Consider the following 55368-nt stretch of genomic DNA (forward strand, 5'->3'; position numbering starts at 1 on the left):
TTCACATTAAGGGCGATTAATGTGCGGATGGTCGCGAGTTAGTTCGTCCGGTGGTTTCATCGCGGCAATATAAAAACGGCCGCACTGGGCGGCCGCTTTGGCTAATGCGAATCCGGCTGGCTCAGCCGAGCAGGGCGAACAATTGCTCCTCGTTCAGCGAGCGGCTTTCGGCGTCTCCGCGCGCGCGATATTCCAGCGTGCCCGCGGCGAGCCCGCGCTCGCTGACCACCACGCGGTGCGGAATGCCGATCAGCTCTATGTCGGCGAACATGCTGCCGGCACGCACGCCGCGGTCGTCCAGCACCGCCTCGATGCCGCGCTGGCCCAGCGTCTGGTACAGCGCCTCGGCCGCTGCGCTGACGGCCGGCGAGTTCTTCGGGTTGATCACGCACACCGCCACCTGCCACGGCGCCATCGCTTCGGGCCAGAGGATGCCGGCGTCGTCGTGGCGCTGCTCGATGGCGGCGGCGACGATGCGGCTGACGCCGATGCCGTAGCAGCCCATGGTCATCACCTGCGGCTTGCCGGTTTCGTCCACCACGGTGGCGCCGAGCGCCTCGGCGTACTTGGTGCCCAGCTGGAACACGTGGCCGACCTCGATGCCGCGGGCGAGGTGCAGCACGCCCTGGCCGTCGGGCGACAGGTCGCCCTCGACCACGTTGCGCAGGTCGGCGACGCGGGTGATGCGCGCATCGCGCTCCCAGTTTGCGCCGGTGAAGTGCGTACGGTCGGCATTGCCGCCGCAGACGAAGTCGGTCAGCACGGCAGCGTCGCGGTCGACGATCAGCGGGATCGACGCCGGCAGGCCGACCGGGCCGATGAAACCGGGGCGCGTGCCGGTGGCGGCGAGGATTTCCTCCTCGCTGGCGAGCACCGACTCGCCCGGCAGTTCGGCCAGCTTGCCGGCCTTGACCTCGTTGACCTCGTGGTCGCCGCGCAGGCACAGCGCGACCAGGCCGTCGCGGCCGCGTAGCAGCAGGGTCTTTACGCATTGCTGCGGGCTGATCTTGAGGAAACCGGCGACGTCGCCGATGGTTTTCTGGGTGGGCGTGTCGACCCGCTGCAGGGCGGCGGCGGGGGCGGGACGTGCGGTGGTCGGCGCCAGTGCCTCGGCCTTTTCGAGATTCGCGGCGTAATCGGAGCCGTCGGAAAACGCGATGGCATCCTCGCCGGAATCGGCCAGCACCTGGAATTCGTGGCTGGCATTGCCGCCGATCGCGCCGGTATCGGCCTGCACCGCGCGGAAGGTCAACCCCAGGCGGGTGAAAATGCGCACGTAAGCCTGGTACATCGCGGCGTAGGTTTCGGCCAGCGAGTCCTGGCTCAGGTGGAACGAATAAGCGTCCTTCATCAGGAATTCGCGCGCACGCATCACGCCGAAACGCGGGCGGATCTCATCGCGGAACTTGGTCTGGATCTGGTAGAAATTGACCGGCAGCTGCTTGTAGCTTTTCAGCTCGTTGCGGGCGAAATCGGTAACCACTTCCTCATGGGTCGGGCCGTAGCAGAATTCCTGGCCCTTGCGATCCTTGATTTTCAGCAGCTGGCCGCCGAATTTCTCCCAGCGGCCGGTTTCTTCCCACAATTCCCTCGGCTGCACCGAAGGCATCAGCATTTCGATCGCGCCGGCGCGATCCATTTCCTCGCGCACGATGTTTTCCACCTTGCGCAGCACGCGCAGGCCCAGCGGGCTCCAGGTGTACAGGCCGGAGGCGAGCTTGCGGATCATGCCAGCGCGCAGCATCAGCTGGTGGCTGGCGATTTCGGCGTCGGCGGGGACTTCCTTGACGGTGGCCAGGTGGAATTGGCTGAGGCGCATGCGGGCGGTTCCGGCGTGGTGAAGACGCTTATTGTAGCGGCCCGCCGATACCCTCGCCGGACGGTGTGGCCGCAGCGGTCAGCCCCTGCAGTACTGGTCGTACTGCGCCTGGGTCGAGGCGGTCTGCTGCTTGCGCTGGTCGCCTTCCAGCGCTACGGATTTGCCGTTCTGCTGCATTACCACCGGGCCGCCAGCCTGCAATGCGGCGAGGTTGGTCTTCAGCGCCTCGCACAGCCTGCCGCGGTTTTCCGGCGTGTCGGCCACCGGCTTGGCGGGCTGGGCCGGGGTTTCGTTGCCGGGCGCCGTCCCGGCGGGGGCTGGCGCGACCAGCGGTGCCGACGTGCCGGTGGTGGTGATCTTCACGTACTTCGTGCCCTGCGTCGGCGCCGCTTCGGAGTAGTGCACGGTGCCGCTCGCATCCGTCCACTTGTAGACCTGGGCGGCGGCCAGCGGGGCCAGCAGCAGCAGCGCCACGGCAAGCAGCGAACGATGCATGGTGTTCTCCATTTTGCGGGAAATGCCGGTGCACCTTGTTATCACTCCGGCCTGCCGGACTCAAGCAGCCGATGGTTTACACTGCGCGCATCCCGTCACGGTCTTGATTCATGAGCGAGCCCCTGCCCGTACGCCCGCCCCGTCACCGGGGTATTTACCTGTTGCCGAACCTGTTCACCACGGGGGCGATGTTCGCCGGTTTCTACGCGATCATCGCCAGCATCGGCGGGCGTTATACCGAGGCCGCGGTAGCGGTGTTCATCGCTGCGCTGCTGGACGGCATGGATGGCCGCGTGGCGCGCATGACCGGCACCCAGACCGAGTTCGGCGTGCAGTACGACTCGCTGTCCGACCTGGTCAGTTTCGGCTTGGCGCCGGCACTGGTGATGTACACATGGTCGCTGTCGACGCTGCGCGATTTCGGCCCGCTGTGGGGCAAGCTGGGCTGGGCTGCCGCATTCATCTACGCCGCCTGCGCCGCGCTGCGGCTGGCGCGCTTCAACACCCAGGTGGGCGTGGCCGACAAACGCTATTTCCAGGGGCTGGCCAGCCCGGCGGCGGCGGCGGTGTGCATGTCGTTCGTGTGGAGCGTGGACAAGTTCGGCCTGGCCGGCAGCGACTTCAGTTTCGTCACGGCAGTGCTGGCGGTGGTGGTCGGCCTGCTGATGGTCAGCCGCTTCCGCTATTTCAGCTTCAAGTCGCTGCCGATGGGCGACCGCCAGCGCGTGCCGTTCGTGTGGATGGTGGCGGCGGTGCTGCTGCTGGCGCTGCTGATCCTGGATACGCCGCGCGTGTTGTTCGTCGGCTTCACGGTCTATCTGTTGTCCGGCCCGGTGTGGACGATCTGGGGCCTGGCCACGCATCGGCGCCGGGTGCGGCGCGGCGCGACATGAACGCCGCCGCACGCCAGCACGCCGACGCCGCGCATCGCGCCCGCGTGCTGCGTGCGCTGGGTGTGACGCCGTGGCAGCGGCGGAGTGCGCCGGCGGTTGCCGTCGCGGGGGCTGGGCAGGACGCGCCAGCCGCGGCGGCGGGCGTGGCCTGCGTGGTGGTGTTGCCGCAGGGCTGCAGCGCGCGCGAACTCGACTTGCTCGGTCGCGCGCTGGCTACCTGCGGCGCCGCGCTGGCGCGTGCTGCACGGGTTACCGCCAGCGATGGCCAGTTGGCCGCCGGCGTGCCTGAGGCACGCGCCTATCTGGTGTTCGGCGAAGCGCAGGCGCATGCGCTGGGCCGCGCGCTGCCGGCTGCGGCGCTACGCCAGGCGCAGATCGTGCTGGCCGACGAGCCGGCGCTGGTGCTGACCAGTGCCGGCGCCAAGCGGCGCCTGTGGAACGCGTTGCGCAGCGTGCGCCGCGCACTGGCCGCGGCCGGCGGCTGAAGGTCATGGCCGCGGTGGTCAAGCCGGTGATCCAGGTGCGCGGCATGCGGGCCGAGGATCTGGAAGCGGTCAGCGTATTGGAAAACCTGTCTTACGAATTCCCGTGGTCGGCGGGCATCTTCGGCGACTGCCTCAAGGCGGGACACCCGTGCTGGGTGCTGTGCGTGGACGGCGTGGTCGCCGGCTACGGCGTTCTGTCGACAGGCGCGGGCGAAGCGCATGTGCTGAACCTGTGCATCGGGCCGGATTACCGCGGCCGCGGCCTGGGCCGGCACCTGCTGGGCCGGTTGCTGGACATTGCGCGCTGGAATGGTGCCGGGCGGGTCTTCCTCGAGGTGCGGCCGTCGAATCCGCTGGCCAAGGCGTTGTACGAATCGGTGGGTTTCCACGAGATCGGCCGCCGGCCGCGCTACTACCCCGCACGCCACGGGCGCGAGGACGCGATCGTGATGGTGCTGGAGCCCGGGACTCCCTAGCCGGCTGCGCCCGGCAGGCGCTGCAAGCGGGCCCGCCATGCAAACGCGATGGTGACGGGTGTTAGCATGCCGCCCGCATTCCATGCCGGAGTCTCTTCAGTGCAAGGGCAGTTTTCGACCGACTGGTTCCACCACAACATTCCGCATTGGGAGCAGTGGCTTGCTTCGTTGCGCGGCAAACCGGGCCTGCGCGCGCTGGAGATCGGCAGTTTCGAGGGGCGCTCGACCGCCTGGCTGTGCGAGAACATCCTGACCGCCGCGGACAGTTCGATCGACTGCCTGGACTTCTTCCAGCCCGACCCGGTGTACGGCGACTACCACGCGCGTTTTCGCGCCAACACGGCGCCCTGGCGCGAGCGCATCAGCGAATTCCCCGGACCGAGCTTCGATTCGCTGCGGCAAGTCCAGGGGCCTTACGACCTCGTTTACGTCGACGGCTGGCATGCCGCCTTCGGTGCGCTGGCCGACGGCATCATGGCGTGGCCGCTGCTGAAGGTCGGCGGCATCATGATCTTCGACGATTACCTGTGGGTACCGCCGAAGCTGGGCCCGGTGCCGCGTCCCGGCTGGTTGACGCGCAAGTGGCTGCGCTGGACCGGTCGCCGCTGGCGGACCGAGGGGCTGAAGAAGCAGATCGAAAGCGTGAAGACCGAGACGCCCAAGCTCGGCGTGGACGGCCTGCTGGCCACGCTGGACGGCTATTACGAGTTGCTGGGCATCAGCAACCAGCTGGCCGTGCGCAAGACGCGCGACTTCTCGCCGGGGCAGGTCGGCCAAGACACCTGAGGACCCGGCCGCAGCGCGGCGGGGCCACGAACATCAGACCAGCTTCTGCGCCTGCTCGCGCAGCGCGCCCAGCGTGGCGTTCCAGTCGGCGATGCGCTGGCGTTCCTGCGCCACCACTTCGGCCGGTGCGTTGGCGACGAAGCTGGCGTTGCCGAGCTTGCCCTCGCACTTTTTGATCTCGACCTCGATGCGGCCGATTTCCCTGGCCAAGCGCGCCTTTTCGGCATCAAGGTCGATCAGGCCGGCCAGCGGAATCAGCACGCGCAGCGTGCCGACCACGGCCGCGGCCGCGGCGGGCTCGGCGCTGCCGGCTTCGATCCATTGCGGTGCCTCGGTGCGGGCGAGGAAGGCGATCTGCGCGGCGAACTTCGCCACGCGCGCGTGATCGCCGCTGTCGCCGTCGGCAAGCAGCAGCGGGATGGTCTTGCCCGGCGCGATGTTCATCTCCGAGCGGATCCGGCGGATGCCCGAGAGCACGGCCTTGAACCATTCGATCTCGGCGGTCGCTGCGTCGTCGTGCGCGAAGTCCGTGCCGCGCGGATACGTGGACTGGAGAATGCTCTTTGTTGAAGAGTCCGGCAGGGATGCCGGGCTGTTCTTTGCGCTCATGGAGGAGCGCACGAATACTTTCGCCACTTCCTGCCAGACTTCCTCGGTGAGGAAGGGAATCACCGGGTGCAGCGCGCGCAGCACCGCTTCCAGCACCACCAGCAGCGTGTGCCGCGTGGATGCTGCCGCGCCGGCGTCTTCGCCGTTCAGCGCGGGCTTGGAGAGTTCCAGGAACCAGTCGCAATACTCGTTCCACACGAACTCGTACAGCGCCTGCGCCAGGTGGTCGAAGCGGTACGTGCGGAAATGTTCTTCCACCTCGGTCAGCGTCTGCGCCAGCCGTGTCAGAATCCACCGCTCCGCTTCGGTAACCGGCGCTGAGCCCCTCTCCCCTCGGGAGAGGGGTTGGGGCGAGGGTGCGGTGATGCCGGAAGGCCGCGCTCCGCCCGTACCCTCTCCCGGCGCATCCGCGCCACCCTCTCCCGCAGGGAGAGGGGAAACGTTCATCAGCACGAAGCGTGCCGCGTTCCACAACTTGTTGCAGAACGCCTTGTAGCCTTCGGCGCGCTTGATGTCGAAGTTGATCGTGCGGCTGTAGCTGGCCAGCGCGGCGAAGGTGAAGCGCAGCGCGTCGGTGCCGATCGCGGGAATGCCGCCGGGGTAATCCTTGCGGATGCGCTTCTCGACCTTGGCGCGCACCTGCGGGATCAGCAGCGACTTCGTCGATTTCTCCACCAACGGCTCCAGCGCGATGCCGTCGATCAGGTCCAGCGGGTCCAGCGTGTTGCCCTTGGACTTGGACATCTTCTGGCCTTCCGCATCGCGCACGATCGCGTTGATGTAGACCTCGCGGAACGGGATGCGGCCGGTGAAGTACCTGGTCGCCATCACCATCCGCGCGACCCAGAAGAAGATGATGTCGAAGCCGGTGACCAGCACCGCGCTGGGCAGGAAGATCTGGTCGTTGGCCCAGTTCGCCACGACTTCGCCGCGCTCGTTCTTCACCGTGCCGTCGGCCGGCCAGCCCATGGTGGAGAACGGCCACAGCGCGGAGCTGAACCAGGTATCCAGCACGTCCTCGTCCTGGCGCAGCGCGCCGACCGGCGCGGTGTCGGCATGCGCGCGCGCGTCGGCTTCGTCCTCGCCCACGAAGATGTTGCCGGCCTCGTCGTACCACGCCGGAATGCGGTGGCCCCACCACAGCTGGCGGCTGATGCACCAGTCCTGGATGTTGTCCAGCCACTGCGTGTAGGTGGTGCTCCAGTTCTCCGGCACGAACTTGATGTCGCCGTTGCGCACCGCGTCCAGCGCCGGCTCGGTGATTGCCTTGCGGCCGCCGGGGCGTCCATCCTGCTGGATGTCCGACGTCAGGTCGACGAACCACTGGTCGGTGAGCATCGGCTCGATCACCGCGTCGGAGCGCTGGCTTACCGGCACCTGCAGCTTGTGCGGTTTGGTCTCGACCAGCAGGCCGAGCGCTTCCAGGTCCGCCAGCACGGCCTTGCGCGCGTCGTAGCGGTCGAGGCCGCGGTATTTTTCCGGTGCGTTGTCGTTGACCTTCGCATCCAGCGTGAAGATGGTGATCGGCGGCAACTGGTGGCGCTGGCCGATCGCGTAGTCGTTGAAGTCGTGCGCAGGGGTGATCTTCACGCAGCCGGTGCCGAACTCGCGGTCCACGTAATCGTCGGCGATCACCGGAATCTCGCGCTCGGTCAGCGGCAGCTTCAGCGTCCTGCCGACCAGGTGCGCGTAGCGCTCGTCCTCCGGATGCACGGCGACGGCGACGTCGCCCAGCATGGTCTCGGGGCGGGTGGTGGCGACCACCACGCTCTCGTCGCTGCCCACCACCGGGTAGCGGATCGACCACATGTGGCCGTCGCGCTCGACGTTGTTCACTTCGAGATCGGAGACGGCGGTGCCCAGCAGCGGATCCCAGTTCACCAGCCGGTTGCCGCGGTAGATCAACCCGGCGCGATACCAGTCGATGAACACCTTGCGCACCGCAGCCGAAAGTCCCTCGTCCATGGTGAAGCGCTCGCGCGACCAGTCGGCGGCGGCGCCGATGCGGCGCATCTGGTGGGTGATGGTGGAGCCGGATTCCTCCTTCCACTGCCACACGCGTTCGACGAACGCATCGCGGCCCAGGTCGTGTCGGGTCTTCTCCTCGACCGCCAGCTGGTTCTCGACGATCTTCTGGGTGGCGATGCCGGCATGGTCGGTGCCGACCTGCCACAGCGTGTTGAAACCGCGCATGCGGTGATAGCGCACCAGCATGTCCATCACCGTCTGCTGGAACGCATGCCCCATGTGCAGCGTGCCGGTGACGTTCGGCGGCGGCAGCAGGATGCAGTACGGTTCACCCGTGCCCGACGGCCTGAACGCACCGCTGGCCTCCCAGCGCGCGTACCACGTCGACTCGATCTGGGCGGGTTCGAAACTCTTGTCCATGGGGACTCGCGATGGCGCGCCGCAGAGGGCACGCACATATGGTGTAAAGCGGCCATTGTACGGGCGCAGGCCGGATGGCCCAAGCGGCCGCCGTTCACCCCGGCAGGGCAATGGACAAGAGCGTTACAGCAAGTCGATCCCGAACCGTCGCACCAGCAGCGCAAACAGCCAGAAGCACGCTACGGTGATCAGCGCGCAGGTGAGCAGGGTCGGCCAGAAGCCGAGGCGCGGCAGTAGTACGGGGAAGGCCAGGAACATGGGTAGCGTCGGCACCACATACCAGAACGTGTACCAGGCGTGGTTGGCGATTTTTTCCTGCGGCTGGCGTTCGACGTACAGCCAGATCAGGGCCAGCACGGTGACCAGCGGCAACGCGGCGATCAGGCCGCCGAGGCGATCACTGCGCTTGGCGGCTTCGGAGACGAGCACGACGACGGCCGCGGTGACCAGGTACTTGGTGACGAGCCATCCCATCGGTTCACTCCTTCGCGCGTTACTCAACTGCCGCGCAGGATGCGCCCGTACGCGTGCACTTCGTCCACCAGCACCTTCAGGTGTTCCGGATCCACTTCCGGCGTGACGCCGTGGCCGAGGTTGAACACGTGGCCGGGGTGGTTGCCGTAGCTGTCGAGCACGGCGCGGGCCCCACGGCGGATCACTTCGGGGCTGGCGCGCATCACGGCGGGGTCGAGGTTGCCCTGCAGCGCCACCTTGCCGGCGACGGCGCGGCGCGCGTCGGCGAGGTCCACCGTCCAGTCGACGCCGAGCGCGGCGCAGCCCGAATCGGCCATTTCGGCCAGGTGCATGCCGGCGCCCTTGGAGAACAGGATCACCGGCAGTTCGCGCGCATGGGCATCGGCTTTCAGGGCGGCCACGATCTGCGCCATATAGCGCAGCGAGAACTCGCGGAACGGCGCCGGGCCGAGCAGGCCGCCCCAGGTGTCGAAGATCATCAGCGCCTGCGCGCCGGCTTCGGCCTGGGCGACCAGGTAGGCGGCGACGGACTGCGCCAGCGTGTCGAGCAGCTGGTGGGCGAGCTTCGGCTCGTTCCAGCACATCGCCTTCAGCGTGGCGAAGTCCCGCGAGCCGGCGCCCTCGACCATGTAGCAGGCCAGCGTCCACGGGCTGCCGGAGAAACCGATCAGCGGCACGCGGCCGTGCAGCTCGCGGCGGATCAGGCGCACCGCGTCCATCACGTAGCGCAGCTCGCCGTCCATGTCGGGCACGGCGAGTCTGGCGACGTCGGCGGCGCTGCGCACCGGGCGCGCGAACTGCGGGCCCTCGCCGTGGGCGAACGACAGGCCCAGGCCCATCGCGTCGGGGATGGTGAGGATGTCGGAGAACAGGATCGCCGCGTCCAGCTCGAAGCGCTGCAGCGGCTGCAGGGTCACCTCGCAGGCGAACTCGGGGTGCTGCGCCAGGCCCATGAAGCTGCCCGCGCGCTCGCGGGTGGCGCGGTACTCCGGCAGATAGCGGCCGGCCTGGCGCATCACCCAGATCGGCGTGGTGTCGGTGGGTTCGCGGCGCAGGGCGCGCAGGAAGCGATCGTTCTTCAGTTCTTGAACAGGCATTTCAACGTCCATACGGGCCTTCCAGGCCCTGGGCAAACATCAGGCGGAAGCCGCGCTTGAGCTGCGTATCGCGGGCTTTCTCGAACGCGGCCACGGCCTCGTCGCGCTCCAGGAACTGCTCGCGCTTCATGCTGGCGCGGCCGCCCTGGGTGCCGGATTCGCGGTACAGCGTCCAGCCGCCGAGCAGATCCTGTTCCAGCGTGATCTGGACGTAGCGGGGGGCGTCGGTACTGCCGGGCACGGTTTGCAGGTAGAGGCGCATGGGTTCCAGGGGTGCAGCACGAACGGGCGCGTAGCCGGACGCCACAGTTTATAGGATTTGCGCGGTGGCACCCGTTGCACGGGTGGGCACGTCGTCACATGCGCGGCGGATGGTGTTTGCGGGGCGGACACTGTCTGCCGGCTTCTCGATGCGTCGCCATGCCTCGGCCGAATGCGGCGGGCGGTGCCCGCCCTACGGTGCTGAGGTGGCTTCGGTCAGCACGGCCAGCACGTCGGCCTCGGCCACGCCGGCGACGATTTCCGCCCGGCCGATGCCGCGCCACAGGATCAGCCGCAAGGTGCCGGCGGTGTTCTTCTTGTCCAGCCGCATCAGCGCCAGCAACTGCGGCGGATCCATCCCGGGCGGGACCGCCACCGGCAGCCCGACGGCTTCCAGCAGGCGCTGCAGGCGGGCGCTGGCGGCCGGCGCGCTCATGCCGAGCCGCTCGGACAGGCGTGCCGCCAGCAGCATGCCGATGGCCACGCCCTCGCCGTGCAGCAGGGCGGTGTAGTGGCCGGCGGTTTCCAGGGCGTGGCCGAAGGTATGGCCGAGGTTGAGCAGGGCGCGCTCGCCCTGTTCGGTTTCGTCGCGCGCGACCACGCCGGCCTTGTAGGCCACCTTGCGCGCGATCGCTTCCTGCACCGTGGCGGGCTCGCGCGCGGCGAGCGCGGCGGCGTGTTGCTCCAGCCAGGCGAAGAACGGCTCGTCGCCGATCGCCGCGCCCTTGATCACCTCGGCCAGGCCGGCGCGGTATTCGCGCCCGGGCAGGGTCGCCAGGGTGTCGATGTCGGCGACCACCGCGCGCGGCTGGTGGAACGCGCCGGCGAGGTTTTTGCCCACCGGCAGGTTCACGCCGGTCTTGCCGCCCACCGAGGAATCGACCATCGCCAGCAAGGTGGTGGGCATCTGGATGAAGTCGATGCCGCGCATCCAGCACGCCGCGCTGAAACCGGCCAGGTCGCCGACCACGCCGCCGCCCAGCGCGATCACGCAGGCGTCGCGGGTGGCGCCGAGTTCACCCAGCGCTTCCAGCACGCGGCCGACGTTGGCGAAACTCTTGTGCGCTTCGCCGTCGTCGAGCAGGAAGCTGGCCCAGCGCAGGCCGTCCAGCCCCGCCTCGATGCGCGGCAGGTACAGCGGCGCCACGGTGGTGTTGCTGACCACCAGCGCGTGGTGCCCGCGCAGCATGGCGCGCCAGCGTGCGTGGTCGTGCAGCAGGCCGGCGCCGATCCACACCGGGTAGCTGCGCTGGCCGAGGGCGACGGTGACGGTCTGGCGTGCCGGGTCGTTCATGCGGTCTGCCTGGGTGCTGCGCCGGGGCGCTGCCAATGACGGTCGATCAGCGCGATGCAGCGTTCGCCGCTGGCGGCGAGGCTGTCGGGTTCGCCGGGTACTGCAAGGTCGGCGAGCTCACGGTAGAGCGGTTCGCGCACCTGCGCCATCGCCTGCAGCCGCTCGCGGCGGTTGGCCACCGCCAGCAGCGGGCGGTGGTGGTCGCGCTCCAGCCGCTCCAGTTGCTGTTCGATGCTGGCCTGCAGCCACACCACGTAGCCGCGCTCGCGCAGCCGCCGGCGGTTGGCTTCGGCCAGCACTGCCCCGGCACCGGTGGCCAGCAGCACGCCGTCGCGGCGGCTGCATTCGTCCAAGAGCGCGCTCTCGCGCTGGCGGAAACCCGCCTCGCCCTCGATCTCGAACACCCGGTTCACGTCCGCGCCGCAGTGGCGCTCGATCTCCTGGTCGAGATCGACGAAGCTCAGGTCATAATGAGCTGCAAGTCGTCGCCCGATCGAGCTCTTGCCGGCGCCGGTCGGGCCGATGAGGAACAGGTTGGGTGAAGGGTTCATGCGCAGATGCTAACAGGGCGGATCGGCCCGGGCAGCGCGACGGGAGGGCGGCAAGTGAGCGAACGTGTCCTGCTGGCCGGATGCGGCGACCTGGGCGAGCGCGTGGCGCAGCGCCTGCGCGCTCGCGGCGACGAAGTCTGGGCGCTGCGGCGCCAGCCGCCGGCGCGCGGCAAGCACGGTATCCACTGGCTGCGCGGCGACCTGACCGATCCGGCCAGCCTGGGCGGGTTGCCCGCGGGCGTCACCCGGCTGGTCTATCTGCCGGCGCCGGCGGCGCGCGACAAGGCGGCGTACCGCGCGATCTTCGTGGACGGCCTGCGCCACCTGCTCGACGCGCTCGATGTCCGCCAGTTGCAGCGCGTGCTGCTGGTTTCCTCCAGCGCCGTGTACGGCGAGCATGACGGCGACTGGGTCGACGAGACCACACCGGCCGACCCGGCGGGCTTCAACGGCGCGGTGCTGCTCGAGGCCGAGCAGTGGCTGGCGCAGCAGCCGCTGCCGTCGACCGTGTTGCGGCTGGCCGGCCTGTACGGGCCGGGGCGGTTGCAGCTGGTCGAGCGCCTGCGTGGCGGGCAGTTGCGCGTACCGCGCGAGGCGCCGCACTGGGCCAACCGGATCCACGTCGACGATGCGGCCACCGCGATCGTGCACCTGCTGCGGCTGAAGTCGCCGCAGCCGCTGTATCTCGGTGTGGACGACACCCCGATGCCGCTCGACGAGTTGTACGACTTCCTCGCGACACTGATCGATGCCCCCTTGCCTGCGGAAGGCGCGCCACCGGTCGGCGTCGGCAGCAAGCGGCTCAGCAACGCGAAGCTGCGCGCCAGCGGCTGGGCGCCGCAATGGCCGGACGCGCGCGAAGGCTACGCCGCGCTGCTCGACGGCTGAACCATCCACCGAAGGAGAACCGCCATGGCCAACACCGTTCCGCATCACCAGGTCAGCACCGCCAACGAGATTCCCGGTTGCCGCATCGTGCGTTCGTTCGGTATCGTGCGCGGCATCACCGTGCGTTCGCGCAGCGTGGTCGGCAATCTCGGCGCCGCGCTGCAGACCATCGTCGGCGGCAACATCTCGATCTACACCGAGTTGTGCGAGAAGGCGCGCGAGGAGGCGTTCGAGCTGATGCTGCAGCATGCCGCCGCGATGGGCGCGAACGGGGTGGTGGCGATGCGCTACGACGCCAACGACGTCGCCCAGGGCGTTACCGAAGTGCTGGCCTACGGCACGGCGGTGCAGGTGGAGGCGTCAACGTGAGGTGATTTTGCAGTGCGGCTTGCCGCCGCGGATGAGTGCGGGACAGACTCGGGTTCCGGAGCGGGGGGAGCGTCGCGTGCCGCTTGCACGATTCCACCGGAGATTGACGCCATGTCGGTAGCCAAGGTCATCGAAATCAACGCCTCGTCCAGCAAGAGCATGGAAAACGCCGTGCAGGGCGGCCTGAAAAAGGCCGGCGAGTCAGTGAAGAACATCAAGGGCGCCTGGGTCAACGAGATCAAGGTGGTGACCAAGGACGACGGCACCATCACCGAGTGGCGGGTGAACATGAAGGTCAATTTCATCGTCGACTGATTGCCCCGCGCCGGCGAGGCCGCGGTGGCGCGTGCTTCGCCGGTGCCCGTTCAGCCGTGGCTGAGGCCGGTCACGTGGCGGTCGTCGTCGTACTCCACGCAGGTATCGGCCAGCGCCGGCAGGGTGGCCAGCGCGTGCCGGCTGAGCCGCTCGAAGTGCGCCAGGAACCGTTCCATTGCCGCCGCATCCATCGCCAGCGGCGCGTGTCGGGCCAGCAGTTCCTGCTCCTGCTCGCCACGCCAGCGGCGCACGATCTCCCAGCTCGGTGCCTGCAGCACGATCAGCGCATCGAACTTGCGCCACAGCGGCTGGTAGCCGCGCAACTGCTTGTTGACCCAGTGCCGCCAGCTGCCGTCGGGGTCCTCGTTGCGCTCCAGTTCGTTGACCGGCCAGGCCAGCGCGACCTGCGGCTGCGGCCGGACGCCCAGCGCCCAGCCTTCCACGATCACTAGTTTCGGCGGCCGCGTGGTGCGCGGCCAGCGCGACGGCGGGAAGCGGGTGTCGCGGCCCTTGTCGAAGCGTGGATGCGACACCGGCAGCTTGTCCGAGGCCTGCGGCAGCGCCGCCAGCACCGACATCAGCAGCTCGATCTCGTGCGTGCCCGGCACGCCACGGCTGCGCAGCAGCGGATGCACGTCGCGCGCCAGCGCCTCGCGGTCGCTGCGGGTGTAGTAGAAGTCATCCAGCGAAAGCACCTCGGTGGGCCAGCCGCGGGCTTCGGCCGCGGCCTTCATTACCCGTGCCAGGGTGCTCTTGCCGCTGCCCTGCAGGCCGGACAGACCGAGGATGTACGGGCGCCGCGAGCGGGCGATGCGCCCGGCGTACTGGTCGAGCAGGTGGCCGGCGAGGGCCTCGTTCTGCAGGTCGGCGTGGGGCGTCATCCGCGGCACACCGTGCTTCCGGGAGGGATTTCCGCCACCGGCAGGCCGCGCCTGCCGGGCATGGCGCCAGCGGGCATGTCGCTGCGTCCTTCACATGTCGTGGCGGAAGATGGCGCTGCCTTCCGGGCCGGCCGGGTACTGGAGGGACGGTGCATTGCATTATTATCGGTCGGATTCATCCGCACCATGATGGCGCGTGTCGGCCACGATGCAAAAGGAAAGTTTTCAGACACCATGCTCAAATCCGAAATTCTAGATACCTTCCAGCGCCTGCTGGAGGAAGCCACGGCCAGTGGCGAGCGCGAACCGACCGCGATGAACCTGGCCACCGTGGACGCCGCCGGCCGGGTCGCCTCGCGCATCGTGCTGCTCAAGGGCGCCGACGAGCGCGGCTTCCGCTTCTACACCAACTACGACAGCGACAAGGGCGGCCAGCTCGAGGCGCACCCGCAGGTGGCGCTGTGCTTCCACTGGAAGCAGTTGCGCGAGGGCGTGCAGGTGCGCGTGGAAGGCGTGGCGCGCAAGCTGCTGGCGGAAGAGTCGGACGCCTACTTCGCCAGCCGCGCCCGTGGCAGCCAGATCGGCGCGTGGGCTTCGCTGCAGTCGCAGACCTTGCCTGATCGCGACACGTTCGAGCAGCGGGTGGCGCGCTACGAGCAGCAATTCGATGGTCGCGAGGTGACCCGACCGCCGCACTGGGGCGGCTTCGTGGTGGAGCCGGACATGCTCGAGTTCTGGTACGGCGCCGAGTTCCGCCTGCACGAGCGCGTGCGCTGGGATCGCCACGGCCAGACCTGGACCAGCCGGATGCTCTACCCGTGACCCGCGCGCTGCCCGCCGAGCATGTGGCGCAGGGCAGCTTCACCGTGCACACGCGCGGGCGCGGCTTCAGCGAGATCACCGCACAGGTCGGCGACGCCGTGGCAGCCAGCCATGTGCAGACCGGCATCGCGCAGGTGTTCACCGCGCACACCAGCTGCTCGCTGCTGATCAGCGAGAATGCCGACCCCACGGTGCGCGATGACCTGGAGCGCTGGTTCGCGCGCGCGGTGCCCGATGGCGATGCGATCTTCCGACACGACGCGGAAGGTCCGGACGACATGCCCGCGCATGTGCGCTCGATCCTCACCGGGGTCAGCCTCGGCGTGCCGGTGCATAGCGGCAAGCTGATGCTTGGCGCCTGGCAGGGCATCTATCTGTGGGAACACCGCCTCGACCCGCACCAGCGCAAGGTGGTGGTCACCGTGCTGGGGAACTGAACGCATGGATCACGCTGCCCCCGCTGCCGGTTGGCCCGACCACTTCCCGCAACGCATCGTCTGCCTCACCGAGGAGCCGACCGAGGTTCTGTACGCGCTCGGCGAGGAGCGGCGCATCGTCGGCATCTCCGGCTTCACCGTGCGGCCGCCGCGCGCACGCCGGGAGAAGCCGAAAGTCTCCGCCTTCACCAGCGCGAAGATCGGCGAGATCCTGAAACTGGAACCGGACCTGGCGATCGGTTTCTCCGACATCCAGGCCGACATCGCGCGCGAGCTGGTCAAGGCCGGCGTCGAGGTGTGGATCAGCAACCACCGCAGCGTCGACGGCATCCTGGCCTACATTCGCCGGCTCGGCGCGATGGTCGGCGCACAGGAGAAGGCCGAGGCGTATGCGCAGTGCGCCGAGCGACATATCGCCGAAATCCGCGCCGCGGCCGCGCAGCTGCCGCGGCGGCCGAAGGTGTATTTCGAGGAATGGGACGAGCCGATCATCACCGGCATCCGCTGGGTCGCCGAGATCATCGGCATCGCCGGCGGCGACGACTGCTTCCCCGAACTGGCCCGCGAGCCGCTGGCGAAGCAGCGTATCCTGCCGAACGGCGACGAGGTGGTGCGCCGTGCACCGGACATCATCCTTGGCTCCTGGTGCGGCAAGCGGTTTCGCCCGGACAAAGTCGCGGAGCGGCCAGGGTGGGGCACGATCCCCGCGGTGCTCGATGGCGAGCTGCACGAGGTCAAATCACCGATCATCCTGCAGCCGGGGCCGGCGGCGCTGTTCGACGGCTTGGACGAGATCCATCGAATCATCACCGAGTGGGCGCTGCGCTGAGCCTTCCACTTTCCGGTTGTGGTAGGAGCGCACCCTGTGCGCGATGCTCTTGCTTCATTCAAAGCGAAAAAGGATCAGAGGCAAGAGCTTTCGTGCGCCTCCGGCGCCCGAGTTACTTTCTCTTTGCGCGGGGAGCGAAGAGCGTCAGAAGCAAAAGCTTTCGTCTGCCTACGGCAGCCGAGTCACTTTCTCTTTGCGTGGCCAAAGAGAAAGTAACCCAAGAGAAAGGCCACCCCGCTTGGCGCTTGCCGGACATCCTGTCCGGCAAGTCCGTGAGCCGGGGCCGGGCTTTTCGAGCGGGCTCCTGCCCGCGCGAAAAGGCGTTGCCATCCCTGGCAACGCCCGCTGCGCGGCCTGTCGACCCCGCCTCACCGCCGCGCAAGGGACCCCGGGCAGAGCAGCGGGCCATCGTGGCCCGCACTCGGTGATGAAGCTGAAAAGCCACAGCCACAGCAAAGCGTCGCTTTGCTGTGGCTTCGCTCGTGCTTTTGATCTGGCTCCTCTGAAGAGTGCGCGCAGGATGCGCGCTGCTCTACCGGGGTCCCCTCTGAAGCGGCGGACGGGTGGTGGAAAAGCCCGCAGGGTGGCCGGCATGAATGCCGGCCAGTTTGTCGTCAGCACAGGCAACGGCATGGATGCCGGAGTTGAGGCAACGCAGGAGCGGTTGCCCGATGTGCTGTCGACAAACCCCACCACCCGGCCGCGGACCTTGCGGGCAGGATGCCCGCAAGGCGCGTAAGCGGGGTGCCCCTCTCTTTGGTTACTTTCTCTCGGGCAAGCGAGAGAAAGTAACTCGGGCGCCGCAGGCGCACGAAAGCTCTTGGGCCCTTGCTTCAGCCGCCACGAGAGAAAACTCAGGCGCCCAGCGCCAATCGCGCCCCCAGATCCAGCAATGGCGCCGCCACCAGCAAACGGGCCAGCAGCAGCGCGATCATCACCGCCATCGGCGCGAAATCGATCTGGCCGATGATCAGCCGGCCGTGCAGCGGGCGCAGCAGCGGGGCGACGATGCTGCCGGCCAGCTGCAGCATGGGGTGGCGGCGGTCCACCGCGAACATACTCAGCAGCGACCAGCCGAAGATCAGTACCAGGTAGCACAGCAGCACGAAGTCGAGCAGCTCGGCCAGCGACAGCACGATCAGGCCAAGCGGTTGCGGCATCACCCCGAGCAGGGCGAACAGCAGCAGGCGCTTGAGCAGCATCGCCAGCCATGCCAGCAGCAGGGCGGCCAGGTTGATCCGGCGCCAGTTCGGCAACACGCGGCGGATCGGTGCCAGCACCGGGTTGGTGCTGCGGTAGACGAACTGGCTCAGCGGATTGTGGAAATCGGCGCGGCAGGCTTCGGCAGCCACGCGCAGCAGCAACAGCGCGACCACCGCGTCGAACGCCAGGTCGAGCAGCAGGGACAGCGCATTCAGCAGGTAGCTCACGGCAGCTGGTCCAGTTCGGCGGCAAGTTCCACACCGCGCTGCGTGGCGGCGGCCACGGCGCGGGCGACGACGTGCGGCAGGCCGTCGGCGGCGAAGCTTTCCAGCGCGGCCTGGGTGGTGCCATGCGGCGAGGTGACGCGCTGGCGCAGCACGGCCGGGTCTTCGCCGCCCTCCACCAGCATGCGGCCGGCACCCAGGCAGGTTTGCGCGGCGAGTGCGCGAGCAGTGTCGCGGGGCAGGCCCTGCGCCACCGCGGCGGCTTCCAGCGCCTCGACCAGGGCGAAGAAGTACGCCGGGCCGGAGCCGGACAGCGCGGTGACGGTATCCATCAGCGCCTCGTCGTCGATCCAGCGGGTGATCCCGGCAGCGTCGAGGATGTGCTGCGCCCGCGCCTTCTGCGCCGGGCTGACCCGGTGGTTGGCGCACAGGCCGGTGGCGCCGACGCCGATCAGCGCCGGCGTGTTGGGCATGCAGCGCACGATCGGCAGCCCGCTGCCGAACCAGCGCTCCAGCTGGTCCAGCCGCACGCCGGCGGCGATCGAGATCAGCAACGGCCGGTGGCGCTGCAGGAGGTCGCACAGGTCGGCGTGGATCGACGGCATCACCTGCGGTTTCACCGCCAGCAGGATCACCTCGGCGTCCGCCACGGCCAGCCGGTTCTCGGCATAGCAGGCGATGCCGAAGTCGCGGCCCAGCGCCTGACGCGCTTCGGCCAGCGGCTCGGCCACGCTGAGGGTAGCCGGTGCCACGCCGGTTTTCAGCAAGCCGCCGATCAGGCTGCGCGCCATGTTGCCGCCGCCGATGAAGGCAAGTCGTGTCATGCAGGGCTCCTCGTCCGTCCAGACCACATACCTTACCGGAGCCGGCGCGCGAGCGACGGGTTTTGCCGGCGGAAGGTCGCGCGGCAGCGCGTCGCCGGAGCCGGCTGGCGATTTTTTCGACCGGGTGCGCAAACCGCGTTGGCAGTTTGCGCATGGAGGGCGGAAAGACTGGCCGCACAGCCACTTGCCCGAGTAGTATCGACGCGGCTACAGGGGTGCGGAAAGCTCGTCCAGGTGGTGTCGTGATGCCGGTTGCCATGCGCTGCGGCGCACCACGCCCGCGGACGTCATGCGGCCCCGGATGTGGCAGACGAATCCATGCCATCCAGACGATCGGTTGAGGGGAAACGACTTCATGGACATTGCCGAACTGCTTGCCTTCTCGGTGAAGAACAAGGCCTCGGACCTGCACTTGTCCGCCGGGCTGCCGCCGATGATTCGCGTCGACGGCGATGTCCGCCGCATCAACATCCCCGCGCTCGAGCACAAGCAGGTGCACTCGCTGATCTACGACATCATGTCGGACAAGCAGCGGCGCGACTACGAAGAATTCTACGAAACCGACTTCTCGTTCGAGATTCCCGGGCTGGCGCGCTTCCGCGTCAACGCGTTCAACCAGAACCGCGGCGCCGGCGCGGTGTTCCGCACCATTCCGTCCGAGGTGCTGACGCTGGAGGATCTCGGCTCGCCGCCTATCTTCAAGGAACTGATCGAGCAGCCGCAGGGCCTGATCCTGGTGACCGGCCCGACCGGCTCGGGCAAGTCGACCACGCTGGCGGCGATGGTCGACCACATCAACAAGAACGAATACGGGCACATGCTCACGATCGAAGACCCGATCGAGTTCGTGCACACCTCGCAGAAGTGCCTGGTCAACCAGCGCGAGATCCACCGCGACACGCTGGGCTTCAATGAAGCGCTGCGTTCGGCGCTGCGCGAAGACCCGGACTACATCCTGGTCGGCGAGTTGCGTGACCTGGAAACCATCCGCCTGGCGCTGACCGCGGCGGAGACCGGCCACCTGGTGTTCGCCACCGTGCATACCAGCTCGGCGGCGAAGACCATCGACCGCATCATCGACGTGTTCCCCGCCGGCGAGAAGCCGATGGTGCGCTCGATGCTGTCCGAAAGCCTGCGCGCGGTGGTCTCGCAGTCGCTGCTGAAGAAGGTCGGCGGCGGGCGCATCGCGGCGCACGAGATCATGGTTGGCATACCGGCCATCCGCAACCTGATCCGCGAGGACAAGGTGGCGCAGATGTACTCGTCGATCCAGACCGGCCAGCAGTTCGGCATGCAGACGCTGGACCAGTGCCTGCAGGATCTGGTCAAGCGCGGCCTGGTGACACGCCAGCAGGCGCAGGCCTACGCCAAGAACAAGGACAATTTCAAATGAGCGTCGGGATTCGGGATTCGGGATTCGGGATTGGCGAAAGCCGGGATCGCGTCGCGGCTCGATATTCCCACGCTTGCACGGAAGGGCAGGTTGCCGGCCAGGAGCGCAGTGCGCGGGTCGGCAGCTTTGACGAATCCCGAATCCAGAATCTCGAATCCCGGGGACAGACGCCATGAGCGACTTCGATTTCACCTCGTTCCTGAAACTGATGGTGCACAAGAAGGCCTCCGATTTGTTCATCACCGCGGGCGTCGCTCCTTCGATGAAGGTGCAGGGCCGGATCGTGCCGATCACGCAGAGCCCGCTCAGCGTGCAGCAGGCGCGCGACATGGTGCTCAACGTGATGACGCCGGGCCAGCGCGAGGAGTTCGAGAAGACCCACGAGTGCCAGTTCGCGATCTCCGCGCAGGGCGTGGGCCGCTTCCGCGTGTCGTGCTTCTACCAGCGCAACTGCGTGGGCATGGTGCTGCGCCGGATCGAGTCGAAGATCCCCACCATCGAGGAGCTGACGTTGCCGCCGGTGATCAAGCAACTGGCGATGACCAAGCGCGGCATCATCGTTTTCGTCGGCGCCACCGGCTCGGGCAAATCGACCTCGCTGGCGGCGATGATCGGCTACCGCAACCAGAACTCGACCGGGCACATCATCACCATCGAGGACCGGATCGAATACGTGCACAAGCACGAGGGCTGCATCATCACCCAGCGCGAGGTCGGCATCGACACCGACAGCTGGGACAACGCGCTGAAGAACACCCTGCGCCAGGCGCCGGACGTGATCATGATCGGCGAAGTCCGCACCCGCGAGGGCATGGACCACGCGATCGCCTTCGCCGAAACCGGCCACCTGGTGCTGTGCACGCTGCACGCGAACAATGCCAACCAGGCGATGGACCGCATCCTGCACTTCTTCCCGGAGGATCGCCGCCAGCAGCTGCTGATGGACCTGTCGCTGAACCTGAAAGGCATCGTGGCGCAGCAGCTGATCCCCACGCCCGACGGCAAGGCCCGCCGGGTCGCGGTGGAGATTCTGCTGGGCACGCCGCTGGTGCAGGACTACATCCGCCAGGGCGAGATCCACAAGCTGAAGGAAGTGATGAAGGAATCCACCCTGCTCGGCATGAAGACCTTCGACCAGAGCCTGGTCGAGCTGTACCACGCCGGCGAGATCAGCTACGAGGATGCCCTGCGCTACGCCGACAGTTCCAACGAGGTGCGCCTGCGCATCAAGCTGGCCCAGGGCGGCGACGCGCATACCCTGTCACAGGGCCTGGAAGGCGTCGAGCTGGAGGAAAACCGCGACTCGCAGAACTTCAGCAGCAATTTCCTCAACCGCTGAGGCGGCCACCCTGCCGGAAAAAAGGCGCCTGCAGGCGCCTTTTTTCGCTTCGTTGGTGCCTCGTTGAGTTACTTCTCCGCGGGCGGCGTGCCGCCGACGGTCAGGCCGCTGGCGTCCACGCTCTTCACGCCCTTGATGAGCTGGGCGACGCGTTCGGCGTGGTCCTTCTGGGCCTGCGAGGCAACCGTGCCGCTGAGCGTGACCACGCCATCGTGGGTCGACACCGAAATGTCGGTGGCCGGGATGCCCTTGGTGGTGCCGAACTCGGATTTCACCTTGGTGGTGATCCAGGCATCGGCCGCCTGGTCCGGCACGGTCTGGTTCTCGGAGGACTGCTGCATGCGCGCGCCGGCGTCCTGGGCTGCGACCTGGCCGAACGGGATGGCCGCGAAGGCGAGCACGAGGGTGGTGGCATACAAGCCGTGGCGGATCGTGGAAGTGCGCACGGCGATCTCCTCGGTGGGCTGACAATGCCTGCCTGCCGCAGCGACGGGCGGGATGCTGTCGTCGCCATGGCAACAGCCGGGCCGTGAACGCCGCGTGGCTTCAGTAGGCGCCGGTTCAGCGCGGGATTGCGGAGGCGAAAGGCAGCTCATGGCGATGTTGTCATCGCGTTGGATGCCGCGAGCCGAACATTAAAAAAGCCGGGGCGTCGCCGCGCCCCGGCTTTTCCTCGGTGCCGATGTCTACTTCAGCGCAGTCTGGCTGGTGATCACCATGCCGCCCTGGTCCACGTGCATCTGGGCATCGATGCTGTCGACGCGCTCGGCCTGCGATTTCATGGCGGCGAACTGGGCCTTGGTGCGGGCCAGCTCGGCGGCGGCCTCGGCCGCACTGTCGCCCGAGTCGTCGATCGACGGCTCGTCGCTCTTGCCGATCGCTGCGGTGGCGGCGGCCACGCTGTCGATCTTCTGCTCCATCAGTTGCAGCCAGCTCAGGTACATCGCGCCGCTGATGTGCATGCGGCCCATCCGGCCGGCGTCGCCGGTCGGGTCCTTGAGAGTATCGCCCAGGCGGGCGTCCTCGCCGGCGCCGATGCCGAAGGCGAGCGCCTTCTCGCCCATGGCCAGCCAGGCCGGCTGGCCCAGCATGCCGATCATGTCCTTCGGCAGCGGCAGCGGCTTGCTGTCATGGCCCGGTTTCAGCGCGGCCAGCGCGGGCACCATCATCTGGCCCATCGCGAACAGGCCGTCGGGGTTGTTGGTGCCGATCAGCACGCGCCCGCTGAAGATGGGCAGGCCGCCCTCCTTGCCCGCCGCCAGCGAGTCCAGCGCGATGCGCAGGCCGAGCATGTCGCCGAACGGCGGGATCGCTGCCTTCTGCATGGCGGGGCCGAGCTTGGCGAAGCTGTCGTTGAGGTCGGTCAGCGAGGGGCAGCTGAACGGCTTGGCGGCCACCGCCTCGGCCTGGGCCAGCCAGAACGTACGGGCCTCGGCGACCGGCAGGGCCAGGCTCAGGTCGAACGGCGCGGTGCCGGTGCCGCCCAGGCCGGGCAGCGCCACCTTGAGCCCGGCGAAGGCCTGGCTGATGTCGCTGGCCAGCGCCACGTCGAAACGCACGTCCTGGTGCTTTGCGTCCAGCCTGGTGTAGCCGAAGCTCATGGCCGGCACGCGCGCGGCGATGCGCGCAGCGTCGGTGCCGCAGCTGGGCGAGCTCTGCAGCTGGGTGGCGACCGGCTCGCCGGTCTTCGCCGCGATGGCTTCGGCATGGGCCTTCTGGATCGCGCCGACCAGCGGATCCTTGCCGCCGATCGCCAGCGGCAGCGCGCGGGTCAGATCCAGTTCGCCGAGCAGCCACTTCTGGTAACCCTTGGCCTTGGCCAGCGCCTTCAGCCGGCCATCGTCCTGCAGGCTCTTTTGCGGTCGATCCAGGCCCAGCGCCTGGCGCAGCAGCGCCGGCGAGACATCCGCCGGCAGCAGCGCGGCCACCGCCTGCTCGTTCACCGTGGCCAGCACCAGCTCGGTACCGGAGGCAGGGAAGGCGTACTTGCGGTAGCCCTGCTTGTCCACGCTGGCGACATCGAGCTTCTTGCCGTAGGCGGTTTCCAGCCTGCCGATGAAGCCCTCGAACGCGCCCGGGTCGCTCAGCTGGAAGCGCAGCACCGGGGCCAGGCCCAGGCCGTAGAAGGCGGAGTAGCCCTTGAGGTTCAGGCCGGCGCCCTGGGCGAAGCCCTCGATGGTCTTGCCGTTGAATTCGGCGCGCAGCGCGCGCAGCAGGCGCGCGCCATCGGGGTCCTTCCTGCTCAACCGCTCGGCGCTGGCGTCGAGCTGGGCGAGCTGGGACGGCAGCTGCGCGTCGGCCTGGGCGAGCAGGGCGCCGCGGGTGGCGTCGTCCATGATGTCGAGGTTGGCCACCACGTACGGCGTGTTCGCCGGCACGAAAGCCAGCGGTGCGTCCTTGTCCTTATGCCTGCAGGCCGCCAGCATGACGCCGGCGAAAACCAGCGCGATGTATCGCGTCGTCGATCGCATGTTGATCCCCAATGTGGTGAATGCCGCGCCGGTGATTATGCCCGCTTGCCCGTGGCATTGCCGTGGCCGGCAGCGGGCGACCGCCGGTCGGCGGGGCGGTTCAGCGGGCCAGCACTTCGTCGAGCACGGCCATGCGCACGAACACGCCGTTGCCGACCTGTTCGAGGATGCGCGACTGTGCGCCGTCGGCCACCTCCGAGGCGATCTCGATGCCGCGGTTGAGCGGGCCCGGGTGCATCACCAGGCAGCCCGGCGCGGCCAGGCCCAGCCGGCGCCGGTCCAGCCCGTAGTGGGCGAAATACGCCGCTTCGTCCGGCAGTTCGATGCTGGCCATGCGCTCCTTCTGCAGGCGCAGCATGATCACCGCGTCGACGCCCTCGATGGCCTCGTCGAAGTTGCCGTAGCGGCGCACCTGCGGCGCCTCGTCCGCCGGCAGCATCAGCTCGGCCGGCCCGCACAGGCGGATTTCCCTGACCCCCAGTGCGGTGAACGCGTTGATGTCCGAGCGGGCCACCCGCGAATGCTTGATGTCGCCGCAGATCAGTACGGTCAGGTTGCCGAAGTCGGGCCGGTGCTGGCGGATGGTCAGCGCATCCAGCAGGCCCTGGGTGGGGTGCGCGTGGTTGCCGTCGCCGGCGTTGATCACCGAGACCCCGCTCATCGCATGGCGCACCAGCATGTCGGGCGTGCCCGACTGCTTGTGGCGCACCACGATGGCGTCCAGGTGCATCGCCTCGAGCGTGTGCAGGGTGTCGAACAGTTCCTCGCCCTTGCTGGTGGAGGACAGCCCGATGTCGAAGTTGACCACGTCGGCGCCCAGCCGCCGCGCGGCGAGCTCGAACGAGGTGCGGGTGCGCGTGGACGGTTCGAAGAACAGGTTTAGCACGGTGCGCCCGGCCAGCACGTCGAGCTTGCGGGTGCCGTGCGCGCAGGCGTCGCGCAGCGCCTCGGCGCGGTCAAGCAGGCGCTCGATGGTCTCGCGCGGCAGGTTTTCCAGGGAGGTCAGATGGCGCAGGCGAGGGCTCATGGCGGCGGGTCTGGAGTGAAAGGGAAGTTCGTTCAGGGGGCGGCGTTGTCGGCCGCTGGCACACCGGCGCCGGCGAGCCAGCGTTCGAGGATGACCGCGGCGGCTTCGGCGTCGATGTCGGCGGCGTCGCGGCGCCGCCTGAGCCCGGCGGCGCGAGCGGTGGCGAAACGTTGCGCTGCTTCCTGCGAGCTGTGCCGCTCGTCGACCAGCACCACCGGCAGGCCGTAGCGCTGCTGCAGCTGCGCGGCGAATCGGCGGGCGCGGCGGCTGGCGGGCTGCTCGGTGCCGTCCAGCGCCAGCGGCAGGCCGACCACCAGGGTGCCGGGCTGCCACTGCTGGTGCAGCGAGTCGAGGCGCGGCCAGTCCGGACTGTCGTCGCGGACCGCGAGGGTGGCCAGCGTGCGGGCGCTGGCGGTGTAGGTGCTGCCGATCGCCACGCCGGTGATCCGGCTGCCGACGTCGAAGCCGAACACGCAGCTCATGCGTGGCCCGCGTAGCCGGACAGCTGGCGCGGGTCGACCCCGACCAGGCCGGCGGCGGCGCTCCAGCGTTCCTCCAGCGGGGTGTCGAACACCACCCGGCCGCAGGCCTCGGCGGTGAGCCAGGCGTTGGCCATCAGCTCCTGTTCCAGCTGGCCGGCGTCCCAGCCGGCGTAGCCGAGCACCATGATCGCCTGACGCGGACCTTCGCCGGCGGCCATCGCCACCAGGATGTCGCGCGAGGTGGTGACCGACCAGTGGTCGTTGATGCGGTAGCTGGAATCCCAGTCGCCCGGTTCGTGATGCAGCACGAAGCCGCGCTCCTGCTGTACCGGGCCGCCGATCAGCACCGGCGCGTCGGCCAGCTCGCTGTCCTGGCATTCCAGTTTCATCTGCGCCAGCACGTCGCCGAAGCGGTACTCGGACAGCTGGTTCACCAGCAGGCCCACCGCGCCGGCCTCGTCGTGCTGGCACAGCAGCGCCACGCCGCGCGAGAACGGCGGATCGGCCAGGTTCGGCATGGCGATCAGAAAGTGTCCGGTCAGGGTCGAGGGCTGCACGGCGGTCATGCGTACATTGTAAGCGCAGCGCGTGCCCGGCGCAGGCATCGGTTGCCTTCGTTCAGCGCGTCTGCAGCACGTTGTTCGGCTGGAAGCGCCAGGTGCGGGTGATGTTGATCTCGTCGACACGTTCGGCGCTCCTGGGCGCCGGCGGGAACGGCGCGGCCAGGCGCACGATGCGCTCGGCGGCGGCGTCCAGGATCTTCTGGCCGGAGCTCTGGATCACCTCGATGCTCTTGATGCTGCCGTCGAGGTTTAGCACCACGGTGAGCAGCACGTCGCCGTGCAGGCCGCGGCGGCGCGCCTCCTCCGGGTAGTTGAGGTTGCCGACCCGCTCGACCCGGTCGGACCAGCCGCGCATGTAGGCGGCGTAGGCGTATTCGCGCGTGCTGGCGGTGAGGTACTTCACTTTCGGCCGCTTGGCGTAGGCCACCTTTTTCTGGCGCAGCTCGGCGGCCAGCTGGGCGATCGCCTGCTGGCGCTCCAGCTCGGCGGCGGTGGGCGCCTGCTCGTGCGGGTGGACCGCGCTCTGCGCCGTATCGCTGGTCACGCGGAAATCGCTGGCGCCGCGGGTGGTGACCATGCGCATCGGGGTGGCTTCGCGCGGCTGCGGGGTGGCGGCTTCGACCGGCTGCGCGGCGATGCCGGGGTCGGGCCTGGGGATCGCGCCGGAGAACAGGTCCGACGGTCGCGCCGCGCGGTCGCTGCGGCCGCCGCCGGTGTTGTTGGCCTGGGCCAGGAAGTCCGCCTTGTCCGGCGCTTGCTGGTTGGCCACGTTGACCAGGGTCACGTCCAGCGTGGGCAGGCTGGGCGAGGGCTTCACGAAATGGAAGGTGATGCCCAGCAGCAGCACGCCGTGCAGCAGCAGCGAGAACAGCAAGGTGGCGCCGATCGGATCGGGCGGCGAAGGGGCGGTTGCAGTGGCGCTCACGCGTTGCGGTTTCCGGTGACGTGCCGTTCGATGACGTCGAACAGCTGGCCGGCAATGTTAAGCCCGAACTGCGCGTCCAGTTCGCGCACGCAGGTCGGGGACGTGACGTTGATCTCGGTCAGGTAGTCACCGATCACGTCCAGCCCGACGAACAGCAGGCCGCGCCGGCGCAGCTCGGGCGCCACCTGGCTGACGATCCAGCGGTCGCGCTCGGACAGCGGCACGCCGACGCCGCGCCCGCCGGCGGCCAGGTTGCCGCGGAACTCGTCGCCTTGCGGGATCCGTGCCAGCGCGTAAGGCACCGGCTCACCATCGACCACCAGCACGCGCTTGTCGCCGGCGCTGATCGCCGGGATGAACTTCTGCGCGATGGTGAATTGCCGCCCTTCGCCGTGCGGGCCGCCGCCGAGCAGGGTTTCCAGCATGGAATTGAGGTTGCCGTCGCCGGTCCGGGCCCGGAAGATGCCGCGCCCGCCCATGCCGTCCAGCGGTTTCAGCACCACTTCGCCGTGTTCGGCGGTGAACCGGCGCAGTTCGCCCGCGTCGCGCGACACCAGGGTCGGCGCGATGCATTGCGGGAAGGCCAGCGCGAACAGCTTCTCGTTGCAGTCACGCAGCGCGCGCGGGTCGTTGACCACCGCCACGCCGCCGCGCTGGGCCGCCTCCAGCACCATCGTGTCGTAGATGAACTGGGCGTCGACCGGGGGGTCCTTGCGCATCAGCACCACGTCCAGCTCGCGCAGGTCGCGCCACTGCGCCGGGCCCAGCGTGAACCAGCGCTGCGGGTCCTCGCGCACCTCCAGCGGGGCGATCCGCGCCCATGGCTCGCCGTCGCGCAGCGCCAGGTCACCCTGCTCGAAATAGTGCAGCGAGTGGCCGCGGCGGTGCGCTTCCAGCAACATCGCGAAGCTGGTGTCCTTGGCTGTCTTGATCGCGCCGATGGGGTCCATCAGCATGCCGACCGAAAGGGTCATGGTGGTTCTCCGAGGGTGGCTCGCCGTGGGGCCGGCAGGCGTCGCAAGGCGGTTATGTCCGGTCGATATACTAAGGCGGCGCCGGCCGGGGCGCCGAATTGCGACGAGGCCGGCAGACCCGCGCTGTCGTCAGTGGCCAGATGGTGCCACTATGGGGCACCCGGCAATGGTGGTCCTCGGTGCGTTGATTATTGCTTGACAGTCTTGGCGGGCAGGCAGTAAACAGCAAAGCTACTGGATTCACCGCCTTAGCGCGGTTGTTGTTGGTTGTTTCGACATTTTTTGCATGCGCACCATCCGGCATGGCCGTTGCATGTCTTGATGACTATCCTGAGCTCGGGGCGGGCCGCAGGGGGAGTAGTGAATTTGAACATGAGCGCTAACGAGTTGGACGGTCTGAAAGTCATGGTGATCGATGACTCCAAGACCATCCGCCGCACGGCGGAAACCCTGCTGAAAAAAGAGGGCTGCGAGGTGCTGACCGCGGTCGACGGTTTCGAGGCGCTCGCCAAGATTTCCGACCAGAAGCCCGCCATCATCTTCGTCGACATCATGATGCCGCGGCTGGACGGCTACCAGACCTGCGCACTGATCAAGAACAACCCGCAGTTTCGCGCCACGCCGGTGATCATGCTGTCCTCCAAGGACGGCCTGTTCGACAAGGCGCGCGGCCGCATCGTCGGCGCCGAGCAATACCTGACCAAGCCGTTCACCCGGGACGAGTTGCTTGGTGCCATCCATCGCCACGTCAGCACGGTATCGAGCCACTGACTGCAGCTTCCGAGGGGGACCAGTGGCCACCATTCTCATCATCGACGACTCGCCGACCGACGTGCGCGTGTTCACCACGCTGCTTGAGCGGGCCGGGCATCAGGTCGTCGCCGTCAGCACGGCCGAGGAGGGCATCGAGTGCGTGCGCGTCGACATGCCCGACCTGGTCATCATGGACGTGATCATGCCCGGCATGAACGGGTTCCAGGCCACGCGTACGCTCACCCGCGATCCGAAGACCCAGAGCGTACCGATCGTGATGATCACCACCAAGTCGATGGAGACCGATCGCGTGTGGGGCTTGCGCCAGGGCGCCCGCGCGTTCATCACCAAGCCGGTGAACGAGAAGGAGCTGCTGGCGTGCATCAACGAATTGCTGCCGAGCGAGAAATGAACCCGTCCGTCAACCGCACTCCGTTCGAGATCCTGGCCCGTTACGAGCGACTGTCGCTGGCGCATGCATCGGATACGCAGGACAAGCTGGAAGCGCCCGGGTTGTGGCGCGGCATCGGTTTCCGGGTCGGTTCGCGCCTGCTGGTCAGCGGCATCGACGAGATCAACGAACTGCTGGCGGTTCCCCCGCTCACCCCGGTGCCGGGCACCCAGCCCTGGCTGCTCGGCGTGGCCAACGTGCGCGGCAACCTGGTGCCGGTGATCGACTTCGGCCGTTTCCTGTTCGGCGACCGCACCCAGCACACCGACCGCAGCCGCCTGCTGGTCGTGCGCCAGGGCGGCGGCAACGTGGCGCTGCTGGTGGACGAGGTGTTCGGCCAGCGCACGGTGGACGAGGAGCAGCGGCGTGAGGCGGGGCGCGAGGAAGATCCGCGACTGGCCCGTTTCGTCGACAGCCGGGTGGGTGAGCAGCAGTTGGCTGTTTTCAACATGAACCGGCTGGTACGCGCACCGGATTTCCGGCAGGCCGCGGCCTGACCCCGGGGCAGGGCTGCAGTGGCAAGAAGGTTCGGCGCCGGCGCGGGCCGAAAACTTGGGGCAAGCATTCCCTGGCCGGTACCCGCTGTGCGGGGCTGGCAGCGTAATCAGCTAGACGGATGAGGTGAACATGAGCACTACAGGGGGCGTCAGCAGGGAACGCGGGTATACCGCACTCATTGTCCTGCTGCTGATTGCGATCGGTTTCGCGGCGCTGGACTTCTTCCTGCTCAACCAGAAGAACGGCGAGGATCGCCAGGCGATCGCGCTGACCACGCAGATCCAGGTGCTGTCGCAGCAGACGGCGAAGTTCGCGCTGGAATCGGCGGACGGCAACACCGACTCCTTCAAGGAGCTCGAATCCACCCGCAACGCGATCGACTCCGCCGTGCAGCGGCTGGGCAAGGGCGACCCCAAGAGCGGCATGCAGCCGTACGCGGACAACAACGCCACGCCCGCCGGCCGCGCGGTGAGCGCGCTGGATGCGTCGTGGAAACAGCTCGACGCCGACATCGGCAAGATCCTCTCCAACAAGGCCGTCGTGCTCGACTCCGGCCAGCGCGCGCGCACGCTGGCGCAGCAGATGCCGCTGCTCAACTCGAGCATGGAACAGGTGGTCAACATCCTGCAGCAGCGCAACGGCAGCTCCGAGCAGATGCTGGGCACCTCGCGCCAGATGCTGTCCGCCGACCGCATCATCCGCCGCGTGCAGGAAGTGCTGCAGGGCGGCGACAGCGCCCAGTCGGCGGCCGACGGCCTGTCGCGCGACGCGCAGCTGTACGGCAACGTGCTGAAGGGCCTGATCGAGGGCAACCCGGACAGCGGCGTGCGCCCGATCAACGACGCCAACGCGCGCAAGATCCTCACCGACATGGATGCCGGCTGGGCCCAGCTGGCCGACCCGGTGGCCAGGCTGGTCGCCGCCGCCGGCAACATCGCCGACGTGAAGCGGGCGGGCAACCAGGCCTCGCTGGATTCGCAGACCGTGCTGCTGCGCGCGAACGACCTGTCCGAGCAGATCGGCAAGCTGCCGCTGCGCCGGCTGTTCCCGAACGTGTGGTGGGGCCTGCTGGGCGCGATCGCCGCGGTGGCGTTCGCCCTGCTGCTGGTCATCACCCTGGTGCGCGACCAGCGCCGCCGGTTCGCCCAGAGTACCGAGCTGAACCAGCGCAACCAGGAGGCGATCATGCGCCTGCTGGACGAAATGGGCTCGCTCGCGGAAGGCGACCTGACCGTGAAGACCACGGTGTCGGAGGACATCACCGGCGCCATCGCCGACTCGGTGAACTACGCCATCGACGAGCTGCGATCGCTGGTGACCACCATCAACGAGACCTCCGAACAGGTGTCGTCCTCGGCGCAGGAAACCCAGACCACCGCCCGCCACCTGGCCAACGCGGCCGAGCAGCAGGCACAGCAGATCAGCACCGCGACCTCGGCGATCAACCAGATCGCCAGCTCGATGGACGACGTGTCGAAGAACTCCGCCGAGTCGGCCGACGTGGCCGAGCGCTCGGTGAAGATCGCCTCGCACGGCGCCGAAGTGGTGCGCGAGACGATCTCCGGCATGGACTCGATCCGCGACCAGATCCAGGAGACCTCCAAGCGCATCAAGCGACTGGGCGAATCCTCGCAGGAGATCGGCTCGATCGTGGAACTGATCAACGACATCGCCGAGCAGACCAACATCCTGGCCTTGAACGCAGCGATCCAGGCGGCCTCGGCCGGCGAGGCGGGTCGCGGCTTCGCGGTGGTGGCGGACGAAGTGCAGCGACTGGCCGAACGCTCCACCAGCGCGACCAAGCGCATCGAGACGCTGGTGCAGACCATTCAGTCCGATACCAATGAAGCGGTGAACTCGATGGAGCAGACCACCGCCGAGGTGGTCGCCGGCGCACGTCTGGCGGAAGACGCCGGCAGCGCGCTGGGCGACATCGAGCGCGTGTCGCACGACCTGTCTGCGCTGATTCAGAACATCTCCACCGCGGCGCGCGAGCAGTCTGCGGCGGCGACCGATATCTCGGTGTCGATGAACGCAATCCAGGAGATCACCTCGCAGACCTCGCAGGGCGCGAGCCAGACGGCCGACTCGATCGGTACGCTGGCGCAACTGGCGAGCGACCTGCGGCGCTCGGTGGCGCACTTCAAGCTGCCGGGTTGACATCGGCCGGGCCGGTTGCCGGCCCGATTGAGCAAAGCACAAGACAGGGGGCAGTCTCACTGGTTGCAGGATGCTTGCGTTGTGCAACCGTTGAGAGAGGCGCATGAGACTTCAAGACCACATCGATTTCACCACGCTGCAGTGGGTCAAGCCGGAACTCGACGACACCTTGTCGATCGCCCGCGAGGCGCTGGAGTCGTACGTCGACAACCCGGGCAAGCGCGACTACATGCGCACCTGCGTGGATCACCTGCACCAGGTGCAAGGCACCCTGCAGATGGTCGAGCTGTATGGCGCGGCGACGGTCACGGCGGAAATGGAGGCGCTTGCCCTGGCCCTGCTGGCGGACAAGGTCACCTATCGCGAAGAAGCCTATGCCGCGTTGATGCGCGGTTTGATGCAGCTGCCCGACTACCTGGAGCGGCTGTCCAGCGGCCACCGCGACGTGCCGGTGGTGCTGCTGCCGCTGCTCAACGACCTGCGTGCCAGCCGCGAACTGGAACCGCTGCCCGAATCGGCGATGTTCCACCCCAACCTGGATGCGTTCCTGCCGGAGCAGGCGCCCGCGGCGATGAGCGAAGCCTACGCCGAGGCGCATCGAGGCGAGCTGGTGGAGCTGCGCCTGCGCTTCCAGCAGCAGCTGCTGGGCTGGTTCCGCGGACAGAACGTCGCGCAGCAACTGGTCAATATGCGCAAGACCCTGCTGGCGATCACCGCGCGCTGTCATCAGGTGCATGGTCGGCGCCTGTGGTGGATCGCCGCCGGGGTGCTGGAAGGCCTGGAACAGGGCGTGCTGAAGGGGCAGGCCGGCGAAATCCGCCAGCTGATCGGCAAGGTCGACCGCAACATCCGGCTGCTGATCGAACAAGGTGAAGCCAGCCTGCGCGGCGGCGACGCGGACGACGTGGCCCGCAAGCTGCTCTACATCGTGGCGCAAGCCAAGCAACGCAGTCCGCAGATGGAGCTGTTGCGCGACATCTATGCGCTGGACACGCTGCTGCCCGATGCCGGCGAACTGGAGCACGCGCGCGGCTCGATGGCCGGGCACAACCGCGCCCTGCTCGATTCCGTCTCGCGCGCGCTGAAGGACGACCTGCTGCGCGTCAAGGAGGCGCTGGACCTGTTCCTGCGCCAGCAGAACGGCGACCCGGCCCAGTTGGCGGCGCAGGGCGAGGTACTCGAACGCGTGGGCGACACGCTCGGCATGCTGGCGTTGTCGGTGCCGCGCCGGGTGGTCGCCGAGCAGCGCCGGGTGCTCGACGAGATCGCCAACCGCATGCGCCAGGCCGACGAGGAAACCCTGCTCGACGTGGCCGGCGCACTGCTGTACGTCGAAGCGTCGCTGGACGACCACATCGAAAGCCTGGGCTCCGAGGACGAAGCGGGCACGAGCCAGGTCATGCCCAGCCTGCCGCGCAGCGAAGCGCTGGGCGTGGTAACCACGCTGATGCAGGAGGCGATCGCCAACACCGGCAAGGTCAAGGACGCGATCGTCGCGTTCGTTGAATCCGGCTGGGAACACGACCGCCTGGCCGGTGCGCCGGTGCTGATGGACGAAGTCGCCGGTGCCATGCACATGCTGTCGTCGCCGCGCCCGGCCGAGCTGGCTCAGGGCGTGGGCCGCTTCATCGGCAACGAACTGCTGGACGACCGGCGCGTGCCGAGCGGGGCGCAGATGGACCAGCTGGCCGACGCATTGGCGGCGCTGGAGTATTACCTGGAGGCGGCGCGCGAGCATCGCGGCGGCCTGGAACACATACTCGACGTGGCCGAACACAGCCTGAGCCTGCTCGGCTACTGGCCATTGCTGTCGGCACGCGCGGCATCCGCCGCGCCGCTGGCGTCCGAGGCGGCGCCGGTCGCATCCGCGGCTGTGGACGGAGAACATCTGGAACTGTCCGAGTCGGTCAGCCTGCTGCCGGGTGAGGACCTGAGGCAACTCTTCGTCGGTGACAGCCAGCCGCTTGCCGCCGCCGTCCACGATCTCGACGGGCTGCGCCTGGCGCAGACCGAAACCGCCACCCCGGCCGGCGCGGATCGCGCCGCGGCCGACGAGGCTGGCGAGGACTGGATCGAGATCGAGGAAGAGGTGGTCGAGCAGGTGCCGGTGCGCGACGCACTGGCGGACAACACCAACTTCAACGTCAATGCCGAAGGCATCGACGACGATATCCGCGAGATCTTCCTCGAGGAGATGCAGGAGGAAATCGACAACCTGCGCAGCGCCGAGCAGCTTTGGCTGGCCGACCCCGCGCAGAGCGCAGCGCTAGTCGGCATCCGCCGCTCGTTCCACACGCTGAAGGGCTCGGGCCGGCTGGTCGGTGCCGGCGTGCTGGGCGAGTTTGCGTGGAAAGTGGAGGACATGCTCAACCGCGTGCTGGACGGCACCATCCAGCCGGACGAAAACGTGCAGGCGCTGGTGCGCCATGCGATCGATGCGCTGCCGCAGCTGCTGGCCGCGCTCAAGGGCGAAGGCATGCCACGCGCACCGCTCGGCGCGATCATGCATACCGCCGAACAGCTCGCGGCCGGCAACCCGGCGTGGGTGGAGGATCACGCACCACGCGCGATGGAGACGGTGCGCCGCATCGTGCGCCGGCGCGTGCCGCGTCTCGACGCGGCGGCCGAATCCATACCCACAGCGGGCCTGGCCGGAGTGGGCGCCGCCCCGGAGCCGATCGAACCCGAGCACGCCGTGGAGATGCCGGTGATGCCGCCGGTGGACCCGGTGCTGCTGGAGATCCTGCGCAGCGAGGTGGCGCAGTACCTGCAGACCATCCGCGCCGCGATCCAGCGCAGCGACGACGAGTTGCCGATCGGCGAGGAACTGCTGCGCGCCGTGCACACGCTGCACGGGGCGATCGCGATGGTCGACATTCCGCTGCTGACGCAGCTGCTGTCGCCGCTGGAGGGCCTGTTCAAGCGCCTGCGTGCGGCCAACCTGCCGCTGTCGTCCGAGGGCTTGCGCCTGCTGGGCCAGGCGGTCGACGTGGTCGATCGCGTGATGAGCCAGTTCGACGCGGCCGAGCCGCAATTGCCGGACGCCGACGCGCTCACCGCGCAGATCGCCAGCCTGCGCGACCGCTACCCCGAGTCGAAGGTGGCGCACGTCGTGTTCGAGCCGCAGGCCGACGAGGCCGACGAGGCCGACGAGGCCGAGGCCTACCAGGCGATCATCGCCGACTCGCTGGCGGCCGGCATGGCCGACGCCGCGGCGGCACGGGCCGGGACGGCGCCCGCCGATGCCCCGGCCAATGCCGGCGAGATCCCGCAGGTCCATCTGGAAGATGCGCAACACGCCGAGCTGACCGCCGAGCTGGTGGCGGCACTGGGCGCCTTTGAGCCCGAGCGGGCCGATGCCGAGCGGGCGGCTGCCGAAAAGCTGGCGGCCGAGCAGGCCGCGGCGGCGCGGGCGGAAGCAGAGAAACTGGCAGCCGAACAGGCTGCGACAGCGCAGGCGGAAGCAGAGAAACTGGCAGCCGAACAGGCTGCGACAGCGCAGGCGGAAGCGGAGAAGCTGGCGGCGGAGCAGGCCGCGGCAGCGCAGGTGGAAGCGGAGAAACTGGCGGCCGAGCAGGCCGCGGCGGCGCAGGCGGAAGCGGAGAAACTGGCGGCGGAGCAGGCCGCGGCGGCGCAGGCGGCAGCAGAGAAACTGGCGATCGAGCAGGCTGCGGCAGCGCAGGCAGCCGCAGAGAAGCAGGCGGCCGAACAGGCGGCAGCGGGCCGGACCAGCGAAGAAGCGACCGGCACCGTGACGCCGGAGCCTGCGCATGCCCTGGCCGGGTCCGGCCAGATCGACGCCGACCTGATGGAAGTCTTCATCGACGAGGCGCGCGAGATCCTCGACCACGCCGACGACGTGCTGGCCCAGTGGCATGCCGAACCGGCCGAACTGGTGCACGTGCCGGAACTGCAGCGCGACCTGCACACGCTCAAGGGTGGCGCACGCATCGCCGGGCTGACGGCGGTGGGCGACCTCAGCCATGCGATCGAGACCCTGCTGGAGGAGCCGATCCGCGATGTGTCCAGGACCGGGCCGCTGATCGCCGCGCTGGAGGTCAGCTTCGACCAGTTGCACGCGCTGGTGCAGCGGGTGGCGCAGGGCCAGGCAACCGAGTACCCGCGGGCGATGATCGACCACCTGCTGGAGCTGGCCGGCGAAACCGTGCTGGCCGACGACGCGACCGCCGCGATGCCGGCGCCGGCGTCGGTTCCGACCGCATCGTCGCCGGCCGTTTCCGCGGCGGGCGAGCCAGGGCTGCCCGAGCTGATGCCGGAAGCAGAGGAGGAAGTGCGCTCCCCGCAGGAGCAGATCCGCGTTCGCGCCGACCTGCTCGACAACCTGGTCAACCATGCGGGCGAAGTGGCGATCTACCGCTCGCGGCTGGAGCAGCAGGTTGCCGGCTACCGTTTCAACCTGGTCGAGCTGGAACAGACCGTCGCGCGTCTGCGCAGCCAGTTGCGCATGCTGGAAATCGAGACCGAGGCGCAGATCATCGCGCGCTTCCAGCGCGAGCATCGCGAGGCGGGCATGGCGGCGTTCGACCCGCTCGAGCTCGACCGCTACTCGCAGCTGCAGCAGTACTCGCGTGCGCTGGCCGAGTCGGTATCCGATCTGGTGTCGATCCAGAGCATGCTGGACGAGCTGACCCGCCAGGCCGAGACGCTGCTGATCCAGCAGTCGCGGGTCAGCACCGAGCTGCAGGACGGCCTACTGCGCACGCGCATGCTGCCATTCGACACGATGGTGCCGAACCTGCGCCGCACGCTGCGCCAGGCCGCTCAGGAGCAGGACAAGCACGCCCAGCTGCACGTGGACGGTGCCCACGGCGAAATGGACCGCAACCTGCTCGACCGCATCAAGGCGCCGTTCGAGCACATGCTGCGCAACGCGATCGCGCACGGCATCGAGACTCCGGCCGAGCGTCGCAAGGCCGGCAAGCCGGTCGAGGGCGTGGTGAGCATCACGGTCGCGCGCGAGGCCACCGAAGTGGTGATCCGGGTCAGCGACGACGGTCGCGGCCTGAACCGCGAAGCGATCCGCAAGCGCGGCATCGAGCGCGGGCTGCTGCGCCCCGAGACCCGGCCGACCGACAACCAGCTGCTCTCGCTGATCACCCAGACTGGCTTCTCCACCGCCAGCCAGGTCACCCAGCTGGCCGGCCGTGGCGTCGGCATGGACGTGGTGGCGAACGAGATCAAGCAGCTCGGCGGCTCGTTGTCGATCGAGTCCGAGGAAGGCAAGGGCACCACCTTCATCCTGCGCCTGCCGTTCACCCTGGCGGTGACCCAGGCCATCCTGGTGCGCATCGGCGAGGCCACGTTCGCGATCCCGATGACCTCGGTGCAGGGCGTGGCGCGGGTCAACCCGGACGAGCTGACCGCGCTGATGGCCGAGGCCGAACCCTCGTTCCAGTATGGCCTCGAGGATTACGGCATCCACGACCTGGCCGAACTGCTGGGTCTGCCGCCGGGCCTGCCGACCGAGGACGAGCAGCAGCCGTTGCTGCTGACCCGCGCTGGCGACCTGCGTGCGGCGATCCGCATCGACGCGGTGCTCGGTTCGCGCGAGATCGTGGTCAAGTCGGTCGGTCCGCAGATCAGTTCGGTTCCCGGCCTGCTCGGCGCGACCATCATGGGCGATGGTTCGGTGCTGATCATTCTCGACCTGGCACCGCTGGTCCGCCACGGCATGATCCGGCGCGAACAGCGCCTGGCCGAGGGCCTCAGCGCGGTGCAGGCGCCGGTGGTCGAGGAAGTGCAGACCAAGCCGCTGGTGATGGTGGTGGACGACTCGATCACCATGCGCAAGGTCACCAGCCGCGTGCTGGAGCGCCACGAGTACGAGGTCAGCACCGCGAAGGATGGCGTGGACGCGCTGGAGAAGCTGCACGAGCGCGTGCCGGACCTGATGCTGCTGGACATCGAGATGCCGCGCATGGACGGCTACGAGCTGGCCACCCACATGAAGGCCGACCCGCGGCTGCGCGACGTGCCGATCATCATGATCACCTCGCGCAGCGGCGACAAACACCGCCAGCGCGCGCTCGACATCGGGGTGGACCGCTACCTCGGCAAGCCGTACCAGGAAGCCGAGTTGCTGGTGCAGATCGGCGAAGTGCTGGAGCAGCGTGCGGTGGAGCCGGTTCATGACTGATACGGCTCCCGCGGTCGCCTTGCTGTTCGACGACACCGAGCTGGGTAGCCAACTGCGTGAGGCGCTGCATGAGCGCGGCGCCCGGATCGTGCACGAAGGCGGCGTCGCCAGCTTCAGCCGCGAGTTGCTGCAGCAGGTCGGCGCCGACGTGCTGGTGGTCAACCTGGACGACAGCGCCGACGACGCACTCGACCGCCTCTACGAGGTGATCGACGACGACTGTCCGCGGGTGGTGTTCAACGACGCCCAGGCCAGTCGCGCGCTGGCCGGCTGGGACCGCGCCCGCTGGGCGCGCCATCTGGCGGTCAAGGTGCTGGCCGGGGGCGACATCGACCCGCCGCGACCGGGCGATGCGCCCGGCATCGAGGTGGCCGCGGCGGTGCCGCCGCCAGCGCCTGCGGCCGAGGCCGTCGCGATGGCCGCTCCGGAGATGGCCGCAGCAGCGGCGCAGCCGGTAGCCGAGCCCGTCGTGGCGGTCGACGCCGAACCGGTGGCCGGGGTCCCGGCGCACGATGGCGCCGACGGTCGGCATGGTCAGATCGCATCGGTGGAATCGGAAAGCCTGGCGGCGGAGCTCGAAGCTCTGCTGGCCTCCGGCGAACTGCCGGCGGATGACGACATGTCAGCCGGTCCGGGCTTGCGTTTCGTCGACGACGAAGAGCCGCCGGCGCTGCACGACGGGAACTTCGGTGCGCCGGCGGGGGGGGCGGCGGCGCTGCCGATGGCAGAGGCGCCGGTACTGTCCGATCTGACGCCCTCGGCGTTCCAACTGGATTCCTTGCCATCGTCGCCGCTGACCGACGTCGCGCTCACCACCGCGCCGGCATCGCCGGTGCGTGCCCCCGAGGGCTGGATGCTGGTCGACGACGAGGCGCCGCAGGCCGCGCCGGAAGCCCCCGAAAGCCCGGATGCCCAGGTGTTCGGGATCCAGAAGCTGAGCGCTGCCGACTTTCTCGCGCCTGATGTCGAAATGGTCGCCGCCGACATCGAGCCGCGCATGAGCCTCGAGCTAGTGTCGATGGAGGAAGCCATCGCGCCGCAGGCGTACGTGCATGAGCATGAGATGGTGCTCGACGATCTCGACGGTGCGCTGAGCCGACTGGTGCTGCTCGGTGCCGCCATCGACGGCATCGACGCGGTGTGCGCCTTCCTGGCCGCGTTGCCGGCGTCGACCGGGCAGACCTTCCTGCTCACCCAGCACCTGGGCCGGCAGTCGGATGCGTCGCTGGTGGCGGAGTTTTCCGCCAACTGCGCGTTGCCGGTGCGGCTGGCCAAGGGCGGACGCGCCAGGCCCGGCGAGGTATTGCTGGTGCCGGCCGGGCAGCAGGTGCGCCTGCGCCGCGACGGCAGCATCGAGCTGCAGGCGAACGGCGCCGATGCGCCGCCGGAGCCGTCGATCGACGCCAGCCTGAGCATGGCGGCGAATGCGTTCGGGCGCGATGCGCTGGCGATCGTGTTCGCCGGGCGCGGCAACGATGCCGTGGCCGGCGCGCAGGCCATCCACGATCGCGGTGGACAGGTCTGGGTGGAGTCGTCGTCCGGCGAGCATTTCGCCGACATGGTCAGCGGCATCCTTGCCGAACGACTGGTCAGTTTCTCCGGTACGCCGCCCGAACTGGCGGCGCACCTGATCGAGGTGTTTCCATGAGTGATCCGCTGCCGCGTGAAATCCGTTGCGTCCTGGTGCCGGTGGGCAACCTGCGCCTGCTGCTGCCGAACGCCACCATCGCCGAGGTGGTCACCCACAGCACGCCCGAGCCCCTGGCCGGTGCGCCCGCCTGGCTGCTCGGCCGGATCGCCTGGCGCGGCTGGCGGGTGCCGCTGGTGTCGTTCACCCAACTGGCCGGCACCGAGGAGGGCGACGCCGAACTGATCGTGCGCGTGGCCGTGCTGAAGGCACTCGGCGGCAACCCGAAACTGCCGTTCATCGCCGTGCTGACCCGGGGTTTCCCACGCCTGACCACGCTGAATGCGGAGCTGATCATTCCCACCCACGACGGCAAGCCGCTGCCGCCGGGCGTGCGCGCGCACGTGCTGGTGCGTGACGACGTGGCGATGATCCCCGACCTGGAATGGATCGAGGCGAGCTTGCTGGACCTGCTCGATGCCGCCGAGCCGGCGGAGTCGGTGGCGTCGTCGGTCCCGCACGACTGAACCGCTGCGGTGGGCGGCGGACTCAGCCGTCGCCGTGCAGCGCCTGCAGTGCCGCCAGCGCGGCCAGGCCGGCGGTTTCCGTGCGCAGGACGCGCGGCCCCAGCTGCAGGCCCTCGAAACCGGCGGCACCGAGTGCCCCCATATCGCGCTCGCCCAGACCGCCTTCCGGCCCCACCACCAGCAGGCCGCCAGCCGCGGTGAAGCGCAATTCGCGCGACGCCCGGCCCGCTTCCGGCAGCAGCGCCAGACGCAGCGCGCCGTCGTCGGCCAGGTCGTGCAGCCAGGCCGCCAGCGGCAGTGCCGGGGCGACCTCCGGCAGGCGCGCGCGGCCGCTCTGCTCGCAGGCACTGGCCACCACCGCGCGCCAGTGCGCCAGCCGCCTTTCCGCGCGGGCGGCGTCCAGCTTCACTTCCGAGCGCTCGGTCAGCAGCGGCACGATGCGCGCCACGCCCAGCTCGGTTGCCTTCTGCACGATCAGGTCCATCTTCTCGCCGCGCGCCACACCCTGGGCCAGGGTCAGCGGCAGTGGCGATTCGTTGCGTACGAGCTGCTTCGATTCGATCCGCACACTCAGCTCGCGCTTGCCCATGGCGAGGATGATCGCGGCGTAGTCGTGGCCGTCGCCGTTGAACACGGTGAGCGGGTCGCCGGGGTTCATGCGCAGCACGCGTGCGACGTGTTCGGCGGCCTGTGCCGGCAGGTTCAGTTCGGCGGCGACGGCGAGCGGCTGGTCGAGGTGGATACGGATCGTGCGCATCGGAACGGGTTGGGCGGGAAGGGCCGCCCAGCATAGCGCGGCGCACCACCGCCACGCCCGCGGATGAACGCACGCGAGACGGCCTGACGCCGCCGCTTGCCCCTGCTGTCGGGTCGTATCAGCATGGACTGCACTCCCCATGCGCGCTCGCCGCATCCTGTCCGCGAGCCGGAGGTGCCATGTCCAGGTTCGTTCTGATTTCCGCCATGTTGCTGGCCGGCTGCGGCACAAGCGCCGCATTGCTGGCACAGGATGCCGCCACTGCGACGCGGCCGGCCGGCTCGTCCAGTCAGCCGTCGGCGCCCTCCGCCGCCCGGCCCGACGAGTACAACTGCATCCGTGAAACCGGCAGCCATATCCCGGCCAGGCAAGGGCGCTGCCTGCCGGTGAACGGGCGCAGCTACACCCTGCAGGAGCTGCAGCGCACAGGCGAGCCCGAGCTGGGCCGGGCGCTGCAGAAACTCGACCCGCGCATCACCGTCCGCGGGCACTGAGCAAAACGGGTTCAGTCCGCCACGGCGTGTTCGATGCCGGCGATGGCGGTGTCGACCAGCAGGTCGATGTCGGTCGTACTGACCACGTAGGGCGGCATGAAGTACACCACGTTGCCCAGCGGGCGCAGCAGCGCACCGTGCCGCAGGCCATGCAGGTAGACGCGCAGGCCGCGCCGCTCCGCCGCGGGATATGGCCGCCGGTCGGCCTTGTCGGCGACCAGCTCGACGGCGGCGATCATGCCGGTCTGGCGCACGTCGGCCACATGAGGATGATCGCGCAGCGGTGCCAGCCGCCGCGCCAGGTGCGCGGCCAGTGCGCGGTTGCGCGCCAGCACCGGCTCGTCGCGGAAGATCGCCAGCGTCTCCAGCGCGACCCGGCAGGCCAGCGGGTTGCCGGTGTAGCTGTGCGAGTGCAGGAACGCCTTGCCGGCGTTGTACTCGGCGTAGAACGCCTGGTAGATCCGTTCGCTGGTCAGCACCGCCGACAGTGGCAGCGTACCGCCGGTGAGTCCCTTCGACAGGCACATGAAGTCGGGTGACACCGACGCCTGCTCGCAGGCGAACAGCGTGCCGGTGCGGCCGAAGCCCACTGCAATCTCGTCGGCGATGAAGTGCACCGCGAACTCGTCGCACAGCGCGCGCAGGCCGGCGAGGTAGGTCGGGTGGTACATGCGCATGCCGCCGGCGCATTGCACCAGCGGCTCGACGATCACCGCGCAGGTCTCGTGGGCGTGGCGTTCCAGCAGCGCACGCAACTCGTTGAGGCGGCGTTTGGCCGTCTGTTCGGCGGACTCGCCGGGTTCGCCTTCGTACGCATCCGGCGATGGCGCCAGGAACGGCGTCAGCAGCAGCGGCGCATAGGTCTTGCGGTACAACGCCACGTCGCTCACCGACAGCGCACCCAGCGTCTCGCCGTGGTAGCTGCCGGTCAACGCGATGAAGCGGGTCTTCTCGCCATGGCCCTGGTTGAGCCAGTAGTGGAAGCTCATCTTCAGCGCCACCTCGATCGCCGCTGAACCGTTGTCGGCGTAGAACACCTTGTCCAGTCCCGCTGGGGTGATCCGCACCAGCTCCTCGGCCAGTTCGATCGCCGGCGTGTGGGTGAAGCCGGCGAAGATCACGTGCTCCAGCCGCTGTGCCTGGTCGGCAAGGGCGGCGGCGAGGCGCGGGTTGGCGTGGCCGAACAGGTTGGTCCACCACGAACTGATGCCGTCCAGGTAGCGCCGGCCGTCGGCATCGACCAGCCACGCGCCTTCGCCGCGCACGATCGGCAGCATCGGTATCGTCTCGTGGTCGTGCATCTGCGTGCAGGGATGCCAGACGTGTCGCAGGTCGCGTGCGGCGAGCGCGGCGTTGCCGCTTGCGGGGTTGTTCATCCGGCTATGATCGGCGCTGGGCGGCGGACACTCAAGTCCGCGCGGCGTCACTGCGGAAACCACGCTTGAAGTCACTGCGGACATACCTGATCGGCCTCGGCGTAGTGCTGGCCGCGGCCACGCTGCTGTGGTTCCTGCCGGCGCGCTGGGCGCTGCCGTGGCTGGCGCCGCGGCTGCACGGACTGCAGCTGCAGCAGGTGCAGGGCAGCGTGTGGGATGGCCGGGCTGGCGCGGTGACGACCGCCGACGGAAAGGCCTTGGGACGACTGCGGTGGCAGCTGTCTCGGCGCGCGCTGCTCGGGCAGCGGCGGCTGCAGCTGCAATTCGAGGGGCCGCAACTGGTGTTTTCAGGCAGTGTCCGGCGCTTGGCTGATGGCCGGGTCGAAGCACGCCAGGCGAACGTGCGCGTGCAGCTGGCCGCACTGGATCGTTACGCGGCGTCGCCACTGGGACAGCCGCGCGGCGAACTGCAACTGGACATCGACCATGCCCTGCTGCAAGGCGGCTGGCCGCTGCAGCTGGTGGCGCAGGCACGATGGCCGCAGGCGGTCATGCGCACGCGCGACGGCGACGTGGCGCTGGGCACGCTGCTGGCGCAGGCGAGCGCGCAGGGCGGAGTGATCCAGGCCCAACTGCACGACGATGGGCACGGCCCGCTGCACGCCGATGGCAAGCTCCAGCTGAGCCCGCTGGGCTGGCGACTGGACGCGACGCTGCGCGCCCGACAGACTGACCCGGCCCTGCGCCGCTGGCTGGCCACGCTGGGTCCACCGGCGGCCGACGGCAGCGTGCGCATCGAGCGGCGCGGCGGCCTGGCCGGCAGTGGCAGTGCGCCGGCCCAACCCACGAACTGAAGGACGCGAGACAGCATGAACCCGGATATCGCCGCAACCGCCCTGGCGGCCGCACGCGAGGCCGCCGCGGCCGCGGCCGAGGTGATCAGGTATTACTGGCGGCGTGGCGTCGAGGTGGAGCTGAAGCCCGATGCTACGCCGGTGACGATCGCCGACCGCGAGGCCGAGCAGGCGATCCGGAAGGTGCTGCAGGCGGCGCTGCCGCAGGCGTCGATCTATGGTGAGGAGTTCGGCCTGGACGGCGAACGCGGTGGCCTGCTGTGGCTGGTCGACCCGCTCGACGGCACCAAGAGTTTCGTGCGCCGCACGCCGTTCTTCTCCACCCAGATCGCGCTGATGGACGGCGATGAACTGGTGCTCGGCGTATCCAGCGCGCCGGTCTACGGCGAGACGATGTGGGCCAGCGCCGGCAACGGCGCGTGGCTCGACGGCGAGCGCGTGCGGGTGGCGGATACGGCGCAGATGGCGCAGGCCTCGATCTCCATCGGCAACGTGAAAACGCTCACCGCCGACGTGCGCTGGCAAGCGCTGGGCGCGCTGATCCGCGACAGCAACCGGATTCGCGGCTACGGCGATTTCTGCCACTACCACCTGCTCTCGCGCGGCAGCCTGGACCTGGTGATCGAGTCGGACGTGAACATCCTCGACGTCGCCGCGCTGGCGGTGATCGTGCGCGAGGCCGGCGGCGCATTCACCGACCTCGACGGCGCGCCGCTCGCGCTGGGCACGACCAGCGTGCTGGCCGGCGCGCCGGCCATCCACGCGCAGGCCCTGCAACGGCTGCGGCGCCGCGCGGCAGGTTAGAATCGGCGGATGCGCAAACTACCGACCATCCACGCCACGCGCGACGTCACCGACAGCCACTTCCTGCACGTCGAGCAGCTCGACCTGGAGTTCTCCAACGGCGTGCGCCGCACCTACGAACGATTGAAAGGCAGCGGCCTGGGCGCGGTGATCATCGTGCCGATGCTGGACGACGACACCGTGTTGCTGGTGCGCGAATACGCCGGTGGGCTCGGTCGCTACGAGCTGGGCCTGCCGAAGGGTCGGCTGGATCAGGACGAAACCGCCGAGCAGGGCGCCGAGCGCGAGCTGAAGGAGGAGGTCGGCTACGGCGCACACAAGCTGAAGATCCTGCACAACCTGTCGTTGTCGCCGTCGTACATGACGCACATGGCGCATGTGGTGCTGGCGCAGGACCTCTACCCCGAGAAGCTGGTTGGCGACGAACCGGAGGAACTCGAGGTGGTGCCGTGGAAGATGGCCGAGCTGCCTGCCTTGCTGGGCCGCGACGACGTCACCGAGGGGCGCTCGATCGCCGCGCTGTTCATGGCCCGCGAGTATCTCGCCGGGCGCTTCCAGCGCACATGAGCACGCCGTCAGGAAATATTCCGCCCGGGCTGGCCCGACAGGTTGGCGCGATCGCCCGCGCCGCCGGCGCGGCCATCCTCGACGTCTACCACGGCGATTTCGCGGTGCAGACCAAGGCCGATGCCTCGCCCTTGACCGCCGCCGACCTGGCCGCCCAGCAGGTCATCATGGCCGGGCTGACGGCGCTCGAGCCGCCGCTGCCGGTGCTGTCGGAAGAGGCCAAGGCGCTGCCGTGGTCCGAGCGCCGGCACTGGTCGCGTTACTGGCTGGTCGACCCGCTCGACGGTACTCGCGAGTTCATCAAGCGCAACGGCGAGTTCACCGTCAACATCGCGCTGATCGACGACCACCGCAGCGTGCTCGGCGTGGTGCTGGCGCCAGTCAGCGGCGAGCTGTACGTGGCCGCCCGCGACCACGGCGCCTGGCTGCAGGCGCAGGCCGACGGCCCCTGGCAACGCATCCGTACGCGCCCGCTGGGGCAGCCGCCGCTGGTGGCCGGCAGCCGGTCGCATGGCGGCGTGCAGGGCGGCATGCTGCAGCAGCTGATCGGCAGCGACTATGAGCTGGTACCACTGGGCTCGTCGCTGAAGTTCTGTCTGATCGCACGCGGCGCGGCGGACCTCTACCTGCGCCTGGGCCTCACCAGTGAGTGGGACACCGCCGCGGCGCAATGCGTCCTGGAGGAGGCCGGCGGGGCGGTGCTCGACCTGGCCGGCCGGCCGTTCCGCTACAACCGCGGCGAGTCGCTGCTGAACCCCGAGTTCATCGCCGTCGGCGACCTCACGATCGACTGGGCCACCCGCTTGCAGACGCCATGAGCGACTCGCCCCGCCACAGCCTCGACGACCTGCTCGCCATCATGGCGCGCCTGCGCGATCCCGAGCGCGGCTGCCCATGGGACGTGAAGCAGGATTTCGCCTCGATCGCGGCGTACACCATCGAGGAAGCCTACGAGGTCGCCGACGCGATCGACCGTCGCGACTGGCACGACCTGCGCGACGAGCTGGGCGACCTGCTGCTGCAGGTGGCGTTCCATGCGCAGATGGCGGCGGAGCAGGGCCTGTTCGATTTCGCCGACGTCGCCCACGCGATCAGCGCCAAGATGCTGCGGCGCCACCCGCACGTGTTCGGCGACACGCGCTACGCCGACCTCGACGAGCAGATGCAGGCGTGGGAAGCGATCAAGGCCGCCGAGCGCGCGAATAAGGGCGCGCCGGTCGATGCCAGCGCGCTGGCCGGCATCTCCAGCGGCCTGCCGGAGTGGAAGCGCGCGCAGAAACTGCAGCAGCGTGCGGCCGCCGTGGGTTTCGCCTGGCCCGGCCCCGCGCCGGTGCTGGCCAAGCTGGCCGAGGAGGTGGACGAGGTGCGCGCCGAGTTCGCCAACGGCGCCGACCCGGCCCGCCTGCAGGACGAGATCGGCGACGTGCTGTTCGTGCTGGTGAACCTGGCGCGCCACGCCGGCGTGGATTTTTCGCAGGCGTTGCGCCACGCCAATGCCAAGTTCGAACGGCGCTTCCGGCAGATGGAACAACTGGCCGCGGCCGACGGCACGGCGTTCGCCGAGCGCACGCTGGACGAGCAGGAGCAGCTGTGGCGACGCGCCAAGCAGCAGGAGCGCCAGCCCTAGCACCGACGCGACGGCAGCGGGCCGTCGCGCCGGTCGTTTGCGGAAGTTACTTTGCCGCCGGTGCCGCCTTGTCGGCATGCCGCATCCAGGCGGCGTGCATCTTCTCGTGCTCGGCGCGTATCTTCGCCTCGTTGGCCAGGTTCTCGTCCAGCCCCTTGCGCAGCGTGGCGATGGCCTGGTCGATGTTGGCCGGCTGCGCCTGCAGGTGGGCTAGCTGCTGGTAGGCATAGTCGCGCACGTGTGGGTCCTGCGACTTGGCCAGCACGTCGTTGTAGACCGCCGCCATCTCCTTGCCGCGGCCGGCATGCATATACAAACGCCCCAGCTCCTGCAGGTCGCCGATCACGCCGCTGCGCTGGTGGTCGAAGCCGTGCATGCGCATGCCGTGGTCACGGTCGCCGTGATGCGCGCGCATGTCCTTGCCGGCCATCGCGGACGGAGTCACCGACGGCGGAGGCGGCGCATTCTGGGCCATCACGAATGAAGCCGATCCGGCGATCAGCGCGGCCAGCGCGGAAGCAAGCAGGGTTTTGTGGTGCATGGTGTGTCTCCTCGGTAGGTAGATCAGGAAACGCGGCCGGCCCGGGCACGTTGACCGGGGCGGCCAGGCTTGCAACCTTTCTGCCGCCGGCTGCATCCCAGTCGGGTCGTCCATCCAAGGAGAAACCCATGCGCCGTCTTCTCACCGCCGCCCTGCTGCTGTCCCCGCTGGCCGCTTTCGCCGCCACCCCGTGCAAGTACGAGGCGGCGCGAAACCTGCAGCTCGACCTGGCCGGCGTGCGCAGCGTGCAGGTCGACGTGCACAGCCACGACCTGCACCTGACCGGCAGCGCCGACGCCAAGGGTCTGAGCGTTCGCGGCCGCGCCTGCGCCTCCGAACAGACGGCGCTGGACAAGCTGCAGATCACCCAGCACCGCGAGGGCGACCAGCTGCTGATCGACATCGGCAACAGCGGCGGCTTCAACTTCAGCCTGTTCGGCGGCAGCTCCTACGCGAGTCTGGAAGCCACCGTGCAGATGCCGGCGAACCTGCCGGTCACCGTGCGGGTGGGTTCCGGCGATGCCGACGTCAGCGGCGTGCAGCAGTTGCAGGCGAGCGTGGGGTCGGGCGACCTGCACGTAGCCCAGGTGGCTGGCAAGTTCGCCAGCAGCGTCGGCTCGGGCGACGTCGACGCCAGCGACGTCGGCAGCCTGGAGCTGGGTTCGGTGGGCTCGGGCGACTTCAAGGCCGACGGCATCAAGGGCGACGCCCGCATCGGCAGCATCGGCTCGGGCGATGTCACGCTGCGCAACGTCCGCGGCAGCGTGCATGCCGACACGCTGGGCTCCGGCGACCTGAGCGTGAACGGCGTCGGCGGCGACCTCAGCCTCGGCGCCAAGGGCAGTGGCGACATCAACCACTCGGGCGTGAAGGGCAAGGTCAGCGTGCCGCATGACGGCGGTTGAGGGCCGGGAATAGGGAAGAGGGAATCGGGAATCGGTAGGAGCCCGCTCGCGGGCGATGCTCCTGCTTTTGCGTGTCCCGAATCCCCGCTACCCGCACCAGCGCCAAGCCAGGTACACCAGCGGCGCGCACACCAGCAGGAATGGGACCGACACCAGGTGCAGCCGCCGCAGGCTGTGCGGCTGCTTCGCCAGGCGCAGCGCGATCAGGTTCGCCAGCGAGCCGATCGCCACGCCGAAGCCGCCCACGTTCACCGCCACCGCCAGCGCGGTCGCGTCGGGCGTGCGTTCCAGCAGCAGCACCGTCGCCGGCACGTTGCTGATCAGCTGCGAGGCGACGATGCCGCCGGCGTACAGGGTCAGCGGCTGGCTGAAATCGAGCCGGCCCAGCATCCGCTGCACTAGCGGTAGCTCGGCAAAGTGGCCGAGGCCCAGGAAGATTGCGGCGAAGGTGAGCAACAGCAGCCAGTCGATGCGTGCCAGGCTTGGTCGCGCCAACAGGGCGAACAATGCCAGCAGCAGCGTGGCGCCCAGCGGTGCATGACCGTATTCCATCAGCAGTACCATGCCCACCAGCGCCGCCATCGACCACGCGCCGAGCCGTGCGGACACTATCCGGCCGTCGATCCGCTCCGGCGCCAGGGCCACCCGCTCGCGCGGCAGCCACAGCAGCGTGAACGCCGCTACCAGCACCAGCATGACTGTGGCCGCCGGCAGCATCGCCGCGGCGAAATGCAGGAAAGGCAAGCGCGAGTGCTGCCACAGCAGCAGGTTCTGCGGGTTGCCGACCGGGCTCAGGGTGGAGCCCGCGTTCACCGCCAGCGCTTCCAGCACCACCATGCGCAACACTGGCAGGTTCGAGATGGCGCCGATCGCCAGGGTCAGCGGTACGATCAGGAACAGGCTCACGTCGTTGGTCAGCACCATCGACAGCAGCGCCGTGGCGGCCACCAGCGCCAAGCCCAGGCTGCGCAGCGAATGTGCGCGCGCCGCCACGGCCGCCGCCGCATGCTGCACCAGCCCGCTGTCGCGGATGCCCTGGATCGTGATCAGCAGGCCCGCCAGGCCGGCCAGCGTCGGCAACTGCAGCCAGCGCCGGTAGTTCGCCAGCGGCTGCGGATCGAGCAGGGCCAGCGCGAGCGCCAACGCCGCGAACAGCCACAGCAGCCATTCCTCCCTGAGGCGCTGTCGCAGGCGGTTCGCTGTCATCGGGACGTCCGGAGGAGGGTGTCGCGCACTTTATCAGCCGGATCTCCGGCAACAGCTCAGCCTTCGCGCAACAGCCGCATCGGCGGCGTGCGGCTGACCTTGCGGGTACCGGCCAGGCCCAGCAGCATCACCACCAGTGCGGCGCCGACGGCGCCACCGAGCAGCGACCACAGCGGCGGCACGAAGTGCTCGATGTGGAATACCGCCCGGCCCAGCCACAGCCCGGCGCCGGCGGCGCCAAGTGCGGCGGTGAGACCGGCGACCAGGCCCAGCAGGGCGAACTCGCAGGCGGCGGCCACGCGCAGTTGCGCGCGCCGTGCGCCCAGCGTGCGCAGCAGCGCGGCTTCGTGGCGGCGCTCGGCCGCGCTGGCGGCGAGTGCGGCGGCCAGCACCAGTGCGCCGGCGAGCAGGCTGAAGCCGAGGATCCAGCGCACCGCATTGCCCACGCGGTCGACGATTTCGCGCACGCGGCCGAGCAGCGAATCGACGTCGACCAGGCTGAGGTTGGCGTAGTCGCGCGACAGCTGCGCCAGCTCCGCGGTGTGACCGCGCGGCAGGTGGAAACTGGCCAGCCAGGTGTGCGGCAGGCCGCCGGCGTGGGCCGGGTCGAGCAGCAGGAAGAAGTTGACCCGGAACGAGCTCCAGTCGACCTTGCGGATGCTGCCGACTTTTGCCTCGATGCTGCCTTCGCCGACATCGAAGCGCATGGTGTCGCCGACCTTCAGCGCGAACGTGTCGCGCCACATGGTGTCGATCGACACCTCGGCGGCGGCCGGCCGCGCGCCGGGCCAGCGGCCGGCAACCACCTCGTTCGCCTGCGGCAGCGCGTCCGACCAGGACAGCCGCAGCTGGCGGTCGGCCCAGTCCTTCGCGCGTTCGTCGTCGAAGTGCAGCCGGTCGATCGGCTGGCCGTTGATCGCGGTGAGCTTGCCCACTGCCAGCGGCAGCATGTTCAGTTGGTTGCCGCCGACAGCCGCCAGCGCCTGCGTGAAGCCGTCACGCTGGTCGTCCTGCAGGTTCAGCGCGAACCAGTTCGGCGTGTCCGCCGGCAGTTCCTGGCGCCAGTCATGCAGCAATGCCGGCGCCACCGCCGCCAGCAACATCAGCGCGCACAGGCCCAGGCTGAGCGCGGTGGCCTGGATCACGCTCAGCGCTGGCCGCCGCGCCAGCGCGGCGAGGCCCAGCCGTAGCGCGGGGTGGGCGCCCGGCGCGATGCGCCTGGCCAGCCACAGCAGCGCGCCGGCCAGCAGCGCCGCAATCAGCGCCACGCCGAGCAGGCTGGCGGCGAGGATGCCGGCCAGGGTGAGTGAACTGCTCTGGCTCCAGATCAGGCCCAGCGCCACCAGCGCCGGGACCAGGTACAGCGCATCGAAGCGACGGACCCGTCGTTGCATACTCTGGCGGAACACCGACACCGGTGGCACTTCGGCCAGCCGCGCCAGCGGCGGCAGCGCAAAGCCGACCAGCACCGCCATGCCCATCGCGGCAGCGGCGAACGACGGCGCCAGCGGCAACACCGTCGGCACGTTGCCGAACAGCTGGCTGGCCAGCAGCCAGGCCAGCTGCGACAGGCCCAGCGCGAGCAGTACGCCGAGTGCTGTCGCCGGCACGGCGAGCGCGCCCAGCGTGCCCAGCAACAGGCCGAGCACGCGCCGGCGCGGCGTGCCCAGCGCACGCAGCAGCGCCACTTCGGTGGTCTTGCGTCGCGCGTAGCGCTGTGCGGACAGCGCGATCGCGATGCCGGCCAGCAGGGCCGACAGCAGGGCGGTGAGGCGCAGGAACGCACCGGCGCGGTCGAACGAGCTGCGCATGCGTTCCTGGGTCTGTTCCGGGGTGATCAGCTCGGCGCCTTGCGGCAGCGCGGTCGCCTGCGCCCAGTCGTGCCAGGCCTGCACCGCGGCCGGCGCACCGGCCAGCAGCAGGCGGTGGCGGGCGCGGCTGCCGGTGCCGAGCAGGCCGGCCTGTTCGGCATCGGCCAGGCTCATCAGCGCACGCGGCGCCAGCGCCAGCAGCTCGCCGCCGTCGGGCTGGCGCAGCAGCTCGGCGGCGATGGTCAGCTCGCGGCCGCCGAGTTGCAGCGGCTGGCCGACCTTCAGGTCCAGCGCCACCAGCGCACGATGGTCGAGGTAGACCTCGCCCGCGGCCGGGGGGCGGCCGTTGCGCGGGCCGCCGGTGGCATCGCGCAGTTCCAGCTTGCCGCGCAGCGGATAGTGCGCATCGACGGCCTGCACGTCGAGCAGCTGGGTCTGCTCATGGGCGAACGCCACGCTGGGAAAGCTGGCGGCGCGGGCGAGTTGCAGGCCGTCGCGTCGGGCGCGGTCGGCGAACGTGTCAGGCAGGAGCTGCGGCGAGGACACGCCGACGTCGCCGCCGATCAGCTCGGCGGCGCTGGCCAGCATGCCGCGCTCGATCCGCGCCGCCAGCGTGGCGACCACGCCCAACGCCAGCACCGCCAGCACCAGCGAGGCGGCCAGCGTGCGCAGTTCCGGCAGGTGCCACTCGCGGCGCAGGCTGCGCAGGGACAGGCGAACCAGGTTCATCGCTTTGCTCCTCCCCCTGCGCAGCAGGGGGAGGCTGGGAGGGGGTAGCTCGGGCTGGCCGGTAGATCAAGAGCACCCCACCCCAGCCCTCCCCTGCGACCGAAGGAAGTCCCTTTGGGGCAAGCAGGGGAGGGAGCAAGGCAGGCAGGGGAAGGAGCAGGGGCGGTGCGTGGAGCGGGGGTGTTCATGCGGGATCCCCGGACGCGGCCAGCACGCGGCCCTCTTCCAGTTCGATCCGGCGGTCGCAGCGCGCGGCCAGGGTCGCGTCGTGGGTGACCAGCACCAGGGTGGTGCGGTGGTCGTGGTTCAGCGCGAACAGCAGGTCGCTGACGTGGTGACCAGTGCGCTGGTCGAGGTTGCCGGTGGGCTCGTCGGCGAACAGCACGCGCGGGCCGTGCACGAACGCGCGGGCGATCGCCACGCGCTGCTGTTCGCCGCCGGACAGCTGGGCCGGGTAATGCCGCCGCCGCGCGCCCAGCCCCACCGCGTCGAGCGCGTCGCGCGCTCGCGATCGCGCCGCGCTGCTGCCTTCCAGCTCCAGCGGCAGCATCACGTTCTCCTCGGCGGTGAGCGCGGGCAGCAGGTGGAACGACTGGAACACGAAGCCGACCAGCCGCCGGCGCAGGTCGGCGCGGGCCTCCTCGTCCAGCTGCTGCAGCGCATGGCCGTCCAGCGCGATGTGGCCGCTGTCGGGCGTGTCCAGCCCGGCCAGCAAGCCGAGCAGGGTGGTCTTGCCGGAACCGGAGGCGCCGACGATGGCGAAGCTCTCGCCCGGCTGCACCTGCAGGCTGACCTGGCTGAGGATCTCCAGTCTCCCCTCGGGGCCGTTGACCGACTTGCTAACATCGCAAGCTTCAAGAAGAGGCCGGGAAGAATCGCTCATGCGCCGATGCCTGTGGTGGCTGGTTTTTCTGTGCGGCATCGGCAGCGCCCAGGCGGCGGCGCCGAAAACCGTGCTGGTGCTGGGTGATTCGTTGTCCGCCGCGCACAACATTCCGGTCGAGTCCGGCTGGGTGCAACTGCTGGATACGCGTCTGGGCCAGATGGTGCCGAAGTGGCGCGCGATCAATGCCAGCATCAGCGGCGAGACCTCGCTGAGTGGGCGCAACCGCCTGCCCGCACTGCTGGCGAAGTATCGGCCGACCGTGCTGGTGCTGGAACTGGGCGCCAACGACGGCCTGCGCGGCCTGCCGCTGCCGGCGCTGCGCGACAACCTCGACGCGATGATCCGTACCGCGCAGCAGGCGAAGGTGCGCGTGCTGCTGGTCGGCATCGAGCTGCCGGTGAACTACGGCCCGCGCTACCGCGACGGGTTGCGCGCGGTCTATGCGGAACTGGCGCGCAGCCGGCAGGTGGCGCTGGTGCCGTTCCTGCTCGAAGGCGTCGCGCTCGACCTCGCGTTGATGCAGGCCGATGGCCTGCATCCGGTGGCTGCCGCCGAGCCGCGGGTGCTGCAGACGGTATGGACGGCGCTGCAGCCGCTGCTGCACTGAAACCGAACCGGGTCTGAACCACCGTGCCACGCTTTCACGCAGCCGTCACTTGCGCGCCGGTTATCTCTTCACATATGTGAAGCCATGGAGGTATGGACGATGACCGTACATGACGAACAGGCGGGCTTGATCCTGCTGGTCGAGGACAACCGCCAGATTGCCGAGATGGTCGGCGAATTCCTGGAGCGGCGTGGCTATTCGGTGGACTACGCCGCTGACGGCGTGAGCGGGTTGCACCTGGCAGTGTCCAACAGCTATGACGTGCTGGTGCTGGACCTGATGCTGCCGGGCCTGGATGGATTGGAGGTCTGCCGCAAGCTGCGCCGGGAAGCCAAGAAGGCCACCCCGGTGCTGATGCTGACCGCCCGCGACACGCTGGAGGACAAGCTGGCCGGGCTCGAGGCTGGCGCCGACGATTACCTGGTGAAGCCGTTCGAGGTGCGCGAGCTGGAGGCGCGGCTGCGCGCGCTGATTCGCCGCGACCGCCGCCAGGTGTCCACCGAGGTGCTCAGCGTCGGCGACATGACCCTGGACACCGCCACGCTGCGGCTGACCCGCGACGGCCAGGAACTGACCGTATCGCCGATCGGCCTGAAGCTGCTGGCGATCCTCATGCGCGAGTCGCCGCGGGTGGTCAGCCGGCGCGACATCGAACGCGAGATCTGGGGTGATACGCTGCCCGATTCCGATACCCTGCGCTCGCACCTTTACAACCTGCGCCGGGTCATCGACAAACCTTTCGCGCGACCGCTGCTACACACCATCCACTCCGCGGGCTACCGCCTGGCGGATCTCGAATCGGAAGTGGCTTCTTCGCCCCAGACGGCCTGACATCAATCACCGTGCATCAGAGGTAGGCGCACGCAGGTAATGGACAGCAGGGTCAACGCAGTCACGTCCCGTGTGGGCGCCTTCCGTCGGCACGTCGCGTGGGTGTTCACCCTGCAGTTCGTGATCGTGGTGGCGGTCTGCATGCTGGGCATCTACAACGTCGCGCACACCGCGGTGGTGATCACGGTGATCGTGCTCACCACCGCGCTCGCCTGGCTCGCCTTGCGGCACGAGTGGCGGCCGGTGCGCGTGCTGGCGCGGCTGGTGAATCGCTGGGACGGCGAGCTGCTGGATCCGGCATCGCTGCGCCTGGAGCAGTTGTCCACCCATGCCGACGCCGACGTGGCCTCGCTGGCGCGGGGCCTGCACGGCTTCGCCACGCGTCTGGCCAGCTACAACCAGCGCGAGCGCAACTTCACCCGCGATGCCAGCCACGAGCTGCGCAGCCCGCTCACCGTGATCAAGATGTCGGCTGACATGCTGGCCGAGGAGGACAGCCTCAGCGACTTCGGCGTGCGCTCGGTGCTCCGGATCAAGCGCGCCACCCGCGAGATGGAAGTGCTGGTGGATGCGCTGCTGATCCTGGCGCGCGAGACGGACAGCGCGGCCGACGACCAGTATTTCGTCGTCAACGATGCGCTGCGCAAGGAACTGGACTTCGCCCGCGAGCTGTTGGCCGGCCGGCCGATCGAGCTGCTGCTGGAGGAGCCCGCCCGCTTCGCGTTGCAGGGCTCGCCGCAGGCGCTCTCGGTGCTGTGCTGGCAGTTGATCCGCAATGCCTGCCAGCAGACCGAGCAGGGCAGCGTGGTGGTCAGCGTACTGCCCGGTGCAATCAGCGTGCGCAACCGGATCACCTCGCAGCTGCCCGGCAAGGGCTCCCCGGTACGCGCCCGCGGTGCCGACCGGCACGGTTTCGAGCTGGCCATTGCCCAGCGGATCAGCGACCGCTTTGCGTGGCCGCTGGAACTGCAGACGGGTCAGGGCCAGGAAAACATCGCGCGCATCCGTTTCCCGCACCCGCTGCCGGCGCATGCGCCGGAGCAGAGTTTCATGGAGTCGTAGGCCTCAGAGCTTGCGAAGAAAACCACTTCCTGTGGTTTTCTTCAGTCGCGAGTCCGGTACACGCCCGGACTCGCTTACATGAAACAGTCACTTGCGTGACTGTTTCATGCCCGGCCCTCGGGCAGCCGCTCCTGCGCTGCCTCAACTCGGGCATCGGGCAACTGCTCCTGCGTTGCCTCAACTCGGGCATCCATGCCCTCGCCATGCCCTCGCCGTGGCCGGCCTGAGAGGTTGAAAAAATCACGACCTCTCAGCTGGCCGGCAGCGCCACCGCGAAGGCGCAGCCGGTCTTCGCCTTGACGTCGTCCAGGCTGACGCCCTCGTTGAGTTCGATCAGGGTCAGGCCCTTGCCCTTGGCCACCTCGAACACGCACAGGTCGGTGATGATCAGGTCCACCACCTGCTTGCCGGTGAGCGGCAGATCGCACTGGTTCTTGATCTTCGGCGAACCGTCCTTCGCGGTGTGCTCCATCAGCACCACTACGCGCTTGACGCCGCTGACCAGGTCCATCGCACCGCCCGGGCCCTTGACCATCTTGCCCGG

Annotated in this window: 54 protein-coding genes (1 of these 54 only partly in view); 29 read left to right on the forward strand and 25 right to left on the reverse strand. The window is 69.0% G+C overall.

All coding sequences use genetic code 11. The features are described 5' to 3' along the window. Window positions 1-121: 121 nt before the first annotated feature. Both AC3WTD_RS04660 and AC3WTD_RS04665 read right to left on the reverse strand, forming a co-directional pair. Complete coding sequence (locus tag AC3WTD_RS04660) at window positions 122-1819, reverse strand: proline--tRNA ligase (protein WP_492613053.1); 1698 nt, start codon at window positions 1817-1819, stop codon at window positions 122-124. A gap of 78 nt (window positions 1820-1897) precedes the next feature. Continuing rightward, window positions 1898-2314, reverse strand: a complete 417-nt coding sequence (locus AC3WTD_RS04665; RefSeq protein ID WP_492613054.1) for a DUF4124 domain-containing protein — start codon at window positions 2312-2314, stop codon at window positions 1898-1900. 110 nt (window positions 2315-2424) lie between these two features. Here AC3WTD_RS04665 and AC3WTD_RS04670 point away from each other — a divergent pair, with 110 nt between their 5' ends. The 4 genes from AC3WTD_RS04670 (at window position 2425) to AC3WTD_RS04685 (ending at window position 4954) form a co-directional block, all read left to right on the forward strand. Beyond that, window positions 2425-3207: a CDP-alcohol phosphatidyltransferase family protein gene (locus AC3WTD_RS04670; protein ID WP_235642550.1), complete on the forward strand. Its 783-nt coding sequence runs from the start codon at window positions 2425-2427 to the stop codon at window positions 3205-3207. Continuing rightward, window positions 3204-3692, forward strand: a complete 489-nt coding sequence (locus tag AC3WTD_RS04675; RefSeq protein WP_027493761.1) for a hypothetical protein — start codon at window positions 3204-3206, stop codon at window positions 3690-3692. Before AC3WTD_RS04670 ends, AC3WTD_RS04675 begins: the two co-directional genes overlap by 4 nt. 5 nt (window positions 3693-3697) lie before the next feature. After that, window positions 3698-4168 carry a ribosomal protein S18-alanine N-acetyltransferase gene (gene rimI / locus AC3WTD_RS04680; protein ID WP_027493760.1) on the forward strand — a complete coding sequence of 157 codons (471 nt, stop codon included), beginning with the start codon at window positions 3698-3700 and terminating at the stop codon, window positions 4166-4168. Between the two features lie 99 nt (window positions 4169-4267). Next, window positions 4268-4954 (forward strand): class I SAM-dependent methyltransferase, encoded by a 687-nt coding sequence (locus AC3WTD_RS04685; protein ID WP_492613055.1) that lies wholly within the window; start codon window positions 4268-4270, stop codon window positions 4952-4954. 33 nt (window positions 4955-4987) lie between these two features. Here the strand turns inward: AC3WTD_RS04685 and AC3WTD_RS04690 are convergent, their stop codons facing one another. The 6 genes from AC3WTD_RS04690 to AC3WTD_RS04715 form a co-directional block, all read right to left on the reverse strand. Beyond that, window positions 4988-7951 (reverse strand): valine--tRNA ligase, encoded by a 2964-nt coding sequence (locus AC3WTD_RS04690; RefSeq protein ID WP_492613056.1) that lies wholly within the window; start codon window positions 7949-7951, stop codon window positions 4988-4990. A gap of 123 nt (window positions 7952-8074) precedes the next feature. After that, on the reverse strand, window positions 8075-8425 hold the full coding sequence (locus AC3WTD_RS04695; protein ID WP_027493757.1) for a DUF3147 family protein: 351 nt from the start codon (window positions 8423-8425) through the stop codon (window positions 8075-8077). Window positions 8426-8448: 23 nt separating this feature from the next. Then, complete coding sequence (gene hemE / locus AC3WTD_RS04700; protein WP_492613057.1) at window positions 8449-9522, reverse strand: uroporphyrinogen decarboxylase; 1074 nt, start codon at window positions 9520-9522, stop codon at window positions 8449-8451. A gap of 1 nt (window position 9523) precedes the next feature. Then, a complete protein-coding gene (locus tag AC3WTD_RS04705; protein ID WP_027493755.1) occupies window positions 9524-9784 on the reverse strand; it encodes a WGR domain-containing protein in 261 nt (86 codons plus the stop codon). A gap of 192 nt (window positions 9785-9976) precedes the next feature. Then, entirely contained in the window at window positions 9977-11077 is a 1101-nt protein-coding gene (gene aroB, locus AC3WTD_RS04710; RefSeq protein ID WP_492613058.1) for a 3-dehydroquinate synthase, read from the reverse strand. Continuing rightward, a complete protein-coding gene (locus AC3WTD_RS04715; RefSeq protein ID WP_235642553.1) occupies window positions 11074-11628 on the reverse strand; it encodes a shikimate kinase in 555 nt (184 codons plus the stop codon). Before AC3WTD_RS04715 ends, aroB begins: the two co-directional genes overlap by 4 nt. A gap of 54 nt (window positions 11629-11682) precedes the next feature. On the opposite strand from AC3WTD_RS04715, the gene AC3WTD_RS04720 reads away from it, so the two are divergent. The 3 genes from AC3WTD_RS04720 to AC3WTD_RS04730 all read left to right on the forward strand — a co-directional run bounded on the left by AC3WTD_RS04720 (window position 11683) and on the right by AC3WTD_RS04730 (window position 13200). After that, window positions 11683-12516 (forward strand): SDR family oxidoreductase, encoded by an 834-nt coding sequence (locus AC3WTD_RS04720; RefSeq protein WP_492613059.1) that lies wholly within the window; start codon window positions 11683-11685, stop codon window positions 12514-12516. Window positions 12517-12540: 24 nt separating this feature from the next. Continuing rightward, the gene (locus AC3WTD_RS04725; protein WP_027493752.1) at window positions 12541-12885 is read left to right on the forward strand and encodes a YbjQ family protein; all 345 of its coding nucleotides are present in this window, start codon (window positions 12541-12543) and stop codon (window positions 12883-12885) included. 111 nt (window positions 12886-12996) lie between these two features. Beyond that, window positions 12997-13200: a dodecin family protein gene (locus tag AC3WTD_RS04730; protein WP_492613060.1), complete on the forward strand. Its 204-nt coding sequence runs from the start codon at window positions 12997-12999 to the stop codon at window positions 13198-13200. A gap of 50 nt (window positions 13201-13250) precedes the next feature. Here the strand turns inward: AC3WTD_RS04730 and AC3WTD_RS04735 are convergent, their stop codons facing one another. After that, complete coding sequence (locus AC3WTD_RS04735) at window positions 13251-14081, reverse strand: kinase (RefSeq protein ID WP_492613061.1); 831 nt, start codon at window positions 14079-14081, stop codon at window positions 13251-13253. A 234-nt stretch (window positions 14082-14315) separates the two neighbouring features. Here AC3WTD_RS04735 and pdxH point away from each other — a divergent pair, with 234 nt between their 5' ends. From pdxH to AC3WTD_RS04750, 3 genes are read left to right on the forward strand one after another with little or no spacing between them, the layout of a single operon-like run. Further along, entirely contained in the window at window positions 14316-14903 is a 588-nt protein-coding gene (gene pdxH, locus AC3WTD_RS04740; protein ID WP_027493749.1) for a pyridoxamine 5'-phosphate oxidase, read from the forward strand. Beyond that, a complete protein-coding gene (locus AC3WTD_RS04745) occupies window positions 14900-15340 on the forward strand; it encodes a secondary thiamine-phosphate synthase enzyme YjbQ (protein ID WP_027493748.1) in 441 nt (146 codons plus the stop codon). Before pdxH ends, AC3WTD_RS04745 begins: the two co-directional genes overlap by 4 nt. A 4-nt stretch (window positions 15341-15344) precedes the next feature. Next, a complete protein-coding gene (locus AC3WTD_RS04750) occupies window positions 15345-16169 on the forward strand; it encodes a cobalamin-binding protein (protein WP_492613062.1) in 825 nt (274 codons plus the stop codon). A gap of 854 nt (window positions 16170-17023) precedes the next feature. Here the strand turns inward: AC3WTD_RS04750 and AC3WTD_RS04755 are convergent. Then, window positions 17024-17599, reverse strand: a complete 576-nt coding sequence (locus AC3WTD_RS04755) for a YggT family protein (RefSeq protein ID WP_492613063.1) — start codon at window positions 17597-17599, stop codon at window positions 17024-17026. Continuing rightward, the gene (gene proC, locus AC3WTD_RS04760; RefSeq protein WP_492613064.1) at window positions 17596-18420 is read right to left on the reverse strand and encodes a pyrroline-5-carboxylate reductase; all 825 of its coding nucleotides are present in this window, start codon (window positions 18418-18420) and stop codon (window positions 17596-17598) included. Before proC ends, AC3WTD_RS04755 begins: the two co-directional genes overlap by 4 nt. A gap of 355 nt (window positions 18421-18775) precedes the next feature. On the opposite strand from proC, the gene AC3WTD_RS04765 reads away from it, so the two are divergent. Then, entirely contained in the window at window positions 18776-19813 is a 1038-nt protein-coding gene (locus AC3WTD_RS04765) for a type IV pilus twitching motility protein PilT (RefSeq protein WP_027493071.1), read from the forward strand. A 172-nt stretch (window positions 19814-19985) separates the two neighbouring features. After that, on the forward strand, window positions 19986-21152 hold the full coding sequence (locus AC3WTD_RS04770) for a PilT/PilU family type 4a pilus ATPase (RefSeq protein ID WP_492613065.1): 1167 nt from the start codon (window positions 19986-19988) through the stop codon (window positions 21150-21152). Between the two features lie 68 nt (window positions 21153-21220). Here AC3WTD_RS04770 and AC3WTD_RS04775 read toward each other — a convergent pair whose 3' ends face one another. From AC3WTD_RS04775 to gshB, 7 genes are all read right to left on the reverse strand, one after another. Next, on the reverse strand, window positions 21221-21598 hold the full coding sequence (locus AC3WTD_RS04775; RefSeq protein WP_492613066.1) for a BON domain-containing protein: 378 nt from the start codon (window positions 21596-21598) through the stop codon (window positions 21221-21223). 240 nt (window positions 21599-21838) lie between these two features. Continuing rightward, window positions 21839-23623, reverse strand: coding sequence for a hypothetical protein (locus AC3WTD_RS04780; RefSeq protein WP_492613067.1), 1785 nt, complete (start codon window positions 23621-23623; stop codon window positions 21839-21841). 100 nt (window positions 23624-23723) lie between these two features. Next, window positions 23724-24650: an aspartate carbamoyltransferase catalytic subunit gene (locus AC3WTD_RS04785; protein WP_027493067.1), complete on the reverse strand. Its 927-nt coding sequence runs from the start codon at window positions 24648-24650 to the stop codon at window positions 23724-23726. Between the two features lie 32 nt (window positions 24651-24682). Next, on the reverse strand, window positions 24683-25132 hold the full coding sequence (gene ruvX / locus AC3WTD_RS04790; RefSeq protein WP_492613068.1) for a Holliday junction resolvase RuvX: 450 nt from the start codon (window positions 25130-25132) through the stop codon (window positions 24683-24685). Continuing rightward, window positions 25129-25698 carry a YqgE/AlgH family protein gene (locus tag AC3WTD_RS04795; protein WP_008435790.1) on the reverse strand — a complete coding sequence of 190 codons (570 nt, stop codon included), beginning with the start codon at window positions 25696-25698 and terminating at the stop codon, window positions 25129-25131. Before AC3WTD_RS04795 ends, ruvX begins: the two co-directional genes overlap by 4 nt. A 52-nt stretch (window positions 25699-25750) precedes the next feature. Continuing rightward, window positions 25751-26620, reverse strand: coding sequence for an energy transducer TonB (locus AC3WTD_RS04800; RefSeq protein WP_492613069.1), 870 nt, complete (start codon window positions 26618-26620; stop codon window positions 25751-25753). Further along, window positions 26617-27594 carry a glutathione synthase gene (gshB, locus tag AC3WTD_RS04805; RefSeq protein WP_027493064.1) on the reverse strand — a complete coding sequence of 326 codons (978 nt, stop codon included), beginning with the start codon at window positions 27592-27594 and terminating at the stop codon, window positions 26617-26619. Before gshB ends, AC3WTD_RS04800 begins: the two co-directional genes overlap by 4 nt. A 330-nt stretch (window positions 27595-27924) precedes the next feature. Between gshB and AC3WTD_RS04810 the strand changes: the two genes are divergently transcribed. The 7 genes from AC3WTD_RS04810 (at window position 27925) to AC3WTD_RS04840 (ending at window position 39767) form a co-directional block, all read left to right on the forward strand. Further along, entirely contained in the window at window positions 27925-28365 is a 441-nt protein-coding gene (locus tag AC3WTD_RS04810; protein ID WP_425476890.1) for a response regulator, read from the forward strand. 22 nt (window positions 28366-28387) lie between these two features. Next, the gene (locus AC3WTD_RS04815; protein ID WP_027493063.1) at window positions 28388-28759 is read left to right on the forward strand and encodes a response regulator; all 372 of its coding nucleotides are present in this window, start codon (window positions 28388-28390) and stop codon (window positions 28757-28759) included. Next, window positions 28756-29295, forward strand: coding sequence for a chemotaxis protein CheW (locus AC3WTD_RS04820; RefSeq protein ID WP_492613070.1), 540 nt, complete (start codon window positions 28756-28758; stop codon window positions 29293-29295). Before AC3WTD_RS04815 ends, AC3WTD_RS04820 begins: the two co-directional genes overlap by 4 nt. Window positions 29296-29425: 130 nt before the next feature. Then, a complete protein-coding gene (locus AC3WTD_RS04825; RefSeq protein ID WP_027493061.1) occupies window positions 29426-31456 on the forward strand; it encodes a methyl-accepting chemotaxis protein in 2031 nt (676 codons plus the stop codon). Between the two features lie 103 nt (window positions 31457-31559). Beyond that, entirely contained in the window at window positions 31560-37613 is a 6054-nt protein-coding gene (locus AC3WTD_RS04830; protein WP_492613071.1) for a FimL-related protein, read from the forward strand. Further along, window positions 37606-39261, forward strand: a complete 1656-nt coding sequence (locus AC3WTD_RS04835; RefSeq protein WP_492613072.1) for a chemotaxis protein CheB — start codon at window positions 37606-37608, stop codon at window positions 39259-39261. Before AC3WTD_RS04830 ends, AC3WTD_RS04835 begins: the two co-directional genes overlap by 8 nt. Continuing rightward, window positions 39258-39767, forward strand: coding sequence for a chemotaxis protein CheW (locus AC3WTD_RS04840; protein ID WP_027493058.1), 510 nt, complete (start codon window positions 39258-39260; stop codon window positions 39765-39767). Before AC3WTD_RS04835 ends, AC3WTD_RS04840 begins: the two co-directional genes overlap by 4 nt. 22 nt (window positions 39768-39789) lie before the next feature. Here the strand turns inward: AC3WTD_RS04840 and AC3WTD_RS04845 are convergent, their stop codons facing one another. Then, a complete protein-coding gene (locus tag AC3WTD_RS04845) occupies window positions 39790-40524 on the reverse strand; it encodes a 16S rRNA (uracil(1498)-N(3))-methyltransferase (RefSeq protein WP_492613073.1) in 735 nt (244 codons plus the stop codon). 179 nt (window positions 40525-40703) lie between these two features. Here AC3WTD_RS04845 and AC3WTD_RS04850 point away from each other — a divergent pair, with 179 nt between their 5' ends. Beyond that, the gene (locus AC3WTD_RS04850) at window positions 40704-41018 is read left to right on the forward strand and encodes a hypothetical protein (protein WP_051257591.1); all 315 of its coding nucleotides are present in this window, start codon (window positions 40704-40706) and stop codon (window positions 41016-41018) included. Window positions 41019-41029: 11 nt separating this feature from the next. On the opposite strand, the gene AC3WTD_RS04855 is transcribed toward AC3WTD_RS04850, so the two are convergent. After that, window positions 41030-42394 (reverse strand): adenosylmethionine--8-amino-7-oxononanoate transaminase, encoded by a 1365-nt coding sequence (locus AC3WTD_RS04855; protein ID WP_027493056.1) that lies wholly within the window; start codon window positions 42392-42394, stop codon window positions 41030-41032. A gap of 65 nt (window positions 42395-42459) precedes the next feature. Here AC3WTD_RS04855 and AC3WTD_RS04860 point away from each other — a divergent pair, with 65 nt between their 5' ends. From AC3WTD_RS04860 to mazG, 5 genes are read left to right on the forward strand one after another with little or no spacing between them, the layout of a single operon-like run. Further along, on the forward strand, window positions 42460-43248 hold the full coding sequence (locus AC3WTD_RS04860; RefSeq protein ID WP_492613074.1) for a type II secretion system protein N: 789 nt from the start codon (window positions 42460-42462) through the stop codon (window positions 43246-43248). Window positions 43249-43263: 15 nt separating this feature from the next. Then, the gene (locus tag AC3WTD_RS04865; RefSeq protein ID WP_492613075.1) at window positions 43264-44052 is read left to right on the forward strand and encodes an inositol monophosphatase family protein; all 789 of its coding nucleotides are present in this window, start codon (window positions 43264-43266) and stop codon (window positions 44050-44052) included. A gap of 9 nt (window positions 44053-44061) precedes the next feature. After that, complete coding sequence (gene nudE / locus AC3WTD_RS04870; protein ID WP_027493053.1) at window positions 44062-44619, forward strand: ADP compounds hydrolase NudE; 558 nt, start codon at window positions 44062-44064, stop codon at window positions 44617-44619. Next, window positions 44616-45437, forward strand: coding sequence for a 3'(2'),5'-bisphosphate nucleotidase CysQ (gene cysQ / locus AC3WTD_RS04875; protein ID WP_027493052.1), 822 nt, complete (start codon window positions 44616-44618; stop codon window positions 45435-45437). The genes nudE and cysQ overlap by 4 nt, the downstream gene beginning before the upstream one ends. Then, on the forward strand, window positions 45434-46246 hold the full coding sequence (mazG, locus tag AC3WTD_RS04880; protein WP_027493051.1) for a nucleoside triphosphate pyrophosphohydrolase: 813 nt from the start codon (window positions 45434-45436) through the stop codon (window positions 46244-46246). The genes cysQ and mazG overlap by 4 nt, the downstream gene beginning before the upstream one ends. 46 nt (window positions 46247-46292) lie before the next feature. Here the strand turns inward: mazG and AC3WTD_RS04885 are convergent, their stop codons facing one another. Next, the gene (locus tag AC3WTD_RS04885) at window positions 46293-46787 is read right to left on the reverse strand and encodes a hypothetical protein (RefSeq protein ID WP_492613076.1); all 495 of its coding nucleotides are present in this window, start codon (window positions 46785-46787) and stop codon (window positions 46293-46295) included. A 128-nt stretch (window positions 46788-46915) separates the two neighbouring features. On the opposite strand from AC3WTD_RS04885, the gene AC3WTD_RS04890 reads away from it, so the two are divergent. Then, window positions 46916-47692 carry a DUF4097 family beta strand repeat-containing protein gene (locus AC3WTD_RS04890; RefSeq protein ID WP_492613077.1) on the forward strand — a complete coding sequence of 259 codons (777 nt, stop codon included), beginning with the start codon at window positions 46916-46918 and terminating at the stop codon, window positions 47690-47692. An 87-nt stretch (window positions 47693-47779) separates the two neighbouring features. Here AC3WTD_RS04890 and AC3WTD_RS04895 read toward each other — a convergent pair whose 3' ends face one another. The 3 genes from AC3WTD_RS04895 to AC3WTD_RS04905 all read right to left on the reverse strand — a co-directional run bounded on the left by AC3WTD_RS04895 (window position 47780) and on the right by AC3WTD_RS04905 (window position 52321). Then, the gene (locus tag AC3WTD_RS04895) at window positions 47780-48898 is read right to left on the reverse strand and encodes an SLC13 family permease (protein WP_492613078.1); all 1119 of its coding nucleotides are present in this window, start codon (window positions 48896-48898) and stop codon (window positions 47780-47782) included. 56 nt (window positions 48899-48954) lie between these two features. After that, window positions 48955-51438, reverse strand: a complete 2484-nt coding sequence (locus AC3WTD_RS04900; RefSeq protein ID WP_492613079.1) for an ABC transporter permease — start codon at window positions 51436-51438, stop codon at window positions 48955-48957. Between the two features lie 184 nt (window positions 51439-51622). Next, complete coding sequence (locus tag AC3WTD_RS04905; protein WP_492613080.1) at window positions 51623-52321, reverse strand: ABC transporter ATP-binding protein; 699 nt, start codon at window positions 52319-52321, stop codon at window positions 51623-51625. On the opposite strand from AC3WTD_RS04905, the gene AC3WTD_RS04910 reads away from it, so the two are divergent. The 3 genes from AC3WTD_RS04910 to AC3WTD_RS04920 all read left to right on the forward strand — a co-directional run bounded on the left by AC3WTD_RS04910 (window position 52320) and on the right by AC3WTD_RS04920 (window position 54824). Continuing rightward, on the forward strand, window positions 52320-52931 hold the full coding sequence (locus AC3WTD_RS04910; protein ID WP_492613081.1) for an arylesterase: 612 nt from the start codon (window positions 52320-52322) through the stop codon (window positions 52929-52931). The two genes, AC3WTD_RS04905 and AC3WTD_RS04910, sit on opposite strands and share 2 nt — an antisense overlap. 99 nt (window positions 52932-53030) lie before the next feature. After that, on the forward strand, window positions 53031-53762 hold the full coding sequence (locus AC3WTD_RS04915) for a response regulator transcription factor (protein ID WP_027493045.1): 732 nt from the start codon (window positions 53031-53033) through the stop codon (window positions 53760-53762). Between the two features lie 39 nt (window positions 53763-53801). Further along, window positions 53802-54824 carry a sensor histidine kinase gene (locus tag AC3WTD_RS04920; protein WP_027493044.1) on the forward strand — a complete coding sequence of 341 codons (1023 nt, stop codon included), beginning with the start codon at window positions 53802-53804 and terminating at the stop codon, window positions 54822-54824. 250 nt (window positions 54825-55074) lie between these two features. Here the strand turns inward: AC3WTD_RS04920 and AC3WTD_RS04925 are convergent, their stop codons facing one another. After that, a protein-coding gene (locus AC3WTD_RS04925) for a 3-oxoacid CoA-transferase (RefSeq protein WP_492613082.1) crosses the window boundary here: on the reverse strand, window positions 55075-55368 show its end. Its footprint extends 1062 nt past the window's final position; only the last 294 of its 1356 coding nucleotides appear in the window; its start codon lies beyond the right edge, outside the window; its stop codon occupies window positions 55075-55077.

This window comes from Rhodanobacter sp. FW106-PBR-R2A-1-15 (genome assembly GCF_058789735.1).

Excerpts from the sequence above, each read along its gene's own strand:
- AC3WTD_RS04660 (WP_492613053.1), bottom strand. The coding sequence starts at position 1,819 with ATGCGCCTCAGCCAATTCCACCTGGCCACCGTCAAGGAAGTCCCCGCC.
- AC3WTD_RS04665 (WP_492613054.1), bottom strand. The coding sequence starts at position 2,314 with ATGCATCGTTCGCTGCTTGCCGTGGCGCTGCTGCTGCTGGCCCCGCTG.
- AC3WTD_RS04670 (WP_235642550.1), top strand. The coding sequence starts at position 2,425 with ATGAGCGAGCCCCTGCCCGTACGCCCGCCCCGTCACCGGGGTATTTAC.
- AC3WTD_RS04675 (WP_027493761.1), top strand. The coding sequence starts at position 3,204 with ATGAACGCCGCCGCACGCCAGCACGCCGACGCCGCGCATCGCGCCCGC.
- rimI (WP_027493760.1), top strand. The coding sequence starts at position 3,698 with ATGGCCGCGGTGGTCAAGCCGGTGATCCAGGTGCGCGGCATGCGGGCC.
- AC3WTD_RS04690 (WP_492613056.1), bottom strand. The coding sequence starts at position 7,951 with ATGGACAAGAGTTTCGAACCCGCCCAGATCGAGTCGACGTGGTACGCG.
- AC3WTD_RS04695 (WP_027493757.1), bottom strand. The coding sequence starts at position 8,425 with ATGGGATGGCTCGTCACCAAGTACCTGGTCACCGCGGCCGTCGTCGTG.
- hemE (WP_492613057.1), bottom strand. The coding sequence starts at position 9,522 with ATGCCTGTTCAAGAACTGAAGAACGATCGCTTCCTGCGCGCCCTGCGC.
- AC3WTD_RS04705 (WP_027493755.1), bottom strand. The coding sequence starts at position 9,784 with ATGCGCCTCTACCTGCAAACCGTGCCCGGCAGTACCGACGCCCCCCGC.
- aroB (WP_492613058.1), bottom strand. The coding sequence starts at position 11,077 with ATGAACGACCCGGCACGCCAGACCGTCACCGTCGCCCTCGGCCAGCGC.
- AC3WTD_RS04715 (WP_235642553.1), bottom strand. The coding sequence starts at position 11,628 with ATGAACCCTTCACCCAACCTGTTCCTCATCGGCCCGACCGGCGCCGGC.
- AC3WTD_RS04725 (WP_027493752.1), top strand. The coding sequence starts at position 12,541 with ATGGCCAACACCGTTCCGCATCACCAGGTCAGCACCGCCAACGAGATT.
- AC3WTD_RS04730 (WP_492613060.1), top strand. The coding sequence starts at position 12,997 with ATGTCGGTAGCCAAGGTCATCGAAATCAACGCCTCGTCCAGCAAGAGC.
- AC3WTD_RS04735 (WP_492613061.1), bottom strand. The coding sequence starts at position 14,081 with ATGACGCCCCACGCCGACCTGCAGAACGAGGCCCTCGCCGGCCACCTG.
- pdxH (WP_027493749.1), top strand. The coding sequence starts at position 14,316 with ATGCTCAAATCCGAAATTCTAGATACCTTCCAGCGCCTGCTGGAGGAA.
- AC3WTD_RS04750 (WP_492613062.1), top strand. The coding sequence starts at position 15,345 with ATGGATCACGCTGCCCCCGCTGCCGGTTGGCCCGACCACTTCCCGCAA.
- proC (WP_492613064.1), bottom strand. The coding sequence starts at position 18,420 with ATGACACGACTTGCCTTCATCGGCGGCGGCAACATGGCGCGCAGCCTG.
- AC3WTD_RS04765 (WP_027493071.1), top strand. The coding sequence starts at position 18,776 with ATGGACATTGCCGAACTGCTTGCCTTCTCGGTGAAGAACAAGGCCTCG.
- AC3WTD_RS04770 (WP_492613065.1), top strand. The coding sequence starts at position 19,986 with ATGAGCGACTTCGATTTCACCTCGTTCCTGAAACTGATGGTGCACAAG.
- AC3WTD_RS04780 (WP_492613067.1), bottom strand. The coding sequence starts at position 23,623 with ATGCGATCGACGACGCGATACATCGCGCTGGTTTTCGCCGGCGTCATG.
- AC3WTD_RS04785 (WP_027493067.1), bottom strand. The coding sequence starts at position 24,650 with ATGAGCCCTCGCCTGCGCCATCTGACCTCCCTGGAAAACCTGCCGCGC.
- ruvX (WP_492613068.1), bottom strand. The coding sequence starts at position 25,132 with ATGAGCTGCGTGTTCGGCTTCGACGTCGGCAGCCGGATCACCGGCGTG.
- AC3WTD_RS04795 (WP_008435790.1), bottom strand. The coding sequence starts at position 25,698 with ATGACCGCCGTGCAGCCCTCGACCCTGACCGGACACTTTCTGATCGCC.
- gshB (WP_027493064.1), bottom strand. The coding sequence starts at position 27,594 with ATGACCCTTTCGGTCGGCATGCTGATGGACCCCATCGGCGCGATCAAG.
- AC3WTD_RS04820 (WP_492613070.1), top strand. The coding sequence starts at position 28,756 with ATGAACCCGTCCGTCAACCGCACTCCGTTCGAGATCCTGGCCCGTTAC.
- AC3WTD_RS04825 (WP_027493061.1), top strand. The coding sequence starts at position 29,426 with ATGAGCACTACAGGGGGCGTCAGCAGGGAACGCGGGTATACCGCACTC.
- AC3WTD_RS04830 (WP_492613071.1), top strand. The coding sequence starts at position 31,560 with ATGAGACTTCAAGACCACATCGATTTCACCACGCTGCAGTGGGTCAAG.
- AC3WTD_RS04835 (WP_492613072.1), top strand. The coding sequence starts at position 37,606 with ATGACTGATACGGCTCCCGCGGTCGCCTTGCTGTTCGACGACACCGAG.
- AC3WTD_RS04840 (WP_027493058.1), top strand. The coding sequence starts at position 39,258 with ATGAGTGATCCGCTGCCGCGTGAAATCCGTTGCGTCCTGGTGCCGGTG.
- AC3WTD_RS04845 (WP_492613073.1), bottom strand. The coding sequence starts at position 40,524 with ATGCGCACGATCCGTATCCACCTCGACCAGCCGCTCGCCGTCGCCGCC.
- AC3WTD_RS04850 (WP_051257591.1), top strand. The coding sequence starts at position 40,704 with ATGTCCAGGTTCGTTCTGATTTCCGCCATGTTGCTGGCCGGCTGCGGC.
- AC3WTD_RS04855 (WP_027493056.1), bottom strand. The coding sequence starts at position 42,394 with ATGAACAACCCCGCAAGCGGCAACGCCGCGCTCGCCGCACGCGACCTG.
- AC3WTD_RS04865 (WP_492613075.1), top strand. The coding sequence starts at position 43,264 with ATGAACCCGGATATCGCCGCAACCGCCCTGGCGGCCGCACGCGAGGCC.
- nudE (WP_027493053.1), top strand. The coding sequence starts at position 44,062 with ATGCGCAAACTACCGACCATCCACGCCACGCGCGACGTCACCGACAGC.
- cysQ (WP_027493052.1), top strand. The coding sequence starts at position 44,616 with ATGAGCACGCCGTCAGGAAATATTCCGCCCGGGCTGGCCCGACAGGTT.
- mazG (WP_027493051.1), top strand. The coding sequence starts at position 45,434 with ATGAGCGACTCGCCCCGCCACAGCCTCGACGACCTGCTCGCCATCATG.
- AC3WTD_RS04885 (WP_492613076.1), bottom strand. The coding sequence starts at position 46,787 with ATGCACCACAAAACCCTGCTTGCTTCCGCGCTGGCCGCGCTGATCGCC.
- AC3WTD_RS04890 (WP_492613077.1), top strand. The coding sequence starts at position 46,916 with ATGCGCCGTCTTCTCACCGCCGCCCTGCTGCTGTCCCCGCTGGCCGCT.
- AC3WTD_RS04895 (WP_492613078.1), bottom strand. The coding sequence starts at position 48,898 with ATGACAGCGAACCGCCTGCGACAGCGCCTCAGGGAGGAATGGCTGCTG.
- AC3WTD_RS04900 (WP_492613079.1), bottom strand. The coding sequence starts at position 51,438 with ATGAACCTGGTTCGCCTGTCCCTGCGCAGCCTGCGCCGCGAGTGGCAC.
- AC3WTD_RS04910 (WP_492613081.1), top strand. The coding sequence starts at position 52,320 with ATGCGCCGATGCCTGTGGTGGCTGGTTTTTCTGTGCGGCATCGGCAGC.
- AC3WTD_RS04905 (WP_492613080.1), bottom strand. The coding sequence starts at position 52,321 with ATGAGCGATTCTTCCCGGCCTCTTCTTGAAGCTTGCGATGTTAGCAAG.
- AC3WTD_RS04915 (WP_027493045.1), top strand. The coding sequence starts at position 53,031 with ATGACCGTACATGACGAACAGGCGGGCTTGATCCTGCTGGTCGAGGAC.
- AC3WTD_RS04920 (WP_027493044.1), top strand. The coding sequence starts at position 53,802 with ATGGACAGCAGGGTCAACGCAGTCACGTCCCGTGTGGGCGCCTTCCGT.